The sequence below is a fragment of the Vreelandella sp. 2A-K22 genome (genome assembly GCF_054065485.1).
In genome coordinates this window covers 56,118-113,028 of record NZ_JBSUGC010000014.1, presented here as the reverse complement: position 1 = coordinate 113,028, position 56,911 = coordinate 56,118, and the positions used below count along the sequence as shown (strand labels likewise).

Here is a 56,911-nt window from a genome sequence, read left to right as displayed (position 1 = left end):
ACCCCATGTCGGTGTTTCGCAACCTGAAAACCATGGAGGGCTACTACAACTTCCAGGAACGCACGGTTGCCGATTTCTTCGCCGATGTACGGCAAAACGGCTTGGCCCCCACCGCCGAGATGCGCGGCATGTGGGCCAAAATGCGTATGAGTTCGCGGGACATCGCGGATGTCACTGGCAGCACCTACACCTACCTACTCAACGGCCATTCCCCTGAGGAAAACTGGAGCGCGCTGTTCAAGCCGGGCGAACGTGTACGACTGCGAGTGATCAACGGCTCGGCAATGTCCTACTTTGATGTACGTATACCCGGCCTCAAAATGACCGTAGTGGCCGCCGACGGCCAACCGGTTCAGCCCGTACCTGTCGATGAGTTCCGAATCGGCGTTGCCGAAACCTACGACGTTTTGGTGTCACCCGAAGACGATCAGGCCTACACCATCTTCGCCGAATCCATGGATCGCAGCGGCTACGCTCGCGCCACTTTAGCCCCGCGCGAAGGCATGCAGGCGGAGATTCCGGACCGTCGCCAAATTGCTGACCGCGGTATGGAAGCCATGGGTGCCCACGGCATGACCAGCATGGATCATTCCACTATGGAAGGAATGGACCATTCGGGCATGTCGAACATGCAGGGGATGGACCACGCCAGCATGGAAGAAATGGATCACTCGGCTATGTCAAATATGGAGGGTATGGATCATTCCAACATGGAAGGAATAGACCATTCGGATATGTCGGGTATGAACAACATGGATCACTCCAATGGCATGGCCGGAGAGCATCGCAACATGCTCGCAAGCGGTATGTTGGCAGCTGGCGACGCCCAGCCGGGCTCACGCTATGGTCAAGTGGGCATAGGCATTGACCCCGATGAGCGTCGTGTTCTGGTTTACCGAGACTTGAAGGCCTTCACGCCATGGCCCGACCGCCGCGAGCCCAGACGCGAGCTTGAACTGCACCTCACCGGCAACATGGAACGCTACATGTGGTCGTTCGACGGCAAGAAGTTTAGCGAAGTAACTGGGCCAATTCACTTCGAGAAAGACGAGCGGCTGCGCTTAATACTGATCAACGACACCATGATGGAACACCCCATTCACCTACACGGCATGTGGATGGAGCTGGAAAACGGTCAGGGTGAGCTGATTCCGCGTAAACACACCCTGAATGTTAAGCCCGGCGAGCGGGTTTCGGCGCTGATCACGGCAGATGCCGAAGGCAGTTGGGCCTTCCATTGCCATCTGCTTTATCACATGGATGCTGGCATGTTCCGCGTTGTTCAGGTTTCTTAAGGAGGCAGTATGAAAGCCAAGTTCTACTTCACTGGCATTAGCTTAGCGTTTGCCATGACCACCGCTGCCCAGGCGGAAGATGGTTACGACGCGCCGAATGATTGGCCAGCCCCGATGATGGAACACAATATGGGGATGGCGCTCTTTGATCGCCTTGAATATAGCGTGCCCGACAACGGCGAAGAGGCCGTTGTGTGGGACTTTCAAGGCTGGTACGGCGGTGATATTAATCGTGTATACCTTAAGTCGGAAGGCGAGAACGTCCAGGGCGACGGCGAGGATGCCGAGTTCGAATCCCTTGAACTGCTCTACAGCCGCCTGGTTGCCGACTTTTGGGAGTTACAGGGCGGCGTGGGTTATCAGGGTGGCGTCTTTTCCGATGACCACGCCGAGCGCACCTATGGCGTGGTGGGCCTGCAAGGGGTGATGCCCTACGGCATCGAAACCGATGTCGCCCTACAGCTGAGCGATGACGGCGATCTAGCCGCCAGCTTTGAGGGCGAATACGACCTGCGCCTGACGCAACGCCTTTATCTTCAACCACGTACTGAAATTGCCGTTGCTGCCAGTGAAGTCGAGGAGTTTGGTGTGGGCGAGGGGCTCAACTCAGTGCGTGTGGGGATGCGTCTCGGCTACGAGGTCACCCGCCGCTTCGCTCCGTACGTGGGCGCTTACTGGGTAAAAGAGTATGGCGATACCGCCGACCTTTCTCGTGCTAGTGGAGATAGTAGCGAAGACACCGGTGTGGTTGCGGGTGTCAGGTTAATGTTTTAAATCGTTAAGCACTTTATAACTCGCGCCACCGGAAGGTGGCGTTTTTACAGCAACAAGACTGGCTGGTTTAAAGTAAAAGCTACTTGCCTGTGGCCCCGCAAAATCAGCCCTTCCGTGAGCCATTTGCCATGTGGCTGCACATAGGTTCTATCTTTAATATCTATAACATCAAAAAATATTGCGCAGGAGTCTTTGGCAGCCAAGGCTGCTGTCGTTGCCATTAATATAAGGAATCGTTTTCATGGCTGATCAGGATAGAACGCCACAATACAAAGAAAACAGTCTTTCGTTGATCGGTGCCGTTGCATTAGGCACTGGCGTGATGATTGGGGCCGGTATCTTTGCGCTAACCGGCCAAATGGCCGAAATGACTGGCCGGCTATTCCCTCTGGCCTTTCTGGCCGCTGCCGTCATTGTCTCTTTCAGCGCTTACTCTTACGTTAAAATGTCCAATACCTTCCCTTCGGCAGGTGGGATTGGCATGTATTTACAGAAAGCGTACGGCCCGACGCTTCCCACCGCTTTTCACGCACTCCTGATGTATTTTTCCATGGTAATCGCACAGAGTTTTCTAGCGAGAACGTTTGGCTCTTATACGCTTGAGCTGTTTGACCTGGGGGATCGTTCGCTATTTGTGCCCCTACTCGGGGTTGGCTTACTGCTTACAGCCTTTTTGATTAATTTATCCGCCAACCGCTTGATCGAAGGTGTCGCCTCGGTGCTCGGATTTATCAAAATAGGCGGCATTATCGTATTTGGCATTGTCGGCGTGTTTATCGCCGACTCCATCGAAATGGGCTCTGGCAATGATGCACCAACGCCTACGATAACGGGTTTTTTAGGTGCTACGGCGCTCGGCATACTGGCATTTAAAGGCTTCACGACGATTACCAATAGTGGTTCGGAGCTTAAAGACCCTAAGAGGAATCTTGGCAAAGCTATCACAATCTCGATTGCGCTATGCGTGGTGATCTATGCCCTTGTCGGTTTTGCCGTTGCCAGTAACCTGTCATTGGCTGAAATTATCGAAACACAGGATTATTCCCTAGCAGCCGCTGCCCGGCCCGCACTGGGTGAAGCGGCAGTTGCGTTTACCGTCATTCTCGCCATGTTGGCAACGGCGGGCGGTATCATCGCCAGTGTTTTTGCCGTTTCACGCATGCTCGCCATGCTGACAGAAATGAAGTTGGTTCCCCACCGCCATTTTCATATGCCGGGCAGTGTGCAAAAGCACACACTAGTGTACACAATCGTGTTTGGCTTAGTGCTCACCGCTTTTTTTGACCTGAGCCGCATCGCAGCATTAGGCATCATTTTCTACCTGATCATGGATATGGCCATTCACTGGGGCGTGCTTCGCCACCTCAAGGATAGTGTGGGGGCAAATCCTGTTGTTCCTAGTATTGCCATACTGCTGGATGCCGTCGTGTTAATCGGCTTTGTTTGGGTAAAAGCCACCTCTGATCCGTTAGTGCTCATCGTTGCCAGCGTAGTAATGGCTAGTCTTTTACTCGGAGAGTGGCTTTTCCTATCCAAACGCGACACCTCAGATAAAAACGAACCTTCGCACCACTCTCATTAATATTAAACGTGCTATAGGAGCTACCCCATGGAAGTTAGAACGTTTGGCGAATTGATTGATTGGACGCGTCAACTGCATGAACATCTTGCAGCTTGTCTTGCTCATTGCGCCGATCAACACCAAGAAGAACGCGCTCGCATTTTGCTCAATTACTTAGCTGCACAGGAAGCGGAAATGCAGCGCGTTGTAGCGCGCTTTGAACAGACTGCTGACGCAAAAGCATTAAAAACCTACGCTTATGACTATTTGGAGCATAAACCTATCCGTACGCATCGTACTTGCGATGCTCCCTACTCTACGCTAAGTGTTGACGACATTTGCCGAGAGGTTTTTGATTTCCATGAACAAACGATAAACCTTTATCGAACCCTCGTTGGCAAAGCGGAAATTCCTGAGGCTAAAGAGCTCTTAGATTCCCTTTTGGAACTTGAGGAGCACGAAGCCATGCGCCTTGTTCGCCAAACGGGGAGAATGAACGATGTCTGAAGACCATGCCGAAACGAAGGTGAAAGACCCTGTTTGTGGCATGGACGTTGATCCCCATGCTACTCACCACCGTGCCAATCACGCGGGTAAGACCTGGTACTTCTGCTCAGAAAAGTGTCAGGATAAGTTTGTTGCCAAGCCAGACGCGTATCTTGAGCCAAGCAAACAGTCACAAGCGTCAGTACCCTCGGGTTCTATTTATACTTGCCCGATGCACCCAGAAGTTCGACGAGAAGGGCCAGACGACTGCCCAATCTGCGGCATGGCGTTGGAACCTGAGACCGTCTCTGCTGACACCGGCCCTTCAGACGAACTCAAGGACATGACCAGGCGCTTCTGGATCGGCCTAGTATTGACCCTGCCCGTGTTTGCCCTAGAAATGGGTGGCCACGTGTTTGGCCTTATGCATTTTATTTCCCAGCAAACCTCTAACTGGATTCAACTGCTGCTGGCAACGCCGGTAGTCGTCTGGGCAGGTTGGCCATTCTTTGTACGCGGATGGCGTTCGCTAGTGCATCGCAGCCTTAATATGTTCACGCTAATCGCGATAGGTACCGGCACCGCATTGATCTACAGTTTGCTGGCCACCCTCACTCCGGGCATCTTTCCCGATGCCTTTCGTCAAGCCGATGGCTCGGTGGCCGTTTATTTTGAAGCGGCAGCAGTGATTGTCGTTTTAGTTTTACTAGGACAAGTATTAGAGCTACGCGCTCGTGAAAAAACCTCTGGCGCTATTCGCGCTCTGCTCGACCTAGCGCCCGCTACCGCTCGACGCCTTGATGATCAGGGCAATGAGGAAGATATCTCCCTTGACCAGGTTCAGGTAGGGGACCGTCTCCGGGTGCGCCCCGGCGATAAGGTGCCATTAGATGGCGAAGTGATGGAAGGTCGCTCCAACGTTGACGAATCCATGGTTACCGGCGAACCACTAGCGGTGAAAAAGGAAGTCGGCGATGGCGTCATTGGCGGCAGTATCAATGGTCAAGGATCCTTTGTCATGCGCGCTGACAAGGTGGGCCAGGACACCATGCTGTCGCAGATTGTGCAAATGGTCGCCAGCGCCCAGCGCAGCCGCGCACCCATTCAAGGGCTTGCCGACAAAGTCGCCAGCATCTTTGTACCCGTCGTTATTCTCATTGCCGTTGTGGCTTTCATCGCCTGGTCATTGTGGGGCCCTACCCCGCCGATGGCGTTTGGCCTGATTGCGGCGGTTAGTGTTCTGATCATTGCCTGCCCGTGCGCGCTAGGCCTCGCTACCCCCATGTCGATTATGGTGGGTGTAGGGCGCGGTGCCCAGTTAGGCGTGTTGATCCGCGACGCCGAAGCTCTTGAACGTCTAGAGAAGGTCGACACCGTCGTCGTCGACAAAACCGGCACGCTTACCGAAGGCAAACCACGAGTGACCGAGTTGATTCCCACTGAGGGCATTGCTGAATCGGAGCTTTTGCGCTTGGCAGCTAGTCTTGAGCGAGGCAGCGAGCATCCCTTGGCCCATGCGATAGTCGAAAAGGCTAAAGAGGCAGAGGTAAAATTAACAGAAGCGTTGGACTTCGAGGCTCCCAACGGCATGGGCGTTATAGGCCAGATAGATGGCAAGCGTATTGCCCTGGGCAATCGGCTCTTGATGGAAAGCGAAGGCGTTAACACCCAGTCTCAAGACACACATGCCGATCAATTGCGCAGTGACGGTGCTACGGTCATCTTTGCGAGCATCGACGGGAATTTGGCTGGTCTTCTCGCCATTGCCGATCCGGTCAAGGAAACCACCGAAGAAGCCATCCGCTCACTACAGGCTGACGGTATTCGAGTGGTGATGCTGACAGGCGATAATCGTACCTCCGCAGAAGCTGTGGCGCGTCGGCTAGGCATTGATGAGGTCGAAGCTGAAGTACTTCCAGAAGACAAGGGCCGGGTGATTCAGCGTCTCCGCGATGAAGGGCGCATTGTTGTCATGGCCGGCGACGGCGTGAATGATGCCCCCGCGCTGGCAACAGCAGATGTCGGCATTGCTATGGGAACCGGCACCGATGTGGCGATAGAAAGTGCTGGAATTACCCTACTGCGTGGGGATCTTACCGGTATTGCCACGGCACACCAGCTTTCAAAAGCCACCATGCGCAATATCCGCCAAAATCTGTTTTTTGCTTTTGCCTACAATGCGGCGGGTATTCCCATTGCTGCTGGAATCTTGTACCCCTTCACCGGCATTCTGTTATCGCCAATAATTGCTGCAGCAGCGATGTCACTCTCTTCAGTAAGCGTTATCGGCAATGCTTTGCGACTTAGGATGATAGTTATTAAGTAAAATATCTAAGTGACTAAATCGGAGATAAATCGCGCAGGCGTGCACTGTGGATATTATCCACAGTGCACTAACCCGAACATTTTGATCTCAACATTTTCCTCAAATGGGTTGTTTGTCATGACATCATGGACAACCCAAACCGACGAGACGAACTGCACGGTAAAAATTTTAAGGCCTATCAAGCAGCTGACATAATAATTTTGAGCCTTAATTAACTTTGCTTTACAGAGTTAAAGTAACGAATGGCCGCTTTGGGTCCTGGCCGTGTGAAAACAGAAAAAATCTGGTCTGACTCAAGAATCTTCACCCTTTATTCGTGAGCCTCGTTTTCATCCCACCTTATCTCCCGCACGTTGGCCTTTCTACGACTTAATAATCATCACATCCACCCCGGCACCTAGAATACTTCAAAGCGATCTCTTGGTTGATAAGGCTCGTAATACCGCCAGGGGAAGCACTTTCGGTAGGCGGCCACTCGCCCTGCCCAAATGTGACACTTCTACCAGCGTCATCCTCGGAAACGAACCATAAGTCGTCTGTCGTCTCGCGCAATTCTGCCAGTTCCGGCGTCATGCGGACAGCAAGTAGGCCATCGTCTTGGCGTATTATGGCGCGGGCAATGACCGAGGTGATCTGCTCATCGACGTACGGGCCACCACTGTCGATGCGGATTGTCACAGCAAGAAGGATGGCGAACGAGACCATCAGCGTAGCCAGATGGAAGGCCAGGACTGCTCGCACGTATCGCAGGAACGAGGGACAGCCCATCCCCGTCCGGCAAGGTGCGGTCTAGCAAGACCAGGTCGAAGGAAGCAAGCATCAACGCCTTGCGCGCGGTGGTCAACCGGGCCCGCAAGGGATATGGTGTCCGGTTGACCGCCTGGTTATGGGCCCGTTCACCCATTGTTTTGGCACCCGATACCGGATGCCGACTCCTTGATACTTTGCACCAACAGAACCCATGGCGCTACGAACCAGAACACTGAATGTACAGGTTTACCCGGAGGACTCGCCGGATGGCATGATTGGGTGCCTGTCCACCAACCGGCTTCGCTTCCTACCGGCTAGTTTTCCGGCGCTCCATCGCTGCGGCGATGCTCTCTTCGTTCTCCTCGCCCCAGCCGCAAAGCGGCTCCATGGCCCGCACCAGACTTGCCCCGAAGGGCGTCAGCGAGTAGTCGACGCGCAGCGGGATCTCCCCATAGTCGGTTCGCTGGACGATGCCGTCGGACTCCAGCTCCTTCAACTGCTGGATCAACATTTTGTCGCTCACGCCTCGGACGCTTCGCTTGAGCTCGCCGTAACGCGTCGGGCCCTTGCTTAAAAAGAACAGAATCAAAGGCTTCCACTTCCCGGAGATCACGTGCAGCGTCGCATGCAGGCCGCAAATGAAACGTGGGTTTTCTGAGTTTTCTTTCGCCATAACGGATACTTACCAAAAGGTGCATACTTGAACATTTGTAAGTGGGTATATACCGTAAAAGCGAACCGAGTCAATACACACGGAGACCCAACCATGAGTCGGCTAAACGGTAAAATCGCACTGATCACAGGCGGAGCCAGCGGCATCGGCCTGGCCTCGGCCCAACGCCTCATCGACGAAGGCGCCTTCGTCTTTATCGCCGGACGGCGCCAGGACGTCCTCGACAACGCGGCTGAGGCACTGGGATCCAGCGCCCAGGGCGTCCAGGCGGATGTGACAAAGCCAGAGGATCTCGACCGCGTCTTCGAAACGATCCAGAAAGAAAAAGGACACCTGGACGTACTGGTGGCCAACGCGGGCGTCGGCGAATTCGCCAGCCTAGGACAGATCACCGAGGAACACTACGACTATATCTTTGACATCAACGTCAAAGGCACCCTCTTCACCGTCCAGAAGGCCCTTCCCCTGATGACGAACGGCGGCTCCATCATCCTCACCGGTTCCACGGTCGGCAGCATGGGCACCCCCGCGATGAGCATCTACAGCGCCTCCAAGGCGGCCGTCCGAAACCTGGTGCGCAGTTGGGCCCATGATCTCAGGGGCACCGGCATTCGCGTGAACGTCATGTCTCCTGGCCCGACCAAAACAGACAAGCTGACGGAACTGCTCCCATCCGAAGCCCTGAGCGAGATGAAACGGACCGTACCGCTTGAGCGTCTGGGCGATCCCAAAGAAACCGCAGGCGCGGTCGCGTTCCTGGCGTCCGACGATAGCAGCTTTATGACGGGGAGCGAGGTGTTCGTTGACGGGGGCTACGCGCAGGTTTAGGGGCTAGACGAAAAACGGGAGGCAATGAACCAAAAGGGGTCAGATAGATTTTAAATCAGTCAGCTTGGTTAAAAACAAATCAACCTGCCCCATTTACATTGATCAAAATAAAATCGATCTGCCCCCTTTAATTTTGGTTTCCCTTACACATAATGCCGCCAACACTCGCGGCTTTGTAATGGAGGCGAAGCCGGGATGAAAAGCCGTCGCCGTGCTTGGCATTGTTATGTGATGACTGCAATGAAGCCCCCAAGAATAGTTGCGAGCAGCGCCAAAATACTAAGTTGATGGCGGCGCTGGATTGTCCCCCAACCGGAATCGGTTAGCTTCCAAATTGGCCCAGAGGAACTAAACATAGGGCCATCCGGTAATGAGCCATCATTCCCCAACTTTCCCTTTGGCACGGAATTCTGAAGAGGCTCAACCCAGCCGCGCATGTAGCAAGTTTTAAGAAGCGCGTCCGTCTCTTCATTGTCTTCAACTGCATACTCTATAACCCACACATTACCAGGCTGCAAAACCATTCCTACGCGTTGCTTTGCTAAGCGTTTAAGAAGCCTATGAATCCGTATGTTATAAGCTATCAGCTCAAGCATGATACTCCTTGAATCACATAACGCAGAGCGCACCGGTGGCCTTGGCGCAGCGAAGCGGAGACAAGGACATCCGAGTGAGGCGCATTGTTAGAGAATCCTCGAGGATTACTCGTGCTGTAAGACATTAATGAGCTTCCCGAATGGATCTCGTACATAAAACCGGCGGACACCCCATGGCTCACTTACTGGTCCGTACTCTATTGCAATATTTCCGCCTGTCACTCTCTCCAAAGCAACCTCCAAGTTATCGACTTCTATAGAGAGATCAGGGACTGGCGTGCCAGAGCCACCTTCCGACGCCACGCTTACCTGAGTGGTCATTTCCTCGCCCGAGCTATAGGTCCTTATCCACCCATGATCCATCACAACCTTGAGCCCAAAGATGTCCGCATAGAACCTCTCTGCTTCTGATGGGCTAGCTGCCGCGATATTGGAGACTATGCGTTTTACTATCATTCTGGCTCCAAAAGGTTGAACTCAACTCGCTCTAACAGGTATTAGACTGCCCACCCTATGATTGGATAAACGTGCCGGCACGTTTATCCGACAAATGCAGCCTACAAAATCCACTCTACGTCATTGACAGACATTATTGCTAATTTTCATTAGGAATAATATCCAAGATTCGCGCGACTGCTGCATTACCCGGCGCCTCCGCCTTGGGCGGTTACCTGTCTTACTGCTTTAACTGATCCACCTACCCAATCCAGATTAGCACAGGATTCTTAAGACGGTTGACTATCTTAGCTTTAGGCTTTCAACGCCGACGTTGTCAGGTAAGCAGGAGATGCTAGGGATAAAAAAGGCTCTCCGTAAGCGCGATATCCGCGCCCATTCGTTGCCCTTGCGAGGACGCAAACTGGTTGGGATATTCAGACGCAGATGCGGGAAGAAGTAACGTTTACCGCGGGGGGATTTAGCTGTTCAGCTATCTGAACAATCAACTGATTGCAGGCAACAGCCATCACCTGGGTGATGGCATCGTTGCACGGGATGGGAATAACGCGGGATTGGAGAGAGTGGTGGTCGGCTGCTTACCGCCTTCCCCTCCACTTACGTGGATCAATGCGGCCTTCATACATGGGTAATTCCAGCACTGGGTCATCGTCTCGGAACTGAGACCACATGCGGTTCAAGCCTGCAGTGCCGAAGGTACGCACCCGCTCAACCTCCTCCAGGTTGAGTACATCAGTAAGAATGCCTGGGGTAGCGCCGGGCATCCTCGCGCGGATGCGGCCTTCGGGGTCGACGATCAGACTCTGACCTTCCCCCGCAGGCGCGGCTGAATTAGCGCTCACCATATACACCTGGTTGAAAATAGCATTGGCCTGCACAAGGATTTGCTCCTGAGCGCGGTCGCAGGTGGTGGTGGCCACTTGGTTGATGATCACCTCCGCCCCCAGCCACGCTAACTGACGCACCATCTCGGGAAACCAGATGTCGTAGCAGATGGCCAGGCCGACCCGGCCTATGCCCGGCACTTCGAACACTTCAAAGCGACCTCCCGGCTGATAGGGCTCATAAGGCCGCCAGGGGAAACACTTACGGTAGGCGGCCACTCGCTCACCTTCGGGCGAATACACCGGCGCGGTGTTGTACAGATGCCCGTCCTCTCCCCACTCGCATACTGTGCCGGGCAGCAGCCATACTCCCAGGTTGCGGGCGATACGTGATAAGTGCTGGTCACGGGGGCCATCAATCGGTTCAGCAGCGGCTTCCAGTTGCTCCTTGCGCTGCTGAGGCGTACCGGTGGCACCGCATAGATGAAGCTCCGGATAAACCACCATCCTTGGCTGTTCAAAATCAGCACCGAAGTCACTCAGGTGTACCGCCAGCTCGGCCTCGAAGTCCAGCAGTTCGGAGTCAATGCCGTGCGGCCGCGAGGCCTCCTGCACCACAAGGACAGGCAAATTTCTGGACATGGTAGATCTCCGTTAATGGGTCGCTTTTACTGAGGCGGTTGCTGACTCGGGCTCTGAGTCATCAAAGGCCACTTCCGGCGGCTCGCGACGGAAGAATCGGGTCAGATAGGCCAGCTGGGCGAGACCAATGGAAAGCCAGATCAGCCCAAGAATAAAGGCGTTGATATCCAGCTTACTCATCAGCCAAAGGTTAACCAGGGCACCGATGAGCGGCACCAGCATCCCTCTAATCACACCATACTGGCGCTTTGCATCGGCGTCTTTGCTGACCAGAAAGATCACTGACAGGTTCACCATCGTGAAGGCGATAAAGGCACCGAAGTTGATAAACGAGGCGGCAGATAATACATCGAGGAACAAGGCAATGATGCCGATAGCACCCGTGAGGACGATGTTGAACACTGGCGTGTGGAAACGCGCGTGCAGCGCACCGAACAGCTTTGGCGGCAGTACTGCGTCCCGCCCCATGGCAAACAGCAGCCGAGAGGCACTCGCTTGGGCGGCTAGGCCAGACGTGAATTGGGCAAGCACCATACCGGCCAGAAAGATAGCCCCGAAGAGATCCGCACCGATGGTCGTGGCAATTTCAAAGGCAGCGGAGTCGGCATTTACGAAACTGCCACCTGGGTGAACCAGTTGAGTTGTGTAACCTACCAGCACGTAGATACCGCCACCGATCAGTGCAGTCAGCATGATGGCTCTGGGAATATTACGCTTTGGCTCGATGGTCTCCTCGGTCAGCGTGGTAACGGCATCGAAACCAAGGAAAGAGTATGCGGCCACCGCTGCGCCCGCGGCAATCGCGGTGAAACCAGCCTCTTCACCCAAGAACGGCCCCAGGCTAAAAAGCGAATCAGTGCCACCGGTCGCAAATACGTGACGAATTGAAAGCAGTACGAAGAACGCGATCACCAGTATTTGGAAGACCATCAGCAACGAATTCACTTTGGAAGCAAGCTTGATGCCGTAGATATTCAAGAAGGTGGTGATACCGATGAAGCCGAGCAGGAATATCCAGCTCGGCACTTCAGGAAAACGCGCGTTCAAATAAGCAGCACCGATCAACCAAATCACCATGGGCAGGAAGAAATAGTCCAGCAGCACGCTCCACCCCACCATAAAGCCAACACGCGAGTCGATGGCTCTGCGTGCGTAAGTATAGGCAGACCCGGCTACCGGATAAGTACGCGCCATAATGCCGTAGCTGTATGCCGTGAATAGCATGGCGACGGTAGTGATGAGGTAAGCAGTGGGTACGGCGCCATTGCTAGTGCTGGCAATCACACCGAAAGTGCCCAGCACGATCAATGGCGTCATGTAGGCAAGGCCAAACAACACCACGGCTTTTAGGGATAGGGTTCTTTCCAGTTTGATATTGTTATCCGTCATGATCCATCTCCAGGAAACGTTGGAACCGACAGCGGGCAATCGCTGAGCCGGCGCAAAACGAAGAGGTGGTTTATCAAGCCAGCCGCCGAGGCTAGACCAGCTTGCTACCGTTAATGATCGGCTAATAACCCTCAGTTGCTGGCGTTGCAGCTGTCCAGCTAGACTGAGATGCCTAGTAGCCAACCTATCTAGAACGGTATTGGCAGCTCATCGGATCGTATATAACCCCAGCGTGGTATGGGCCTTCGGATGTGGAATTGGTGACTCATAGCGAAATTGACGAAGTACTGGCCAATACCCTCATGGCGTTGGCGACCCCTGCGTTGCCTCAACACTTCTCCACATTGGTGAAACGTCTAGCGGCATTCGATAACTTGATCATCATCGCTTATCACGGCGAACACCGGCCAGCGGTGCTCTATCGGGAATACACCGACCCTGTCGTTTATCTACCGATGGATAGCCAATATCTAGGGGGAGATTACCTGCTGGATCCGTTTTACCGCGAGCACCTCAGAGGCGGTGTTCAGGGTATACGCCGATTGAGGGATATAGCGCCCGATCACTTTCGACGCACGCATTACTATAAGAATTACTACCAGCAGACCACACTACTAGACGAGGTAGCGGTTTTCGCCAATATCACTGAGAGTGATACGATAACCGCCTGTTTCGGTAGGGATCGTTCCAGTGGTAAGCCCTTTAACAGGCGTGAGCTTGAGGTTCTGCAACAGTACGAATTAACCCTCAGCTCGTTGCTGAAAAAACACTGGCAGGATTACCGCTCTGACGATGCGACGAAAGCGGCATCAGCCCCTTTAGAGGAACGCCTGAGAGAGGCGCTGAACCAGCAACACAGCATCCGGCTAAGCCCGCGCCAGGCGGAGGTGGCGCTGTTTATTCTAAGAGGCCACTCATCCCTATCGATCAGCCTACACTTGGGCGTCAGCCTTCAAACAGTTAAGGTCTTCCGCCGCCAACTCTACGCCAAGTGCTGCATCTCCTCCCAGGCGGAGCTGTTCGCGCTGCTTATGCCGCTGTTCGCTCGGCTGACCGAGCACGGATGACACCTTTACCTCGGGGCAACGGTTTGCATTCTAGCGCTTGACCGCCGTTTACCGAGAGCAGCTGAGATCGCCCTCTTCACAACTAGCATGCTCACGCAGTTGCTCGGTACGTTCCGCTGTCAGCGTTTCCAGACAGCCGTTACGCACCATGGGTTGGGCGCTACCGCCTTCCACAGCACTACTTTCAAACGCGCACTCAGCATCACGAAAGCCGATCCACGCCCGCTGCGCCGCTCTGAGCTTTTCGAGTGACGCTGAATTGTCCTCCAGACGGCTAACAACGGTTTGGTAAACCGCGTTGAGCTCGTCATCCGCCGCTTGATAGGCCTGCGCCGTGCACTGGTTTAGCTCGGTTTGCGTATTGGCGCTAGCACACGAATCATCCGCGGTAGCAAAGCTATTTGATAGCAAAAGCCCGACACTCAGAAAGAGAGACGATAAGCGCATAGTGACACCTCTTGATGCTGGTTAAATCCGAACCGGAAAAAGTTAGAACATGTCCACGAAGCTGTATTTACCCTGTACTAATAAAGCAAAGCGCTGGCATCTCGGCCAGCGCTTTCTAGGTACACATCAAAAGATGTTTTTCGCTTAGGCGGTAACCGCTAGTGCGCAATCATTTCTTCGACAATCTCTTCACCGCTCAACTCGTATGGGTAATAAGTCGGCCAGTTGGTAACTTCTTCTAACAGCGCCTCACGGTCATCGCCCCAATAGAGATGGAAGTGATGCGCATCGGTGGGGTAAATACTGTGGTCACTAAATTGGATGTATTGGGGTAGATCATCGGATGCTTCTTCAAGCGCGTAGATGAACCGCACACCCCGGTTACCGGCTTGGTAAGTTAAAATTTCATAGCCATCGTATTGGTATTCACCCGTGCGCTCTTGGCCATTTTCAAAGAAAGTGACGTCGCTTCCATCAATAACGATACGCTCTACATCCGTTTGATAACCGGTATCGTAATACGCTTTATACTCTTCGGCGGACTTGTCACCATTGTCTGCTTTATGCGCAAACACTTCGTCAAGGGTGCCATCTTGTAGGTAGGGATAAACGGACTGCCAATCACCCTCCCAGTCAGATAGCGTGCGATCCTCAACCTGGTCGTCATCAAAATAGCCCGAATAGATATCGCTATCGTGGTCGTGGTCGTGGTCGTGGTCGTGGTCGTGGTCGTGGTCGTGGTCGTGGTCGTGGTCGTGGTCGTTATGAGTATGGTCGTGATCATGCTCATGGTCATGATCGCTGGCGCTAACGCCTTGAACGCCCGTTAGTATCAGTGCACTCAATACAAGCGCGCTGGCGGCCTTAAGTGGCAATGGTGTCATATTCGGTTTTCCTTTGGCTGCTCGTGAAACAAGTCGCCAAAAAAGATACAATATAACATACCAACCAATCAAGCTCGTTTTTTACATTACGCGAATAAACACCTATAAAGCTAAGGAATTGATCGCAGAGCTTTTGCTGATCTAATAACAGGCGCAGCTGTGCTTAATGGAAAATATTTTTTGGCAGGCACAAACGCATCGGGCCCCGCCTAAGCGGGGCCCGATCATCGAATCTAAACGATTCGAGAACTTAAATAATCGCTAGGATTAAGAAAGCAGCTTAATGTTTGAAGCTTGAAGGCCTTTCTGACCTTGGGTAACGTCAAAAGAGACGTTAGCGCCTTCAGGCAGAGTTTTGAAGCCATCAGACTGAATTTCAGAAAAATGAGCAAAAACGTCATCGCTGCCGTCAGAAGGAGCAATGAAACCGAAACCTTTAGAATCGTTGAACCACTTAACTGTGCCAGTTGCCATGATATTAAATCCTTTTCGCAAGTCGCGAATTGTAGAAATCCTGGTATTACCCAGATAAATAGTGAGTAGAACAAGGAATACAATTACAGACTACCGAAAGAATTCGAATGTTTCTGGAACCATGCTTGCTTGCTAACTTACTAACTGCCGACATCCTGCCACGTGGGCAGTCGCAGGTCAAAGCCTTTGTGCTTTTTAATTTGTTGCTCTGCCTCTTATAGCCGTTTAAAAACCGCGCAAATTCGCAAAAATAGCCTTAATCTTGCCAATGAGCCAGGCACTACTAATCCGACCGCCTGGCGCGCTTTGCTTGCTCGCTAAAACCCGCTTCATTCGCGGCCTGGTGAGCATTCTGGAAGAGGTTTCAACATGCTATACGGACTTAGTTTATTGGCGGGTATCGCCCTTTTGACACTTGGAGGGGAGTCGCTTATCCGCGGCGCGGTGGCGGGTGCGCGAAGAGTCGGCGTCTCGCCACTGTTAACAGGGTTGGTGGTGGTTGGTTTTGGCACCTCGGCCCCTGAACTTGTCGTCTCGATTGATGCCGCGATTAACCAGCAGCCTGACATTGCGGTTGGCAACATCGTGGGCAGCAATATCGGCAATATCTTATTGATTCTAGGCCTATGCGCGGTTATTTGCCCAATGGTGGTTCAGCCTTTAGCACTGCGCCGGGATGGGCTGGTCGTGGTGTTGGCCAGCCTGCTGTTTATTGGGCTCTCCTTCGGCGGCGCACTGGGTCGCATCGATGCAGCAATTTTTATAGCGGGCCTGGTCGGCTATCTTGTTTGGGCCTACTTAAGTGAAAGCCGTCAGCACATTCCCGCGGCGGAAATGCACGCTTCAGAAGCGGAGGAGATGACCAAACTACCCACTACAGGCTGGATGATCGTCGTAGCGTTAGTGATTGGCTTGGGCATGCTGATTGGCGGGTCACAGCTACTCTTATATGGCGCCATTGGGTTGGCCCAGGCCATGGGCATTTCCGAAGCAGTCATCGGTTTAACCATCGTCGCCGTTGGTACCTCACTGCCGGAGATGGCCGTGTCGGTGGTTGCTGCGTTACGACGTCATGCGGATGTTGCCATCGGGAATATTCTGGGTAGCAATATTTTCAACCTGTTAGGCATCCTGGGTATCTCCGCGTTTTTACAGCCGCTACCCCTTGCGCCACGCGTGGCCCTGTTTGACCAATGGGTAATGCTGGGAGCCGCTGGCATACTGGTGCTGTTTTTGTATACCGGTATGCGCCTGTCGCGCTGGGAGGGAGCCGCACTGCTTGCAGGCTATGCCGCTTATATAGCGTTAAGCTTTACGATCTTTTGAGATGGCCTAGTCGTTGATTGCGCCGAGCCAAAAACCCATCGTTTTTGGCTCAATGACTTGATTGTTTATCGTGGAGAAACGTCACCGTGCACATTGCAACCTTGGGGCCTAGTGGCAATAACCATGAACTGATTGCCAAGCGCTATCTCAGAATGCGTTGCTCAGGCGAAGGCAGCGTGACTCTGTTTAGCCAGTTTGAAGCGGCCTTTCAGGCGCTCCTCGCGGGTCATGTGAGCCACGTTCTACAGTGCACCGCCCATGCAACGCATAGCGACTGCGTGGGCCGCTATATGCATCGAGCCTATCCCGTAGACACCTTTATAGCGGGCAGCAAGCCGCTGGCGCTGATTGCCCAGCGCGACTCTGTTCGCCCCACCCAAGTAGCGCTACAACCAGCGACCCGCTACTACACCGACTTAACGGCCTATACAGAGATCATAGACGCCCCCACCACAGTGGCGGTGGCAGAAGGGCTTCTTGCGGGACGTTTTGAGGCGGGCATTTGCGCTGAAGAGGTGCTAGGCCAAGCCCCCGAGCAACTGCGTTTGGTGCAATCACTGGGGCCTGCGCTGGATACCTGGGTAATGTTTGCCACCACTCCACTAGCAGCCTCTTCGCCGCTACGGTTAGACGCTGACGTTTAAACAACCGGGCTAAACCACAAAGATCAGGATAATCCCTCCCACGGCCAACGCGCTCCGCTGCCAAAGTGCTTTTCGTACAATCACCCCGTAAGAGATCGCCCCTAAACCAATCGCCACTTTTAGCGCATACAACAAGGCGCCGGAAGGATTGAAGGCCAGTTGGATCATCTCTGGGTTGGCCACCATGGCTAAAGGAATAATATACAGCCCTATTCCTAACGCCATGGCTTTGAATGCGACTTTTAGCCAGTTCTCCCCCACCATGCCCGCAGCAATGAACACGCCGCCACACACCGGCGGCGTGATCGTCGAGAGCAGCGCGTACCAAAAGACAAAAAGGTGCGCCAGAAGCGGTTCCAAACCTAGCGAGGTCAGGGCAGGCCCGGCGACAGAGACACAAATCACATAGGCGGCGGTGGTGGGCACCTCCATGCCTAAAATCAAGCAGGCGAGCGCCGTTAGTAGCAAGGCTGGCCAGAGCATGTCGTTGGAGAGCGATAGAATGCCCGAGGTGATCTTGACGCCCAACCCTGTCAACGACAGCACGCCGACTACCAGCGAGGCACATAGAATAATGGAACCAATGACGGCAATCTGACGCCCAGCGGTGACCACTGCGTCGGATAAACGGGTGGCAAAGCCGGGGAGCGAAAAGCGCAGCGTCACGTTAAAGAAGAGCAGCGCAATGCCCGCGAAAATCGCAACACTGGCGGCGTACTGAGGGGTAAAACCGCCATTAAAGATGCGCTCTAACAGCAGCACGAAGGGGATGGCAAAAAACAGCGAGGTAATCAGCACCTCTTTCGCGTTGGGTCGCTCGCTTTCGGCCACGGGCTTTAGATCATGCCGGGTCGCATAGGCATTAATACCCACCCAGACCGTCAAAAAGTACAGCACCGCTGGAAGCATCGCCGCGGCCATGATCTGGGTATAGGGCGTGCCCGTCAGTTCCACCATCACGAATGCCCCGGCGCCCATCAGCGGCGGCATAATTTGCCCGCCGGAGGAGGCAACGGCTTCCACCGCACCCGCCAGCGAACGCGGGTAACGCAGGCGCACCATGGAGGGAATGGTAATTGCCCCAGTGGAAGCGACGTTGGCAGACGCCGAGCCGGAGATAGAGCCCATCAGCGCCGACGAAATCACCGCCACTTTAGCGGCCCCACCGGTGAGCCGCCCCGCCACCGCACTGGCTAGGTTCATAAAGCCCTGGCCCGCCTCTCCCGCATTGAGCACCGCGCCGAAAATCACAAAAATCGCCACCACACTGACGCTTACCCCCGTCAGCGAACCCCATAATCCGCCTTCGGCAATCGTGAGCGTACCCACCATACTGGCCAGCGGCAGCCCAGGGTGACCAAAAGCGCCTGGAATATATTGACCGAAGGCGCCATACATCAACGCCAGCAAGGCAACCAGCGGCAGAGGCCAACCGATGGCTCGGCGCGCCGCTTCAAGCGCTAGAGCAATCAAAAACAGGCCAATCCCCATCTGTAGGTGGGTATCAATAAAGCCGTACTGGTTGGCTAGCGCAGCTTCGTTAAACGCAATATAGCCACAGGCAGCAACACCCAATACCGTCAGCAGCCAGCCGCTGACTCGCTGCGCTGGTGTATTGGCCATATAAATCAGTACCCATGGCAACAGCAGCGCCATATGCAGCGGCCGGCTGACCAGCGCAGGCGTTAAGCCATAAAAAATCAAGCCAAGATGGAATATTACACTGACCGCGCCTAACGCCATCCAGCCAGGCGCTACTGAGCGATCATCCTCAGGGCTCGACGCCTGTGAAGAGGTAAAAACACGCATGCCACACTGCCTATCAATACTGCATCAATACAGGACTGCCACAGCGCAAGCACCGTGGCAGCAAGAAGATGGATAATGGAAGAAAACGACTAGCGCAGCGCGTCAGGTACCTCGATACCCGCTTCCTCGTAGTAACGCAGCGCGCCTGGGTGAAGCGTGCCAGTCATGTTTTCCAACATATCAGGGCTAATACTGCTCCACCACGCCGCCTCTTCGGCCATGGCGTCGCGGCGCTCCCAAAACGTTTTGGTCAGCGTGTAGGCGGTGTCATCGTCCATATACGTTGTGGTGTAGGCGATCACCGGTAGCGATGTGGTTTCAACGTCTTTATCCACGCCGGGATAAGTGCCGCCGGGGATCGTTTGGCGTGGCGCTCCCGTTTGCTCGATTTGTTGGTCTGTCAGGCTAACCAAGGTCACCGGCATGCTGGCAGCTGTCTCAATCACATTGGGTGAGGGAAAGGAACTGGCGGTCACAAAGCCATCAATCTGGCCGTTTTTAAGTGCATCGGGGCCGCTGCCCATCGCTGCATCGGCAATTTTCACGCTCTCTTCCAGGCCAAACAGTTCCAGGTAACGAGCCGCTTCACGGGCGCCAAAGGTGCCTCGACCAATCAATAAGTGCTTGCCTTCCAGTGTGGAAATATCGGTCACACCGTCATCACCCGCTAATACAAAGTGCATGGTGATAGAGGGGATCGGGAACAACCCCCGGATCTCTTGAAAACGCGGATTCTGACGCTCGGCAAAGGCACCCTCCCCACCCATGGCCTGATCGACTAACGCGGGCGGCGTGGTAAATACATAGTTGCCCTGGCGAGCCATGACTTCCATCACGTTCTGTACCGAACCCTGGCTTTCTTCCAGGGTAAGGATGATAGCGTCATCGGTTCCCTGGCGAATCGCTTCTGAGAGTTCTACGCCCATTTGATAATAGGCAGTACCCGCTGAAGCCGATTTATAGGTCACACGCGTTTCTGCGTGGGCGGAGAAGGCGGCACCTGTCAGCACTAACGTAGTAGCCGAGACGAAAAGCGTGCGGTGTAGGGAGCGAAAGGGATTGCGCATCGTTATATTCCTCAACGTATCCAGCGGCCACTTCTAATCGGCCTCGTTTTTATCTTACCCAGTTGTTATATGACCAAGCTGAGAGCGTGGAGCGCATTAAAATAGCACGACTGCCCTCGGACAGGCACTCTCCGCGGTCGCCCTCCCCATGCCCTCCAGGGTGTTTTATTGACATCTAATATTAGCTTAAAAAGATATAAATTCTGAATCTTTTTCAACAATGCTATGCGTCAATAGTATAATTCTTAAACCGCTATTAACTTTTTTATAAAACTATTACTGCACGATTTACCATTACCTAAAAGATTAATTTCCTAAAAAAAGATGCTATTACCTTAAGAAGAACTACTTCCGTTCGTTTTAATAAGGTATTGCGGCGCAATATAGACTGATAAAATGAGGCCGCTTTTATACCACTCCTGACAACTTAACCATGAGGAAGAACGTCACATGCCTACGTTGTGCCAACCCTCTTGCCAGCCTCGATTATATCGTCGCTGGCTTTTTTTGTTAGCGGCCTTACTATTAGGCGTAAGTCCCAGTGCATTTGCAGTGACCGGTGAACTAGATCTAACCACCTCTACCGTTGGCTTTTTTGCTGTTGCGATTTTCGTCCTGGCGTATGCATTAGTCATGGCGGAAGAAAAGATCCATATGCGCAAGTCTAAACCGGTGTTGGTGGCAGCCGGTATCATCTGGAGCCTCATCGGCTGGGTGTATGTCCAAAACGGCATGTCGGACGCGTCTGAGTACGCTTTCCGCGTCACGCTGTTGGAGTTCACCGAGCTGATGCTGTTCTTGCTGGTGGCCATGACCTATATCAATGCCATGGAAGAGCGTCGGGTCTTCGATGCATTGCGTTCCTGGATGCTGCGTAAAGGCTTTAACTACCGAACCCTTTTTTGGCTGACCGGCGGTCTCGCCTTTGTGTTATCCCCCATTGCCGACAACCTTACCACCGCACTCTTGATGTGCGCGGTGGTGACCAAGGTGGCCGAAGGCAACCAGCGCTATATCAACCTGGCCTGTATCAATATCGTGGTGGCCGCCAACGCGGGGGGTGCGTTTAGTCCCTTTGGCGATATCACCACTCTAATGGTATGGCAAGCGGGCATGGTGGAGTTCCAGGAGTTCTTTATTCTGTTCTTCCCCGCCCTGGTCAACTTCCTGATTCCTGCCTCTATCATGAGCCTGTTTATCAAGGATGAAAAGCCCGCAAGTGTTTATGAAGATGTGTGGATGAAGCGTGGCGCCCGGCGCATTGTGCTACTGTTTTTATTGACGATCGTGACCGCCGTACTGTGTCACGTTGTGCTCCACCTACCGCCGGTGTTGGGCATGATGACCGGCCTGGGCTACTTGCAGTTCTTTGGTTACTACCTGCGCCGCAGCCTGCCGCGCTCGCTGGAGCGCAAGCGCGAGCGTTATAGCCGGCAAGGGGACAACCGCAAGCTGGAGCAATTGGGTAGCGTGGTGCCGTTTGACGTCTTCAACCGCGTAGCGCGGGCCGAGTGGGATACATTGCTGTTCTTCTACGGCGTCGTTATGTGCGTTGGCGGGCTGGGTTTTATGGGCTATCTCGGCTTGCTGTCAGAAGCGCTGTATACCGGTTGGAATGCTACTGCGGCGAACATTGTATTAGGTGTTGTTTCGGCCGTGGTGGACAACATCCCCGTGATGTTTGCGGTGCTGACCATGGAGCCTGATATGTCCCATGGTCAGTGGCTGCTGATTACCTTAACCGCTGGCGTCGGGGGCAGCCTACTATCGATAGGCTCCGCGGCCGGTGTGGCGGTTATGGGTCAGGCAAGGGGTTCCTATACTTTTATGGGCCACTTGCGCTGGTCGCCGGTTATTCTGCTCGGCTACATCGCCAGTATTCTGGTGCATATGTGGCTCAACGCTGAGAGCTTTACGCTCTTCAGCTAAGCCCGATCAAAAGAGAAATAGATGGCACTATTTCTTCTTTTCCTTGTATCTCTTTACCCCTTTTCAGCGTGCTGGAAAGGGGTTTTGGTATAGCCGTTTAATAGCTTTCGAAAAGATACTCAATGGGTGTCGGGCGGCCAAATAGATAGCCCTGATAGCGGTAACAGCCGTGGCCTCTTAGCCAATCGAACTGCTCTTTTTTCTCCACTCCTTCCGCGACCACGGTTAAGCCTAAACTTACCGCAAGTAGAATCGTGGTATCGACAATCGCTGCGTCTGTCTTATCGGTCAGCAGCTCGCGAATAAACGATTGGTCAATTTTCAATTCATCCAGCGGTAAGCGCTTCAGGTAACTCAGCGATGAGTAACCGGTACCAAAGTCATCCAACGCAAAGCGAATCCCCCTAGCACGCAGTTTCAACATCGTGCTACGCACCCTCACCGGCTCGTGCATCAACAGGCTCTCGGTGACTTCAAGCACCAAGCGGTTCGGCGGCGCCAGGGTTTCTGCTAATAGCTCTTCAACATCACGTACAAACTCCGGCTGCTGAAACTGCACTGAACTCACGTTGACGGAAATACTTAACGGCGCATAGGCCGGTTGATGAGACCATTTCGCTAGCTGCTCGCAAGCTGACCGCAGCACCCAGTAACCGATCGGCACAATCAACCGATTCTCTTCCGCAAGCGGGATAAACGTTGCGGGGGATACCCAGCCACGCTGAGGATGATACCACCGCAGCAGCGCTTCAACGCCGGTAGTCACGCCCTGATGGTCGACCTGCACTTGGTAATGCAGCGCCAGCTCGTTGCGCTTGAGCGCCTGATGCAAATCGGCTTCTAAACTGGCCCGTTCCAATACGCTGGTCTGCATTTCGCTGTTAAAAAAGCGCAGCGTATTGCCGCCCGCGCTTTTCGCCTGCTGCAACGCCATATCTGCCTGTTGCAGCACGCTATCCATACTGTACTCGCCAGCTCCCGTAAACAGCGAAATGCCAATGCTGGCACTGATTGGTAACGAGTGACTGCTTCTTAATTGCGCAATGACTTCCAGCAGTTGCCGCCCCACACGCTCGGCTTTTAGTGCGGCGTCTTTTTGTTCCTCGCCCAGGTTCTTGATCAGCACCACAAACTCATCGCTACTGAAGCGGGCTAGCGTTACCTCTTCATCAAGCCGCTGGCGTAGCTGTTCAGCCACGCTGACCAAAAGCTGGTCACCACTCTCATGGCCCTGAATATCATTCACTAAGCGAAAATTATCCAGGTCGATCACCAGTACCGCACTGAAAAATATAGTCCACTCATCATGATCAATGGTAGCCGTTAAGGAGTCCATCAGTAGCCGCCGATTGGGCAGCCCGGTTAGCGAGTCATAGAAGGCTAGGTAGTGGGTGCGTGACTGCATTTCGAGGTAGTCAGTCAGCTCGGTCGAAATACCGCACAGGGAGGGAGGTGCGCCTGGGGACATGGAAAGCGGCATTTTAATCGATAAGAACGTTCTTACCTGGCTTTCACCCCGCAAAACGTTGCTCTCTTCTACCGTTACTTTTTTCCCCGAATCTAATACGTTGCGATCAACCTGGTTGATTTCCGCAGCGCTCCCGGCATCAAAAAACGCCGCATCGCGCTTACCGATAATTTTGTCGGCAGGCAGGCCAAATAGATCGCTCATGCGACGATTAACGTATTGATACTCCAAGCTTGGGGATTTGATATAGATAAAGGCATCGACGCTATCCAGAATAGTCGCCAGCATCTCTTTATTGGATTGCAGTAACGCCCGGTTATGCTGCATGCGCCGCTTGAGCAACAGGTTGCCCAGCAGCGCCAAAAGAAGGAACACAAGCAGCAAGGCGATGCCCCATCGCCCCAAGTAGCTGTCAATGCTGCGCAGAAGCTCCGCCGGAAGAGCTGCAGACGAGGCAAAATAGTACATAGTGGCTGTTCACTGGCCAGGCATGGTCAGCGGGCCCGCCCGCTCGACCACTCGCTGCCAGGCAGCGTCTTTTTCAATACGTGACACAAACGCAGCGATGGCAGGATACTTTTCCAACGACTGCACGGCGGCCATGGCCTGTAACGGGAAACTCATTTGAATATCAGCACCACTGGGCCACGGCCCGGCAAAATTACCCTGCGCCAACAAGTGCTGGTTTATGAAGTTCAGGTGCTGTTTAAGCTGCGGTGCTAAGAAGCGCTTGCTTACCGTATCGCTAATTCCCTTAGCCAGTGGCTTAATCAGCCAGGGCGACTGTTTGGGAATTTGACTAAACACAAGCTGCATCACCAGCAGCGGCATTAGTGACCCTTCGGCATAGTGCAACCAGTAGCGGTAGTCCACCCACGCACTCATATCACCGATGGGAGGCTGACAGCGCCCCTGCCCATAGCGTTGAACAAGGTAATCTATGATGGCGCCTGATTCGGCCACGGTAAAATCGCCGTCGGTAATCACCGGAGATTTACCCAGCGGGTGAATTTTTTTCAGCGAATCTGGCGCTTGCTGGGTTTTGCCATCGCGTTGGTAAACCACCAACTCGTAGTCCAGTTCAAGGGCTTCAAGTAGCCACAGGATGCGATGCGAACGAGACTTTTCCAGATGGTGAACGTGGATCATAAACACTCCGTGGGGCTGAGTCGCGCGCCAGCATTGCACTGGCGACACGTATTCCTTTTCTAATGGCACATTTAGCTTAGTACCATAAAGCCCATCATCATAGGAGCATTAGTATCAACGCAACGTCAAAATTAATGCTTATTAATTAGGTGCGTTATAAACGGTGCGCATGGCGCCAACGCGCCAGCAGATCCAGCGGTGACCACTTACCTTGCAGCCAGGGCGCTAGTAAACGCATAGAGAGCGGAATAAACACAAATACCATCACTGGCGTCAGCATTAGGGTACTCACCACCACCCGCGGCAGCAACGCCCAATCGGCCAATACGCCGCCGAACACAAACTGAAAGATCAGCGAGATAGGAAAGAAAGCCAGCCAGACAGCCACGGCCTGCTTCCAGCGCGGCGGTGCACTGCTGCCGGTTTGAAACCACGCATCCAACCCGGTGGCCCGGTGCTCATGGGGCGCCTCATATAAGCCTTTACCACGCGCCAACCACGCATGCCGTGAAGCGGAGTGCTCCCAAGCGGCTAAGGTCTCGCTGCTGCTAAAGCGGAATATAATCTGGTATTCATCGTCATCAGCCGGTGGCGACAGTACGCCAGAACCGAGGTAGCCAGCGAAGTCGGCCGCCAGTTCGCGCCCTTCATTAAGCCAACGATTAAAATCGGCGTAGCGGCCGTGCTCAACGCGACGAGCCACCATCAACGTGACGGGTGAGGCAGACATGGTATATCTCCTAATGTGTCGACAGCCAGCGCCGGGTAGGCAGGCTGTTTGCTTTCAAGGGGATAACCCTGAAAGTCCAATTGGCACATTATACAAGCAATGTTGATGCCATGTGATGAATGATGCGCTATACCCGTTGGCGCGACATGGATTCGCGCCCAGGCACAGGGTGGGGGCGCTCGCCGCGTTGAAAGGCGCATACATGAACATAGATATCCACAGCGCTGCGAATGGCATCGGCCTCTTGGGCGTCGGGCTCTACTACCGGGCCGGTATACTCACCTTCGCTACGCAGCACAGCCTCTAACTCGGTGCGGTAACGGTCGAGCAGGTGCTCCAGGTTGATGCGTATACGATGAACTTCCAGACCAAACGCTTGGCGTTGATCGGTGCGTTTAAGGATGTCCAAAGGATTTGAAGCGGCTTCGATCAAGCTTTCTAACGTAGCGAAAACTAACTTTTCAGCACTGTTTAAATTAGGAATAATGGAATAAATGAGGTCATTTAAAGTGATCGGTGTTCCATGGCGGTGCATAGGCGGTTCAACGTCCGGTTAAGGGGTCAATGCTAATAAATCGGCCCTGCTCAGAAAAACTTAATCGATAAATACCGCGCACACCGTCCCGGCCCACCACCCGCCGAATTGCTTCGGCGGGAAATATCACCCAACGGCCATCTACGCTGCGGGTTCGCACGTTGGCGATACGCCCTTCGTAATGGGCTAGACATTCATCATAATTAAGATTAATGACCACATCAATGGTTTGCATAGGGCAGGGATAGACTTGGCATAGGCTGGCATCGTGTCAGAAAAGTGTTGGCATCGCACAGCGCAAACTTGCACTGTCGGCGTTGCTCGCTAATACTTCATGGTATCCCAACTCGTACTTAGTCGGTAATGACCTATGGCCGTTTCTTCCATTAGCACTGTTTCTCACGCTGCCGGGACGTACCCTTCAGCGAATACAATGTCCCCGCGCGTTGAGCAAGCCGCTAAAGGCCGTGCTCTAGAAGAAGATACGGCGTCTACCGACGACCCAAAAACGACTAGTGCTAGTGAAGAGAGCAGCAGTGCCGAGGCTGGCCCCAAACGGGCTGACGGTACGCCCATGGCGCCGGATGAGATTCGGCTACTAGACCAGCTTAAACAGAACGACCGCGAAGTTCGCCAGCACGAGATGGCGCACCAAACCGTGGGCGGTGCCTATGCAGGCGGCGCCAGCTACGAGTATGAAGTTGGCCCCGATGGCAAGCGCTACGCGGTCGCGGGAGAAGTACCGATCGATTATGGCCCGGTACCCAATGACCCCCAAGCCACTATCGAAAAAATGCAAACCGTGATCGCCGCAGCCATGGCGCCTGCAGATCCCTCTCCCAAAGATCATCAAGTGGCTGCCCAAGCGCGTCAGTACTTGTTGGAAGCCAAGCTCGAAGCGTCCATGCAGCGCAGTGAAATGGAGCAAGCCCGCAGCAACGGCGCCGAGGCAACTTCTTCTGCTGATGAATCAGCCGCTAACAAGCAACCTTCAGAGGAACAAGCCGCTTAATTGTCCGCTAGCGCAAGAGAGCTCCACTCTTCACGGCTAGGCCAATTTGCCAACCAGGTAGGTAATGCCTCGGCGGGCATAGGCCGCGCAATACCATAGCCTTGGGCTAAATCGCAGCCTAGCGCCATCAAGGCTTTGGCATGGTCTAAGGTTTCTACCCCCTCTGCCAGCATGGGCCGCTTAAAGCGATTAGCCATGTAAATGACGCTTTCTACAATCGCCATATCATCCTGATCGGTGAGCATATCGCGGACAAAGCTCTGATCAATTTTGATCAGGCTGACCGGCAACTGCCGCAGATGGGTTAACGACGAAAACCCGGTGCCAAAATCATCAATAGCAAAACTCACCCCCAGCGACTGGCAGCGCGCCATATTTTGCAGCGCAGCCTGGATATCGTGCATTGCGGCGCTCTCCAGCACTTCGAGCTTGAGCATTACGGGCGGTACATCAGGGTAGCGTGCCAATAACTCGCCAAGCCGCTGGCTAAAATCACTCACTAACAGATGCGTAGGGCTTATATTCACATTGATCGGCAGCGCGATGCCCTGAACTTGCCACTCACTCAACTGACGCAGCGCTCGTTCAATGACCCACTCGCCAAGATCCACCTCCAATGGCGTGGTATCGATGATGGGTAAAAACTGCCCAGGTGCCAGCAGCCCATCTTCAGGGTGCTGCCAACGAATCAGCGCCTCTAGACCGACCACTTTGCCACTGCGCATGTCGACCTGGGGCTGATAGTAAAGGCACAGCTCATTGTGAGTGAGGGCATCAATAAAACGCTGGCGCTGCTCATGGCGCACCTGCAGCAAGCGGTCATGGTTAGGGTCAAACAGGTGGAACGTGTCGCGGCCACGCTGTTTGGCACGATACATGGCCTGATTGGCATGCCGCAGCAGCACATCGCCCTGAACGTGGTCATTAGGGTAGAGCGTAACCCCCAGGCTCGCCGTCAGATGAACACTCTGGCCCTCAATCATCATCGGTTGTCGAATGGAGCCCAGCAACTTCTCGAAAAAGTCATCGTCGACACCGTGGTGCAGTAACAGCACGAACTCATCGCCACCCACCCGCGCCAGCACGTCATCGCCAAACAGCAGATGGCTGATGCGCTGTGAAAAAGAAGACAGCAGCGCATCGCCTACGGTGGGACCCAGCCGGTCATTAATATTTTTGAAGAAGTCGATATCCAGCGAACACACCGCCAAGGGGAGCTGCTTGGCTTCTGCATGCTGCATGGACTCTTGAATCAACTGCGTCAGCAGTTGCAGGTTGGGTAGCCCCGTGAGGGCATCAAAGTAGACTTCTCGATTAAGGTGGCGGGCATGGGCCGGAATGGCCGAAAGATCTGCGAGCACAATCACATGGTGATCGATCTCGCCGTGCTCATTGCGCACACGATTGATCGACATCATGCCGGGATAAAACTGGCCATCGTGACTACGGTAGCTCACCTGGCTTTTGCTACGGTCACGCAACTGCAGCTCTTCCCGCATCAACCGCGTGGTGCGGCTATCGTCCAGCGGTAAAATGCTGAACGCTTCTGGTGTTTTGCCCTGTACATCGCCCTGCGTAATCCCCGTTAATTCACAAAAAGCGGGGTTCACCTCCACCACCCGATTTTCCGCATCAGTAATAATGATCGCTTCGTTGGCGTAACTAAATACCGATTCAGCGGGTGACGCCGCATGGCTTACAGATGCCGTTGGCATCGCGTTCGAGCGGGGCAGTGAAGGCGATGACTGGGAGTGCTGTTGAGACAAAGACTGTTCCTTCGATAAATTCAAGGATTCATACATATGTCTTTGCTCTCCTCGTCGTTTTTATAGAGCCGTCGCTATATAGGTTCGTTGTTATATAGAGCCGTTATTATGAAGACAGTAGTATTGCTAGGCATAATAACACCCTATGACGGCGAAGGTACTTTGCACTGCAAAGTACCTTATCGGCTGACGAGGTAATTAGTTAAAGAGTTTGCTCAATATAATGACAGGTAAGCTACGCGGGAGAGAGGGCTAAACGCTGGGTGGCCAACGCTGTATCGCGCACTTGGTAATCGCTCACTTTGCGGGTCATATCATCGGCCTGATCATCAAGGGAGCGGCTCGCCGCGGCCATTTCCTCAACCAATGCAGCGTTTTGCTGGGTCACCTCCTCTAACTGGGCCATGGCACGGTTAATTTGCTCAATACCCGCCGACTGTTCATGGGTAGCCGACGCCATTTCATCCATCAGGCTTGCCATTTGCCCTACCCGTTGAGCAATCCGCCCCAGAGCTTCATTGGTGGTAGTCACCAGGCTTTCGCCTTCTGAAATTTTGGTCACATTATTATCGATCAATTGGCGAATCTGGCTGGCCTCCTGGGCGCTGCGGCTAGCCAATTTGCGTACTTCATCGGCAACCACCGCAAAACCACGCCCATGCTCACCGGCTCTCGCCGCTTCAACCGAGGCATTAAGCGCCAGCAAATTGGTTTGGAAAGCGATGTTATCAATGGTCGCCACAATGCTAGTCACCTGCTCGTTGGCTTGCAGGATAAGCTGCATGGCGGCTTGGGTTTGAGAAGCGACTGCGGTGGCTTCTTTTGCCTCTTGAACCACCTCACCGGTCATCTGCTGGGCTTGCTGCGCGTTCTCAGCACTCTGGCGCACCGTGGCGGTGATCTGCTCCATGCTCGACGCGGTTTGCACCAGCGAGGCGGACTGCTCTTCGGTTCGCTGGGCAAGATCCTGATTACCCTGCGCCATTTGATTGCTGGCCACCGCCACCGACTGCGCATTGCGCTTAACGTCAGCGACCAGCGCTTCGGTAACTTCCGACGATTCATTAAACGCCTGATATAGCTTTGATAACTCATCGCTACCCGGCACCACTAAGCGCTGTGTCAAATCGCTACCCCGGGTCGCGATACTGGTTAGCGCTTGGTTAAGCGATTGGGTAATTACGCGTACGATCAATACGGCAGCGACAATCGCCATCAAGCTGGCCACGAGCGCAATTACCGCATACTGCCAAAGTGCCTGTTGGGCCGACTCACGCAGCGCGACAGTCTGGGCCACCACTGTATCTGCCACGCTATCCTCTAACGCTTTAAGGCGGGCAATTTTCACCGTTTGCCACTCAAACCACTGTTCCGGGTCGACACCATAACCGCCGGCTTGCGCTTGACTGATCGCCAATTCGCGCCGAGCCAAGAGACGCTCGATCTCTGCACCGCTCAATGCCTGGTCAAGCTGGTCGCGGCTTTCATCTCCAGCCAACAGGCGGAAGCTTGTCAAGAATGCCTGTTCCTCGCCCAGCAAGGACAAGAAACGGCGTAACGTAGCGTCGGGCATGCCGTCGCTGGCGAAGGCATTGGAAAGCATCGCCCGCTCAATCCCCGCTAAATCTTTGGCTTCCAGCAGTTGGTAGTAGGCACTTAGCTGGCGAGCAATACCCCCTTCGCTGGTTAGATGCGACAACGTACCCACAAAGGCCATTAGTTGACCGTTGATGCCAGTGTAGTGGCTCAACGCATCACCCATCGCCATATCAAGGCCATCGACACGCTTGCGTAAGGTTGCCTGGCGCTGCCACTGGGCGTCGATTTCGTTGAGTCGTTGCTGGGCAGCAGGCGTTAACAGCGCTGGATCCAAGGCATCACGCTGAGCTTGGAAAGCCTGGACAGCGGCGTCGGTATTGGGACGCTGCTGATTAAGCTGATCGCCAAAGGCATTACCTTCGCTGCCCAGAAAGCCAGCGGTCATGCCCCGTTCAAGCTGCATTTGGTGCACGGCGTCACCGGCACGCTGGGCCAGTTGGGTCAAGGCGTGAAGACGATCAAACTCCTGCACCGTCTCGCGCCGTTCCATAATGCCTTGCGCAGCAAACCAAGCCAGGGCAAGCAAGGGAAGCAGCAATACACAGACAAATTTAAACCGCATCGACATGCGGTTAACGATAGTTTTCATAGCTTAGCCTCAAACAGATAGCGTCGTTGGGGAGGTAAGCGGCGTGCTTGATTATTATTGTCCGCATCAACTGACGCGTTTAGCTAAGTCTGCCGCACTTTGCCGTTTAGTGAAATACGATTAATTTTAGTGGATAAAATAACGACAAGCGGCGCGAGTATAGGGCGTTTGGGGAACTCTATATTGATTCAAATCATAAAGTCTGACGGATTGTCCGGCCTACCAAGCGGCTGAGTTGAGCGCCCCTTAAGGCGCTGGACTGGCGGCACCCAAAAAGCGCGCCTGCCAGTAATCGATCTCTAACGGCACGCTGACTACTGCACGACCCTTACCAGGTGCATGAATCATTTGGCCGTTGCCACGATAAATTCCTACGTGGGTCGCTTTGCGACGGTCGCCAAAGAAAAGCAGATCACCAGGGCGTGGTTTTTTCACCTGTGGCAAGGCACGAAACTGTTCATCGGCGGAACGCGGGACACGAATACCCGCCGCCCGGTAGGTCATTTCCACTAAACCAGAGCAGTCCAGACCATCGGGCGTATTTCCCCCAAAACGATACGGTGTGCCAATGGCCTGCTGAGCATGGGAGAGAATCAGCGCACGCTCCATAGAGAGTCCTGCGCGGTTAGGAGGCGCCTCAATGGGGGTAAGATCGCGGCTGGCACAACCCGCTAGTGCCAGTAGTAACAGGCAGGTAAGCAGCCACCTTCCAGAAGGTGCCAACCCGCAAGGTAGAGGCCACAGGCGAACCAGTAGCATGGGCAGCCGCTCCAATAAATCAACATGCTTTCATGATGGCGCAAAGCATGCCTAGCCGCCAATGGTTAGCGGCCAATCCACTCGACAAAGCTGGTTTCACCCAGCGCATGGCGTTCATGCCGCACCCGGCTCATTGCCGCGTAGGGTAAATCCATTGCCAGTACCCGCGAAAGCGGCTGCTCGATCACCTGGCGCAGCAGGCCATTGCAGACAAATAGATGCGCCACTACCAGCACATGCTTGCCAGGCGGGTTACTTAACAGCTGCTGCCAGGCCTCGGCTAATCGCGCGTCAAAGGCTTGCAGGGTTTCGCCACCGGGGGGAGACACCGCGGCAGGATCGAACCAAAAGGCACTCATTCGCTCGGTGCCCTCTTCGGCAAACACCTGGGCGTGGGTTTTGCCCTCCCACTGCCCCAAATGCAACTCGGCGAAATCGTCTTCCACCTGAACGGGCAGATCAAACTCCTCGCCCAGCCATAAGGCGAATTCACGGCAGCGTGTTAACGGCGAGGTAACGATCGCATCGTAGGGCAAATGCCCGTCGACCGTTTGCCTCATGACTGCATCGGTCACCTGCTGCCAGCCGGTTTCACTCAGCGGATGGTCGGTGGAGCCGCGGAGCATACGCCCGCCCACCGGCTCACCGTGGCGCAGTAAGTCAATCGTTGTTTGTTCGGCTTCAGGAAAGCGCATAGGGGTAACCTCGCCGATTTAGGCAGCTTGCAGTTTAGATAATTGCGTGACGCACGCGTGCGGAAATCCACTCCGACACCAGCACGGTAGCGAAAATCATAATAAAGATGACGCTAACTTGATCCCAGGCGAGGCTATTGATCGAGGCATTCAACTGCAGACCAATACCACCTGCCCCGACCAAGCCCAACACCGTCGACTCACGGATATTAATGTCCCAGCGGTAAACGCTAATCCCCGCGAACGCGGGCATTACCTGGGGCAGCACGCCGTAGTTCATCACCTGCAGTCGACTCGCGCCGGTAGCGCTAATCGCCTCAACGGGCGTGGGATGGATCTCTTCAATCGCTTCGTAAAGCAGCTTGCCCACAAAGCCGATGGAGCGCAGGGCAATGGCAATAATCCCCGCCAGTACGCCGGGGCCAAGAATGGTGACCAGTAGCATCGCCCAAATCAGCGAGTTAATGGAGCGCGATGAAACGATCACCATCAGCGCCAAACTGCGCACCAGCGGATGCGGCGTCGTGTTACGGGCGGCTAAAAATGCCACCGGAAACGCCATCATAATCCCTAACGCGGTGCCCAAAGTGGCGATATTGATGGTGTCCCACATGGGCTTCCAGAGCACATTGGCGTAGCTCCATTCGGGAGGGGTCATGCGGCTGATCAAATCTGCTCCCTGGCGGCCGGCATCTTCCACAAACACCCACATGGTGTTGTCGGAAATCATCTTCCAGCAGAGCAGAAATAGGCTGACACCCGCCAGCCAAGCCAGGTACTGCAACCATTGAGCGCGGGTGGTGCGCCGCCGCCAAACCGGCTGACCCTGGGGTGTAGTGGAAACAGGCATTTAAACTCTCGACAAATTAAGGGGCCAGAACTTACGGATCCAGCAGTTACTGAATCAGCGTTTACTGAGTCCAGCGGCGGACATGGCTTGAGCTGTACTCGCACAGCAGCACGATGGCGATGATAATCAGCAGAATCGCCGCGGAGGTGTCGTACTCATAGCGGCTCAGCGAGGTATTCAGCGTGGCGCCAATACCGCCTGCGCCGACAATGCCAATCACCGAGGACTCACGGAAGTTGATATCCAAACGGTACATGGAGAGCCCGATCAAACGCGGCATGACCTGGGGCTGCACGGCGTGGTTCATGGTTTGCCACCAACTGGCGCCCGTGGCGCGTACCGCTTCTACCTGCCGCCAATCCAAATCTTCAATATCTTCCGCCAGTAGCTTGGCCATAAAGCCAATCGTCGCGAAGGCCAGAGTAATCATGCCCGCAAAGGGCCCGAAGCCGAACATCACCACAAACAGAATCGCGATGATGATCTCCTGGAACGTGCGCGAAACGGCGATAATCGCGCGGCACACAAAGTAGATCGGCAGTGGTGAAATGTTACGCGCTGCCCCTAAACCCACGGGGATCGCCAGCAGCACACCCAGTACCGTGGAGGTGAGCGTCATGGTCAAACTTTCCAGCAATCCCGCGACGATATCGTCGTAGCGGCTGACAAAGTCGGGCTGCATAAAGGCGCCTAAAAAATTAACCGCACGGCCTGCGCCTTCCGCCACCCGCTCCCAGTTCACCTCAACCGAGGCAAGCGCTAAAGACAGATACACCACTGCACCAATGGCGAGCCCCCAGCGCAAGCGGGGACTGTCAATTAGCGGTAGTCGCCGCCACTGACCGTGCTGCGCCGCCTGCTGGCGTGCCTGCTCGCTCATCGTGCTGCCCCCGCTTCGATTGACGACATCACCCGCGCGTAGGGAGGATTAATCGGAGCAGTGTTAGTCGCCTCATCGCCGCTGACTTCATCGTCCATTGGTTCAGGCGTGGTGTCCCAGTCCTCTTCACCGTAAATCGTGGTGAGGATCTCGCTGGTGAGGTCGCTGGGAAGGCCATCAAAGACGATTTCACCCGCCCGCAGGCCGACAATGCGGTCAGCAAATTGCTGGGCCAGCGCTACGTCGTGAATATTGATGATCGCCGCCAGTTCGCGCTCTGCGCACAGCTCACGAATCAAACGCATGATTTGGCGCGAAGTTTTTGGGTCAAGGCTGGCGGTGGGTTCATCCACCAGCAACAGCTTAGGACTTTGCAGGAGCGCCCTGGCGATACCCACCCGCTGGCGCTGGCCGCCAGACAGGGCATCGGCACGTTTATCGATGGCATGCGGCAACCCCACTCGCTCCAATAGACGGAAGGCTTCAATCACAGCCTCCTGCGGGTAGCGGCGCAGGAAGCTGCGCCAAAAGCCCACGTAACCGAGCTGACCTGAAAGCACGTTTTCCATCACGGTTAGGCGGTCTACTAACGCATACTCTTGAAAAATCATTCCCATGGAGCGGCGGGCATGACGCAGCTTATGTCCCGAGAGCTTCGTCAGTTCCGTGCCGTCCAGGCGAATGCTGCCCTGAGTAGGCTCAACCAACCGGTTCACACAGCGAATCAGTGTGCTTTTACCCGCGCCAGATGGTCCAATCAGCGCCATCACTTGGCCTTTGGGCAGCGTGAGTTCAATATCCGTCAGCGCTCGATCCCCGGTAGGGTAACGTTTACCAACGCCGGTGAGTGTCAACATGGAAGTGCCTCATCTACATAGCGGTTCGGCCAGAAGGTTGCCCTCCTGGCCGATCGTATTGGGGTACTGCTTAAAGATTAATCGCAGTCGTAGGTCACGCCGTTGGCGTCAGCGATAGTGCGAATAACCGCCCAGTTATCCTGATAAGTAATCGGAATAAACTGCGCTTCGCCGGAGTTGGCGAATTCTGACTCGAGGGCCGTGCCTTCCCAGTCGTAGCTGAAGAACGCATCCTGAATCTTCTCGGCAAGTTCCGGGTTCAGGTTATTCGCCAGCCCGTAAGCGGTGGTGGGAAAGGTTTGTGAGGTGTAGATAATTTCGTAATCACCTTCGTTCACTACACCGCGGGAAATCATCCGCTTGCCCACGGAGTTAGCAATCGCCGCCGCGTCGTAGTCTTCGTTGACCACGCCGAGAATGGAGTTGTCGTGAGAACCAGAGAAAGCGGTCTCAAAATCTTCCCCCGCTTCCATACCGTACTCAGAGCGCAGCAGCGCAGAGGGGGCGCGGAAGCCAGAGTTAGAGGTTTCTGAGGTAAACGCTAGTTGGCGACCCTGCAAGTCTTCAACGGCTTCAATGCCGCTTCCTGGGTAGGTGATAATCTCCATCTCATAACCAAAGCTGCCATCTTCCGCGGCCATCATGGCGAAAGGGCGGAAACCACCGCAGTTAACCGCGACCGGTACGCCGCCGGTATTGAAACCGGCTACGTGGAGACGGCCAGCGCGCAGCGCTTCCTGCTGGGCAGCGTTGGACTGAACCGGAAAGAACTGCACTTTTTTACCGGTGGCTTCGCTCAGGTGATCCAAAAAACCAGACCAGACATCAGCGTAAACCGCAGGATCTTCAACCGGTGTATAGGCAAACACCAAGGTATCCGGGTCAACCCACTGTGACTCGTCGCTGGGGACATCGGCGACCATATCGCCATCGTTATCCACATAGCGTGAAGACAGATCCGCAGAGGCGTTCACTGCGGCCAAAGCGAAGGCACTGGCAACGGCGGCACTGATTAACGTGCGGGAGAGGGATAATGTCTGCATGGGTCACCTGTAGCGTTCTGTAGAGTTATTAAAAGATGACAACATCCTGACGACTCCAGATGACAGAAATGGGGCACTTATATGACCACTTCGTGACGTTTTGGCGAAGGACAGTTAATCTACAGCTTGAAAAGCCTCGTGACCGCGGCGCTCTACAAACAGGCTGTTACCGGGAATTTTTTTGGCCTGGTGCTTCAGCTCAGAAAGCTCGCCTGCGATATCCAGCGATTGGCAGGTAGTCGTATCATGGATGGGTTTTACCGCAATCGAGACGCTCACAAAGGGAAAAAACGTCATTCTATTTTGACGGTTTTCGATGTGAATCCCGCCCTGAAGGCGGTCAGCCTCTTCATAGAAGCCCGGAGCCATCACCTCGAATGAGTGTAGAATTTGCTGACAAACACTTTCCCAGTACTCAAGCGGCAGCAACATCATAAAATCATCGCCGCCAATATGGCCAATAAAGCCCCCGGCATTCTCTACCTGTGCTTGCAGCAGCCGCGATAGCGAAATGATGATGTGGTCACCTCGGGCGTAGCCATAGGCATCGTTAAAGGCTTTAAAGTTATCCAAGTCAACATAGGCCGCAGCAAACCCATGCCCGGAGGCCAAATAAGCCGCCAGGGTTTCATTGATCAGGATATTACCCGGCAGGCCGGTGAGCGGGTTGGCATGCCGCGCTTGGCGCACCTGAATCGCGGTAATCTCACGCAAAAGGTCAACGATATTGCCCATCCCCAGGTAGTCACCGTTAGCGTTAACGATGACAAAGTCCTCTTGCTCAATATCCCGGCTGTCGGTCAACTTCTGACTCAAAATCTCAAGCGGAGTATCCGCTTCGGCCACCAGCATGCGTGCATCAGCAACGTCCAGCACACGGCGCTTGGCATAAAGCGAATGGCTATAGGGGTTGGTAAATAGAGTTAAAAACGAGTTGCGTCGCACCACAGCCACGGGCTTACCATTCTCCAGCACGGCCACGCAGCGCAAACTGGGTTGTTGGCGAAATCGCTCGGAGATATACGGCACTGCGCAATCCGTAGTTATGGCATCGGTAGCCCGTAAAATCGAGCGCGTGGTGCGACCCGCAGGGCTTTTTAATTGGGTGCTCGCTGGCAGCACCATATTGAGTTCTAAAGGCGGCTGCTGGTTGGGTCGGGCGAAATAGAAGCCTTGTAGTAGTGCGAGCCCACGGTCGAGTTCCCACAAGCAAAGATGCTCAGCAGCGGTCTCCACCCCTTCGGCGATCACTTGGCAGTCCAGGCTACGCGCCACATCGAGAATCGAACGCAGGAACTCTCGCTTGGCAGGATCCTGGTCAATGCCGGAGATAAAGTGTCGGTCGAGTTTAACGAAATCCGGGCGCAGCTCCGACCAGTGGCGCAGGCTTGAGTGACCTGCACCGAGGTCATCCAGCGCCACCTGGAAGCCCATGGTGCGGTAGTGATCCACCGCTTGGCGCATTAGCTCGTAGTCGTGGATTGGCACGTGTTCAGTGAGCTCGATCACCACCCGCTCTGGGGGCAAGCCGCTGTCACGAATAAAGCCAAGCGTTAAGCCTTCGCGAAAATCACGCTCTACGATCGTCAACGGCATAACGTTAAGAAACAGCAGGCCCGGCAGATCGAGCTCTGCAAAGCGGTAGATGGCTAACCGTCGGCAGAGTATATCTAATTCCACCAGCTTTCCGGCCTGAGTGGCTACTTCAAACAGTCGTAACGGCGAGTGAAGCGGCGATGTTTTAGGCCCACGAATCAGTGCTTCGTAGCCATAAATCGCCTGCTGGCTGGCATCCACAATGGGCTGAAAGAGCACGTGCAACTCTTCTGTTGCAATAATCTTTTGCAACCACTGCGATTCTTGTGCGGTCATTTGCCTGCTGCCCTATTCTGCCACCCTAATAACCAGCGGTGGTTCCTATGATGTGTCACCTTCCCTGGAGTTGGTTGATAAGCTGCAAGCAAGCGTGCGTCATTTTTGTGACGCTATAATGACAATCATCAAGGACATCAGTCAGTTGACGCTACACTGACGTTAAATGAGCGGTTTTTCTCGCGCCGGAAAGACCACCTCGCTACCGTCGGCGTCGAGCTGTCGGATATCGATAGGGTGGCCTTTTTCATCCAGCGTTACTAAGCCAATGCCGCTGGCGTTCCACAGCCGTTCACCCGCGCTGGCGCGGTCAGGATCGCGGGGGTGAACGCTTAGCTTGCGGCGCTTGGTGAACCAATTAAGCGGCGACCACGGCGCATAGAGCCAGCGATTGAGCCGGTCAAAGGTATTGAGCAGATTTTTGGGAAAGGTGTTTTTGATCCCGCTTGAGGTGATCTGCCACAGATGGGGAGAACGGCGCTGATGACGCACCACAATGTCGTAGACAAACGAGTAGTGCACGTCGCCAGATAGAATCACGTAGTTGCCTGGGGTTTTGGAGTGCCGCCAAATCTGCAGCAGCGTATTGGCCGCTCCCCGGTGCGCCATCCAGTTTTCGGCATCCACCACCAACGGCTTACCGGCAAGGGTAAACAGCTTTTGGATTCCCTCTATCAACTTGACGCCGAACATCGGTGCGGGAGAGACAATCACCGCACTTTTGGCCCCCATTAGCGCCTGCTGCATTTCCATTAGCGCCTCCCAGTCCATCAAGCCTGAAGGCCGATGCGGGCTGCGTTCGCTGCGCCAGCGTCGGGTGCGGGTATCCAGCACAATTAGTGCGGGAGTGCCGGGCACCTGAAACTCCCAGCCCTGAAAACGCAGCAATCGCTCGATCAGCCCATCCTGTTCAGCGCAGACTAGCGGTTGTTCGCCATCACCCAGCAGGGTCAAGGCATGATGGGCTAACGGGTTCAATTTATCCGGATCGTTACCCCAGGCTTGGCAAAGCAGATAGGCCACCAGAGCGTTACCGATAATACGTTTAGAGAACGGGTGACCGTAGGCGGCGCGCTCCCAGTCGGCGGTTAGGTTCCAGTCGTCGGTAACGTCGTGGTCATCGAAGATCATCAGGCTGGGCAGATGCGCCATCACCCGAGCACACTGGGGCAAGCCTTCAGCAAAGGCATCGATTACCGCCTGCTCCTGACGATAGAGCTCGGCGTCTTTTTCATCTAAGGCAGGCGCTTTAGGGGCAATCACCTGCCAGGGCACCGGCGACCACACCAGGCAGTACATGGCGAGCATTTCAGCCAGCGTCATCAAGTGATTATGGGCATTCGCCGAGGTAAACACTGGCTTTTTGACACCGCCGAAGAAGCGCTCGCGCAGTGCCGCGTTGCTGGTCACATCGGGCAGCAGCTCCGCGCGCCGATAGTAGCTATCCGGCGAGCGGTAGAGCGCCTGGCTATCGTCGACAGTCGCGCCTTCCAGCCGCTCATCCACCAGCCCTAACCGCTCAATCAACGCATGCACGGCGCGTAGCATCGGCCCGGCCACGTCGTCGGCGTACACCTGGTCACCGGTCATCAGCAGCCAAGCGGGCCACTCGGTGGGCGCTGACTGCTGCTCAGCAAGCCAACTGTCGGCGCGCACCAGGCCATCGGCACTGTCGTGATGGGGCTTGCGGCAGGAGCCATGCATCAGGCGGTGATGGCGGGATGCAATCACAAAGGCAGGATAGGCGGCGCCATCATAACAGAGCCACGGCGCCCACTCGGGCAGAGAGCGCCACTCGCCCTGCTGTGTTCCCACCTGCAGGTCGTACTCGATGCGCTCGTCACAGGGCAGCGCTGACTCAAGCTCACAATCAATTAGGTAGATAAAGGCCCGCTGACCGATGGGGATGCACTGCTGGTGGTGCGCTAAGCCGATTGACTGGCTATCGGCGTGCCCTGGGCGCAGCACTAATGCCATGTTCAGTGGCCGAGTGGCGACGAGCCAAAGTACCAGCCGTGTAGTGCTGATACGTCTTAATAGGGGGCCGGCGACTATATCGGGCAGCGTATCTGTACGATTCATTCGGTGCGGTCTCCATTATTTATACGAGACGATTACGCGCGACGACGGGCAGCTCCACCACGACTTTTAACCCACCAGTGCTGGCGCGGCTAAGGTGCAGTTGGCCGCTATACAGAGCGACAAGATCAGTCACAATGGCCAAACCCAAGCCACTGCCCGAACGCTGTTCATCCAACCGTTTACCGCGCTGCACCGCCTGCTGGCACTCTGATTCGTTCATACCGGGGCCGTCGTCGCTAACGGTCAAGGTTAACTGCTGCCCGTCACTCTCTAGCTGTAGCTGCACATCGCTATGCGCCCAGCGCAGCGCGTTATCCATTAAGTTACCCACCAGCTCTTGAATATCCTGCCCATCCATATGGACTTTAATCTCACCCGCCCAGGTTTGGCGCAGCTCAATGCCACGCCGCTGGGCAAGCCTGGCCAGCCCATTGAGCAGCGGCGCCAGGGTGGCATGTAAATCAATGGGCGCAAAGCGAACGCCTTCGCCCGCCGCTGAAGCGCGTGCCAAATGATGACGTACCGCGCTATCCACGCGTTCTAGCTCAACCTCCCAGGCGGCTCGGTTCGCTTCCGGCAACTGGCGTAGCTGCAGGCGCATCACGCTCAGCGGGGTTTTCAGCGCATGGGCAAGGTTGCCAGCGGTATGGCGGCCACGCTCAATCAAGCGCTGATCGCGGGCCAGCACCGCGTTCATTGAGGCAGCAAGCGTTGCCAGCTCGTCGGGCAAGCGGGTATCTAACTGCTCGGCGCGCCCCTGCTCCACCTCATGCAGGTTGGCGTGCATGCGGCGCAGTGGCGCTAGCCCCCAGCGTACCTGGAGCGCCAATACGCCAAGCAACAACACGCCCAGGCCCACTAAACCGCCCCACAGCAGGCGCTGAAATTCGCCAATGTCCCGGGCCAACACATCGTCCCGGGCGGCGACGCTAATATGTAGCGGCGTTTCTAACGGCGCCAAATAGATATCACGCTCCACCACGCGCAGCGACTGCCCCCGAGGGCCAGGTATCGAGCGAGCGCTAAGAGTGTCGCTATCAATCACCGGCAGGCGCTGATCCCACAGCGAGCGCGAGGCCAACGTATGCTGCTCGCCATCGGTGATTTGCCAATACCAGCCGGAGTAGACATTGTCAAAACGCGGGTCGCCCAGCGCCCGGTCATGGACAAGCTGTTGCTCTATGCGGTCGTAGGTAACGCCCGCCATGATGACGTTGAGGGTGGCCCCCAGGCGCTCATCAAAGGCCTGAGTGGCCGAGGCACGGTAATGATGAGAAAGCAGCGTGCCCGCAACGGGCAGCGCTAGCCCTATCATCACTAGCACCGCCAGCAGTAGCCGCAGGCTTATAGAGCGCTTTGCCCAGCGCCTTACCCAAAGTTCAGGCCAGACCGAATTGAGTCGACTCATTCGGTAGCGGGCTCTTCTGCTAATAAGCGATAGCCCTGGCCACGCAGGGTGGCAATTCGCCAACTGCCCAACTTGCGACGCAGGCGGCTGACCTGAACATCGATCACGTTGGAGTCCGGCTCGTGGTCGCGGTCATAAACGTGCTCCGAGAGCTCGGTGCGGCTCACCACCCGCGGTGCGGCGTGCATTAAATAGCCCAGCAGTCGGGTTTCCTGGGCGGTTAATCCCACCGGACGCCCTGCCAAGGTGACGTGCTGGGTGTGGGTATCCAAACTCAACTCACCCACTTTCAGTACTGGATGGGCATGGCCGTGGCTGCGGCGCACAAGGGCGCGCAGGCGAAACAGTACTTCCGCGGGCTCAAAGGGTTTTGTGACGTAGTCATCCGCCCCGGCAGTAAAACCCGCGGCTTTATCGGCCCAGCGTTCCCGGGCGGTAAGGATCAACACCGGCAGGTCGATACCATCTTCCCGCCATGCCGAAAGCCAGCGAGTGCCATCGCCATCGGGTAGTCCGACATCCAGAATCAGCGTGTCGTAGGCTTCCGTGCGTACCAGAAAATCAGCATCCTGACCGTTAGCCGCATGCTCTACAAGCCAGTCGCCATCGCGCAATGCTTGGCTAAGCTCGCGAGCCAGCGCCTGGTCGTCCTCTACCAACAAACACTTCATCGGCTAACTACCCTTTTTTGGCAAGTGACATCAACAGGCTAGCGGCGCATATCATTGATACGCACCCCTTCAATGGCCATCAATTGGCCGTTATGGCCATCAAACTCGAACTCGACCACTTGGCCCTGGGGGCCAAGCAATTTGATCTCATACTCGACATAACCCCCTTCACGTTCCACCTCAACCTCCAGCACTTCCCCTATATAGTGCGCTTCCAGCCAATCCAAAATAGTGTCGAGAGGCACGACCTCACCGCGGCGCACTTCGCCATGTAGCGACTCCCAATGTTGGTCACCCACCGCGCTACCCGCCAGCAACAGCACCAAGGCTAACCCAGTGACGTTGCGGCGAGGGACGCTGCGCAGTAGCTTTTTAAAGTGGCGTAGGATTTTACTCATAGGGTCAGCATGCCAAAGGCAACATGAACGTTAGATGAACAGCTTTGTCAGCTTAAGGAAAGTATCGGGGTGGTATAAATTCACTGTCGCATTCGCTGAATGCCGTTTATTCACTGTTGTATAAACATTGACGTACAGAGATTCTCGTACAGATACGTAAAGAAGGAATTTGCCATGAACACCATGAAAAAAATGCTGCTGATCCCGACCTCTGCGCTGCTGCTTGCTGCGGCTGCAGGGAGTGTGCAGGCCGACGATTCGCTACCGATGGATCGCATTGATGACGTATTGACCCACGCCAATAACTACGGTTTCAGCCACTACGAAGAAGTTAGCATTAAAAGCCGTGGCCGCGTAGAGGTAGAAGGTTGGCTGGACGATGAGTGGTACGCCGATGTGGAATTTTCTCTTGATAACGGTGAAACGCTACAAGAGAAACGCGAGCGCCTGATTACCGGTGCCTGGGGTATGAGCGAAGACGATATCCGTCAAGCACTGGACGTAGCTAGCCAGGAGGGTATGGTTGAATTTGAAGATCTCGATATCGATAAAAGCGGCATCATCGATATTGAAGGCCGCGGCGAAGATGGCCGTGAGCTAGAAATCAGCGTCCGTCAGGGTTCTTCCGAAGTGACTCAAATTGACCGCGATTAATTTATCCAGCTAATCGCTTTGCGGGCTCCCCACGGGGAGCCCGCTGCGTTTATGGTAGGCTGACAAATCATGTAGCTAAAGTGATAGTGCTGACCTTATCAGGTTGCTGAGGAGATATCCGTGCTGAACGAAGGCATTGACGGCGCGCTGGAGAATGTAGAACTCGGCAACACGGTGTCAGTGCTAAGAGATTTGGCTTGGCTGATCTCCACGCCTGATCTTGTGGTGCTTCCTCCGCCGATTCCCTGTGGAGGGCGGCCCACCATTAAAGAGTTAGGGCTGGAGAAAGCACTATTGCCCTGGCTACGTAAGCTTGGCCTATCACCGCTAACCGCGTTGAACGGCAGCCGCGCAACGCGCATGGGCCATTACCACGAACGCCTGTGGCATATGCTATTAGATCACGCACCGAATACACGGCTGCTCGCCCGGAACGTGCGCATCACCCGCCAGCGCAACACCCTGGGCGAGCTGGATATGCTGTACAGAACCCGCGACAACCCGGCACCGATACATTTAGAAGTCGCTATTAAGTTCTACCTGGGGCTGCCTGAAGGGCCTGGGGCAGCCAATAGTCAAAGCCGCTGGATTGGCCCCGGCGGGTTAGACAGCCTGGCGCTTAAGTGCTCTCACCTCAGACGTCACCAGCTCCCCCTTTCCACCACGGCGCCTGCGCTGGAAACGCTTACGCATTGGCTAACGCCACGGGATCTGGGTGTTTCTGATCTGCGTTTAGGCGAGCAGTTAACCCAGCGGTTGGCGATGCCCGGCGTACTTTACTACCCCTGGCACGCCGCCATGCCAGCGCCCGAAGGCGCGACGGCAGACCATCGCCGAGGTACCTGGTGCTACTTACGTGACTGGCCTGCGCTGGCAGCCCGGTTTCCCGCCATGCCGCGCATGGCGTGGTTGGAAAAACCTCACTGGCTAGCCCCGCCGCCCCTCAGCGCTTTTCGCCCTGCGGCGGAGCAGTTGCCTGCCATTATCGAAAAGGTTCACGCCTGGCGCTCACCCCAGCAAGTAATGCTGTGCTTCTCAGAGCGGGAGCACAATGAACAACGCTACGAGCGGCTATTTTTGGTACCTGATGACTGGCCCCGGCAAGTGCCTCTACCGCCCCGCATTCGGGACTGAAAAACGACCAGAATAAGCCTCTATATAACGACAAGGTTATCGCGATGGATCAGTTCATGGGCTTCCACGTAACCGAGGATGGCTTCGATCTGGTGGCTGGGCTGGCCCGCCAATTGGCGCGCTTCATCAGCGCCATAGTTCACCAAGCCTTTGGCCACTGACGCACCCTGCTCATCCACACACACCACCATATCGCCGCGTTTGAAACCGCCCTGTACATCGCGCACGCCCACTGCCAGTAAGCTTGAGCCTTTATCGCGCAATACCTTGACCGCCCCCGCATCCAGCACCAGCGTGCCACGCACCTGCAGTTGACCCGCCAACCAGCGCTTGCGTGCCGCCATGGGCACTTGGTCAGGACGCAGCAGCGTGCCTAGCGCTTCGCCCGACATTATCCGGTTGATTACGTCGGGCTGGCGGCCACTGGCAATCACCGTGACCGCCCCGGAGCGCGCCGCCAACTGCGCCGCGCGCACCTTGGTGGTCATACCGCCCCGCCCCAGCGCGCCACCGCTGCCTGCCACGGCGGCTAAGCGTGGGTCGTCGGCACGCCCTTCGGCAATCATCTGGGCATCGGGGTTGTGCCGTGGGTCGGCGTCAAACAGGCCTTCCTGGTCGGTCAATAGCAGCAGCGCATCCGCTTCCAGTAGGTTAGCAACCAGCGCGCCTAACGTGTCGTTGTCGCCAAAGCGAATCTCATCGGTGACCACGGTGTCGTTTTCATTGATCACCGGCACTACGCGCATCTCTACCAGCGTACGCAGCGCAGAGAGCGCATTAAGGTAACGCTTGCGGTTGGAAAGGTCGTCATGGGTAAGCAGAATCTGCGCGGTGAGCATGTCGTGGCGGGCAAAGTGCTGCTCGTAGCATTGGGTCAGGCCATTTTGGCCTACCGCCGCAGCCGCCTGCAGCTCATGTACGGCGCTGGGGCGCACCTGCCAGCCAAGGCGCACCATGCCAGCCGCCACGGCGCCGGAAGAGACCAGTACCACTTCAATGCCCTGCTGGTGCAAAGCGGCAATTTGATCCACCCAACCACCGATGGCAGGTTCGTCCAGGCCGCGGCCATCGTTAGTCAGCAGCGCACTACCAATCTTCACCACGACCCGCCGTGCACGGCTGAGCGCGCTGCGGCCCAGGATTTGCTCGTTACTTTCCATGCGACCCACCTCAATCAGACGCTAACAACTTAATCAGGCACTCATCACTAAATCAGATACTCACCACTAAATCAGATACTCACCACTAAATCAGCCACTTGCAACTTAATCAGATGCCCATAAAAGGGGCCGCGCGAACGCAGCCCCCTTTTAGCTTACTACCGATTTTAGCTGACTACCGAATGCACCCGCTCAATACCACTAAGGGGCGTATTCAACTTCAACGTCGTAATCATCGTCGTCGAAGTCTTCATCATCTTCATCGTCCCGCTTGCGCCGACGGCCCAGGCGAGCTTCGGTACGCGCGACCGACTCCTCTTCCATGCGGCGGCGCATCTCTTCTTCACGGGCCAACGCTTCTTCATCTTCGTGCTCAAGGCGGCGCTGCTCGGTCAACCAGCGGTAGGCTGCCTGAACCAGCTTATCGGTGCCATCGCTGCTGATCGCCGAAATGCGGAACACCGGGCCTTCCCAGTTGAGCGCCTGAATAATCTTCTGGGCGCGCTCTTCGCGCTCATCTTCCGGCAGCAGGTCAAACTTGTTCAGCACCAGCCAGCGCGGCCGCTCAGAAAGCGCCGGAGAAAACTGCCCCAACTCATGAACAATGGCTTTTGCCGCTTCCACCGGGTCGGACTCGTCAAACGGTGCGACGTCGACCACGTGGAATAGCAGCCGCGTGCGGGTTAAGTGCTTCAGGAAGCGCAACCCTAAACCGGCGCCATCAGAGGCTCCTTCAATCAAGCCGGGTACATCGGCCATTACGAAGTGCTCGTGCATACCCAGTTTTACCACGCCCAAGTTGGGCACTAAGGTCGTAAACGGGTAGTTGGCGACCTTGGGCTTGGCGGCGGACACCGAGCGAATCAGCGTAGACTTACCCGCATTGGGCATGCCCAGCAGGCCCACATCGGCCATTACCTTCATTTCCAAGCGCAGGTTGCGGCGGTCACCGTCGGTACCCGGTGTCGTCCGACGCGGTGCGCGGTTGGTAGACGATTTAAAGTGGATATTACCCAAACCACGGCGACCACCTTCGCCCACCAGCACCACCTGGCCAATTTCGGTCACATCGGCGATGACTTCCAGGGTGTCTTCATCAATCACCGTGGTGCCCACCGGCACTTTGACGTGCAGGTCTTCACCGGCCTTACCGCTCATTTGGCGGCCCATGCCGCCCTGCCCGTTCTGGGCTTTATAGAAGCGCTGGAATTTAAAATCGATCAAGGTGTTAAGAGCATCGTCACCAATTAGGTAAACGCTACCACCATGACCGCCATCGCCCCCATCGGGGCCGCCCCTGGGCACATATTTTTCGCGGCGAAAGCTCAGACAGCCATTGCCGCCTTTGCCCGCCTCAACAATAATCGAGGCTTCATCGACGAACTGCATTGGATTCTCCCGGCCGCTTCCGCCGCCCTAATATATGCACTACTTTTTCTCCAACCTTTATTCCCACCAGTATCTTGGTAAAACCCAGCATTCTGGTAAAGCGTATTGGAAAAGAGATTTAACCGACAAAAAAGCCCCGCCATAGCGGGGCCTTTTTTCTCGCAACCGCGAGCATAGCACTAGCCGTTTAGGCAGAAACGATGCTAACGAACTTGCGGTTTTTCGGGCCTTTGGTCTCAAACTTCACAAAACCGTCGCTCAGTGCGAACAGTGTGTGGTCACGACCAAGGCCTACGCCTGTGCCCGCGTGGAAACGCGTGCCGCGCTGACGCACGATGATGTTACCTGCAGTCGCCGCTTGGCCACCGAAGAGTTTTACACCTAAGCGTTTGGACTCGGAATCGCGACCGTTACGCGTGGAGCCGGCTGCCTTTTTATGTGCCATTGCAAAATCCTCCTAAGGGAATTGACCGCTTACGCAGAAATTCCGGTAATTTTGACTTCAGTGAACCACTGGCGGTGGCCCTGACGCTTCATGTGGTGCTTACGACGACGGAACTTGATGATGGTGATTTTATCGCCGCGCCCGTGGGAAACCACTTCGGCAGAGACTTTAGCACCACTGATCATCGGCGCACCGATGTTGAAGTCATCGCCATCAGCGACCATCAGCACTTCGTCAAACTCAATCGTTTCGCCGGTAGCGACTTCGATTTTCTCGAGCTTGAGGGTTTGACCTTCTTGAACGCGGTATTGCTTACCACCGCTTTTGATAACTGCGTACATGTCGCTCTCCGGACTGTCGTTAATGCCGTTCTAACGGTTAAACGGCACTCATCTCCTACGCTCTTTCGAGTCGTGCTCTTATCGACCTGCTGCGAGTGGCGCCCCTTTTGGAGCCATCTGACAGGGAGCAAGATGAGTGGGTCGCGGATTATAACGACTATCTTCTCTTACCACAAGACCATAGGCTATTGTCAATTGACACGACCATCTCCTTATAACGGCATATCATAGCGTGACCACAGCGCGTGTCTTGACGCCTAACAGGCAGCCCCATAGCATGACCTCCACTATGGGCGGGAGTTACCGCCTCAATCTGCCGCGATGAACGTATCCCATGACCGCTAACGTCTCCTCAGCCCAGCCTGACAGCCCAACGCCTTCACCGCTGCATGCCGTGGTGGCCGATGATTTCGCAGCCGTCAATCGGACAATTGTCGAGCAGCTCAACTCTAAAGTGCCACTGGTTGAAACGATCGGCCAGTACATTACCGAAAGCGGCGGCAAGCGCTTGCGCCCTTTACTGGCACTCCTAGCCGCCCGCTCCCTCGACTACACCGGCGACAAGCATATTCCGCTGGCCACATTAATAGAGTTTATGCACACCTCCACGCTGCTACACGATGACGTGGTGGATGAATCGCATATGCGCCGGGGCAAGAAAACCGCCAACGACGCCTGGGGCAATGCGCCCTCGGTACTGGTCGGTGACTTTCTCTACGCCCGCTCGTTTCAGATGATGGTCGATGTGGGCTCGATGCGCATTATGGCGATCCTTTCCGGCGCTACCTGCATCATCGCGGAAGGGGAAGTGCTGCAGTTGACCAACATCGGCAACCCCAGCATCTCCGAAGAGGACTACTTCGAGACCATTTTGGGCAAAACCGCCATGCTGTTTGAAGCGGCTTCCCACAGCGGTGCTGTGCTGGCAGAAGCAACGCCGGAACAGGAGCGCGCTCTCCAATATTATGGCCGCTACTTAGGTCTCGCCTTTCAGTTGATCGATGACCTGCTGGATTATCAGGGCGACGCCGATGCCATGGGCAAAAACGTTGGCGACGACCTAGCCGAAGGCAAGCCAACACTGCCACTGATCCACGCCATGGAGCAAGGCACGCCGGAACAGGCCAAGCTGATTCGTCAGGTGATTCGCGATGGCGGTCTTGAGCAGCTCGACGCCGTGCTGGAAATTATTCACGCCACCGGCGCACTCGACTATACCCGCCAGCGCGCCGAAGAGATGGCCGATAAAGCCCTGCAACAACTGGACGCCCTACCGCCCAGCATCTACCGCGACAGCATGGCCCAATTGGCCCGCTTAGCGGTTGATCGCCAAGCATAAAAATTGCTAGATCACACCGCCGAGGACTTGAAAAAACACCTCTGGCTAAGTATGATCCACCCTCCGTTGTTGAGCACAGATAAGCATTGCTCGGCAACCTTCGGAATATAGCTCAGCTTGGTAGAGCGCTGCCTTCGGGAGGCAGAGGTCGTAGGTTCGAATCCTGCTATTCCGACCAAAAATTCCGGAAAACGGCCACTTAGCTAATACAGCAAGTGGCCGTTTTTTGTTGGATTGGTTCTAGGTAGCAAATAGGTAGCACACGTCAAAACTAACGACTGCTAAATATGTTTGAATTCAAATCTCAAGCGCACTGATAAATAGCTCAGCATGCTGACTCAGGTAGTCAATAAAGTATTATTCGTCGTCACCAGCCGCTATCCACCCATCAATCAAGTCACGATTCTCATCGATCCAAATCTGGGCACCTTCTACTGGGTCACCGGCTTGCTCGATTTCGGCCATCAGGCCGCCCAATGTATCGTCGTCCATGTACCAATCATTGAGCACGGACGTTAGCCAGGGATCATCGTCACCGAAACCTTTGCGCGAGAACCAGTGAATATCGTCACTTTCGCCATAAACGCCCTCAGGATCTTCCAGATATTTGAGGTCGTACTCAGCAAAGGCCCAATGCGGGCTCCACAGTGTCACGACGATCGGCTCTTCGCGCTGATAAGCATCATCTAGCGCCGCCATCATCGCCGGCCCAGAGCTATTGATTTGCTTAAGTGGCAATTCGTACACGTCTATCGCATCGTCGGTAGAGCCTGCAATTGCCGAACCTGAGTCAATACCAAGAATAGCCGGGCTACCCTGGTACTCATAAGCCTCGGCGTTTTCGCCAAGCTCAGGGATGGTGTCGATATCCACGTAGCCCGGCACCACCAGGCCCAGCCCAGTACCTTCGTACCAAACATCGTGCACGTCAATCGCATCCTTGTGGGGCTCAAGGAAAGAGGCATCAGTGGTAGGTAACCAGATCTCCAGGGAGAGATCGAAATCCTCGTTGGCCAGACCACTGTAAAGCACACTCTTGCCGACATCGGAAAGTTCAATGTCGTAGCCATGCTCTTCTTCAAGGATGATCTTCCACATGTTGGCAACTGCAATGTTTTCGGCCCAATTATTGGTACCGATCACCAATGACTTGTGATTGTCCGCCTGAACGGCAGTTGTCGTTGCGAGCAGCCCTACCACCAAGAACGATGATGAGATTTTATTCATATTAAGCTCCCTTCTAATAATTTAGCCATGCTAAAAAGTCAATCGTAGCAGGTTATTACCGAATAACGATCGACATTACTGAATAGCCATCATGAGAAAAAAGAATGTAGTACCATTTCACTAGGTATATTCCAGCAACCTGGAATCGAAGGGATAATCGGACAGTAACTCCACTTTTCCGTCGTCGCGTACGTAGAGTTGCTCCTCCAACTTGACGCCCTCACCACCCTTTTCGTGGCCGATAAAGCTCTCCACACAAAGCGTCATTCCCGGCTCAATAATTCCGTCGTAGCCCTTGTCGTCGATATCCTCACGATGAACGATGTAGGGATACTCGCCATTCATGCCAACGCCATGCGCCAAAGCGAAGTAACGGCGCGCCTTGTAGGCTTCTGGCAATTGCCAGGCACGCTCGGCGTATTCCTTAAAACTGATACCGGGCCGGATGTTTTGCATATTGGTACGGATTTGTTCGTAAGCCATGGCGTAGAGATCCTTCTGTGCCTGGCTTGGCTGGCCATCGCCACACAGAAAAGTGCGGGAGAAGTCGGCATAATACCCGTAGCGTCCTACCACGTCGGTATCTAGCGCCACCAGTTCGCCATCTTGGATGATTCGGTCTGAACACTCCTGGAACCATGGATTGGTGCGCGGCCCCGAGTTCATCAAGCGTGTCTCAACAAAGTCAGCATCAGTTTCGATGATGTGCTGGTGCAGCCGTGACCACACAGCGTTCTCGCTCATGCCCGGCTTGATCGCCATTTCGAGCTTATGCACACCCTCTTCTACCGCACGCAGCGACGAACGGATCATCTTGATCTCATTGGGTACCTTGATGGCGCGTGCCAACTCCAGTGGCGCCTGTGCATCCAATACCTCTAAGCCGCTCCTCTGCAGCATGAATGCCGCTTCCGGCGTGGCGCTTTCGATGCCGATACGCTTGCCGCCGCCACATTGACGAACGAGGTCGATGATCTCGTCCGCCCAGGCGCGGGTCACCGACTCGGTGTTCTTCTCATTGAAGTAATAGGAAATTGCCTTCGCCGGGCGAATCTCATCCACCGTAGGCAGGTGCTTGGCCAGGTGCTCGCAGCCGGAAAACTCGAACAACACCACTGACCCTTCGGCCGGGACGAATGCATAGCGCACCGGGTTGCGCGAGCTGTAGACCTGCATGTTGCGCGAGCCTGTGGCATAACGTACGTGTGCCGGATCGAATAGCACGACCGCGGCCAGGTCACGTTTGACGAGCTCATGCCGAACACGGCCAAGACGGTCGAGCAGTACCTGTTCAATCTCGGCGTGCGTCGGCTCGCAATCGCTAGGCGCATGGGTCGGCGGAAGAATGCCGAGGGTATCGAGATCCATCTTCATGGTCTCTCCTCTTCATGGAAAATATAGGGATGCGTGCTTAGTCGATCAGTCCGTCAGTACGCTCGGCATAGCGGGCTTCTGCCTGGATATGCTGCTCAGCGACACGCCCGTACAGTTGACGTGTGCGCTCCAGCTTGCCGACCACGCCGGGCTGCTGCGAATAGGCGAAAATGGCCGTCAGCCGTGGCGTATCACCTTGCACCTCCGAGACGCGGTGCAGACTAAAGCGCCCTTTGAAAAGCTGTAGATCACCCGGACGCAGATCCAGACGCTTTATCGGTGTTGAGTCATCCTCACGAATCACTGCGCTGACACCGGCATAGTTTTCGTCCTGCGGTGTACGAATACCCGGGCAATACTCGAAAACGCCGCCCGCTTCGGGCTGCTGCGTCATCATGGTGACGATGAATTCGTTGGTGTCGTAGTGCCACGGCTGCTGAGTACCATCGGGCAGTACGTTGAGCACGAGGCCAGCGAAAGGGTCGGCATACTCATAAATTTGCTCTTCGCCAAGACAGCGTGCCACCAGCGACTTCATTGCCCTGGAGACATAGAGTCTATGAATCAGGCTATCCGCCGTGATCATGTCCCGGGTGACGAAACCGCTGGTGCGTGTCATGAATATCCGACGTGGATCATCATCCGGTAGCGAGGGGTCATCAGCCGTAAAATAGGCGTTGACCTGGCGCGTGTTGAAGAAGCTTTTCTCGGCCATGTGCGCACTCTCTGTCCGCGCTTGCTCAAGCACGGTCGGATGCAGAAAGCCCCGAAGCACCGCACAGCCCTCACGGTCAAGATCACGCCGTGCAGACTCAATGACCTCAACAAGCGACGGGCTATCGGGCTCATCGAGTGGATAGCGCTGGGTATCGACGAAGGCAGACAAATCTAGGCGCTCAGCATCCGCCAACTGATCAGCATTCAGCATTGGATTATCCTCCAGAAAGAAATATGAACCGGGCTTGGCACCTCGGTGTATCTGGAGGCATAGTGGATAAACCAGCTCTATTGAGGAAACAATTCCTTGTGATGGATTCCATCGGCTATACCGATAGTTCGCCCCGCACGCCGTCGCTCGACAACGAACTGCTGAGTGCTTTCGTTGCCGTCGTGGATAACAATGGATTCACTGCCGCCGCTAACCAACTCCATAAGACCCAGTCGACAATTAGCCTGCGCATACGCACCCTGGAAGAGCGGCTCGGCACGCGTCTATTGCAGCGCACGAGCCGCCAACTGACACTGACCCAGGATGGTGAAACGTTTCTGGTCTACGCCCGCCGCCTGTTGCAATTGCAACGCGAGGCGCTAAGCGTGCTCGGACACGGCGACCACGACGGAGTAATTCGTTTCGGCCTACCAGAAAATTATGCCGAAGCCTGGCTACCGGCACTATTGGCGCGCCTTGCCGAGCTACATCCTCGCATTCGACCGCATATTCATTGCCGCATGTCGAGTGAGCTCATCGAGTCTTTGGAAGCGGGAGAACTGGATCTCGTACTGACCATTCAACACAAGAGCCAACGGCATGGGGTATCAATGGGCCATGAGGAAGTGGTTTGGGCAGCGCATCAAGATTATTGTGTCGCCCCCAATGCACCGCTCGCATTGGCGCTTTTCCCTGACCACTGCCCTTATCGAGAACGCGCCCTGGAAGCCCTTACGCGCCTGGGCAGACAATGGTCGCTAGAGTATACGACCCAAAGCCCCACCGGGCTTCGCGTTGCCGTCAATCAGGGCAAGGCTGTTACGGTCACTGACCGACGCGCCATGCCAGAGAACTGGCGCATCCTTGATGAAGCGGAAGGGTTCCCAGCGTTGCCACCTGCCGAGCTGGCGGTTCGAAAATCGCCGAGCTTCCAGCATCCCGCGGGTGATACGCTCGTCGACCTACTGCGTGAACAGCTTCTCTCCAATAACAGCCTCTACGACGCTTCATAGCCCTGCAGTCACCTGCCCGTCACGGCTTATAAACCTACAGGAGGATCCTCGATCTCCTGCGCCAGCCATTGGCGGAAAAGCTTGAGGTTGGCCGACTCCACTTGATGCGGCCGGGTTGCCAACCAGTAAGAGCGATGCCCGGTAACCTCGACATCAAGCCATGATACGAGCTCCCCTCTATCCAGCTCACGCGTAACCATGTGCCGGTCAGCGATGGTCACGCCTACCGCGTTGACGGCAGCATGAATCGCCAATTCCAGTAGATCAAACGCGATACCACCGCTGGTCTTCACGCCTTCGATACCAGCCGCTGACAGCCAGTGATCCCAGGTATGAAAGCGATCCTCCCCCCAAAGGACATGGAGCAGCACCTGGTGATTGAGGTCGAGCGCATCACGACGCATAGACCCTCTGAGCTTGGGTGCGCAGACGGCGATATGACTTTCTTGCATCAAGTGCACCAGCTCGGCATTCGACCATTCACCGGTGCCGAAACGAATCGCTGCATCCAGGTTTTCGTCTCCCACAAGGTCGTCATCGGCACGCGTTGTCAGGGACAGCTCCAGATGCGGGTGCAATGATTTCAAGCGCCCCAGCCGCGGGATCAACCATCGGTTGGCAAAGGTAGGTGGCGCATTCAGGCGCAGGTGGGGGACAGCATCCGGCTCTTGCAGCCCTCTTACGGTCCAGGCAATACGATCAAAGGACTGACGCAGCACTGGTTGCAACCGCCGCCCCGCGTCGGTCAATCGGAGGTGGCCCGAACCGCGTTGAAAAAGCGCCACCCCCAACTGCTCTTCCAGTAACTTTACTTGACGGCTGACCGCGCTCTGGGTCACACAGAGCCGCTGCGCCGCCAGGGTAAAACTCGCACACTCGGCGGCGGCCTCGAAGGCCTTGAGAGAATTGAGTGGGGGTAATGTGCGTGACATGCGCCGAGTCCTCATTGAGTGATTTTTTCGCAGAAACTAAGCAGATGATGTCAGTAAACGCCGAATGAATACCAGACTTGCATGAGTTATTGGAATACCCCCGGTTCACTTTCCTCGTTTGTGGGGTCACACCTGAGCGCCTAGTATCACGACGACATGCCAACTCACCGCCGAGGTTATTTAATGACGAACCGTTCCCACGCCGACTGGCAGAAACGTGCGAGTACGCTCCCACTGCCACAACTGGCCTATATCGACGGACAATTCGTCCCCGCTCGTAGCGGCGCTACCTTTTCCGCAGAGAATCCTGCCACTGGTCAAGTGCTCACCGATGTGGCGGCTTGCGACGCTGCCGACGTCGACCTCGCCGTCTCTAGTGCTCGCCGCAGCTTCGAAAGTGGTGAATGGCGAGACTTGCCGCCTACTGAGCGCAAATCGCGCATGCTCGCCTGGGCGGATGCCATTGAGGCACAGCTCGACGATATTGCGTTACTTGAGACCTTGGAAACCGGCAAGCCAATTGGCCAGACCACAACCGTGGATGTGCCCGGCTTGGTCGGGGGGCTGCGCTGGTATGCCGAGTCACTCGACAAACTTTACGGTGAGACGGCACCTAACGGGTCAAGCAGCGTCTGCCTGGTAGACCGTGAGCCGGTGGGTGTGGTCGCCGCCGTGGTGCCCTGGAACTACCCGTTGATTATCGCAAGCTGGAAGATTGGCCCGGCACTGGGCGCAGGCAACTCGGTGATACTCAAGCCCGCTGAGCAGTCTAGCCTGGCAACGCTCAAGGTGGCCGAGCTTGCTCAAGGGGCTGGCATTCCCGCTGGCGCCTTCCAGGTGGTCACAGGCCTGGGCCACATCGCTGGCAAGGCATTGGGTCTGCATGTTGGCGTCGACGCTGTCGGTTTTACCGGCTCCACTGAGGTCGGGAAAGCCTTTCTTGAGTATTCCGCGCACTCCAATATGAAGCGTATCGGTCTGGAGTGCGGTGGCAAGAGCCCCCACATCGTCACTCGCGATGTGGAAGACCTAGACACCATCGCCATGTCGGTCGCCTATGGTGTCTGGTACAACCAGGGCGAGACCTGCCACGCGGGAACCCGCTTGATTGTCGATCGAACCGTCAAGGAAACGCTGCTTGCCAAACTCCGCGATTGGGCCGAGGCACTACAGCCCGGTGACCCACTCGACCCAGCCGTACAGATGGGGGCGATGATTGAACAGGCGCATATGGAAAAGGTGCAGGGATATCTTGAACAGGGCCAGCGCGAAGGGGCGAAACTCTTGTTCGGCGGCGAGCAGGTACGCTGCGAAAGCGGAGGGTACTACCTGACCCCGGCGGTGCTCGACGATGTTACCAATAATATGCGTGTGGCCCGCGAGGAGATATTCGGGCCCATCCTGGTTGTGATTACCGTGGACGATCTGGATGAGGCGTTGACCATCGCCAATGACACTGACTATGGCCTAGGCGCGGCGATCTGGACTGATCGACTACGCGACGGCCACCGCGCCGCCCGCGCCCTTCGAGCGGGCACCGTTTGGGTTAACTGTTACGACCACACATCGATCAATGCACCCTTTGGTGGCTATAAGCAATCCGGCCAGGGTCGCGACAAATCGCTTCATGCCTTTGATAAGTACACAGAACTCAAGACCACCTGGATCGAGATTTGAGCACCATGTCCCTGAACCATTTTCACACCGGACGTCAGACACCGATCATAGCGGGGCCTGACAGTCTTAAGCAGCTACCCGAGCTTCGCCGCCGCCTGGGAGCCAGCCGTTATATGGTCATCAGTGACCAGGGCCTTGCCGCGACCGGTTTGGTCGATGCACTGGTCGACGATCTGGCTGTTGATGCCGAGGTAGATACCTTCCTGGCACCGGCAGGCGAACCCAGCGTGGCTAGCGCCGATGCGGCCGCGGCGGCGGTACGTGCCCTGACCGGTCGCCCCTTGGTAATAGGGCTGGGCGGCGGCACCGCGTTAGACATCGCCAAGCTGGTCGCAGCCCTAGCAGAAAGCCCTGGTGACATGGAGAACTACCTGCTGGCCATGAACCCTTGGGCAGGGCGTGTACCGGCCGTGATGGTGCCAACTACCTCAGGTACCGGCTCCGAAGTTACGCGCACTTCGATTCTCACCGATACACAGGGACGCAAGCTTTGGGCCTGGGGCGACGAGCTGTTACCCGACGCCGTCCTCCTCGACCCGGCATTAACGCGTAACCTGCCCGCACCACTCACCGCCACCACCGGCCTGGATGCCTTCGTCCACGCGCTGGAGGCCACTACCGGCCAGGGGCGACACGCGTTTATTGAGGCCCCGGCGCTGCAGGCCATCCGCCAAGTAGGCGAGACGCT

General features: G+C 55.3%; 54 protein-coding genes and 1 tRNA gene (2 of these 55 only partly in view). 18 read left to right on the top strand and 37 right to left on the bottom strand.

Annotation, left to right across the window (positions count from 1 at the left end; all coding sequences use genetic code 11):
- From ACW17M_RS18570 to ACW17M_RS18550, 5 genes are all read left to right on the top strand, one after another.
- Nucleotides 1-1,295 carry the 3' portion of a copper resistance system multicopper oxidase gene (locus tag ACW17M_RS18570; RefSeq protein WP_342584984.1) on the top strand. The gene continues 580 nt to the left of window position 1, outside the view, so 1,295 of the gene's 1,875 nt are visible here — the last part of the coding sequence; its start codon lies beyond the left edge, outside the window; it ends in the stop codon at nt 1,293-1,295.
- 9 nt (nt 1,296-1,304) lie between these two features.
- Nucleotides 1,305-2,069, top strand: coding sequence for a copper resistance protein B (locus ACW17M_RS18565; protein ID WP_027958225.1), 765 nt, complete (start codon nt 1,305-1,307; stop codon nt 2,067-2,069).
- A 241-nt stretch (nt 2,070-2,310) separates the two neighbouring features.
- Entirely contained in the window at nt 2,311-3,651 is a 1,341-nt protein-coding gene (locus ACW17M_RS18560) for an APC family permease (protein WP_027958224.1), read from the top strand.
- 27 nt (nt 3,652-3,678) lie between these two features.
- Entirely contained in the window at nt 3,679-4,137 is a 459-nt protein-coding gene (locus tag ACW17M_RS18555) for a hypothetical protein (RefSeq protein ID WP_027958223.1), read from the top strand.
- A complete protein-coding gene (locus ACW17M_RS18550) occupies nt 4,130-6,442 on the top strand; it encodes a heavy metal translocating P-type ATPase (RefSeq protein ID WP_457547933.1) in 2,313 nt (770 codons plus the stop codon). The genes ACW17M_RS18555 and ACW17M_RS18550 overlap by 8 nt, the downstream gene beginning before the upstream one ends.
- 369 nt (nt 6,443-6,811) lie before the next feature.
- On the opposite strand, the gene ACW17M_RS18545 is transcribed toward ACW17M_RS18550, so the two are convergent.
- Both ACW17M_RS18545 and ACW17M_RS18540 read right to left on the bottom strand, forming a co-directional pair.
- Nucleotides 6,812-7,147, bottom strand: coding sequence for a hypothetical protein (locus tag ACW17M_RS18545; RefSeq protein WP_457547932.1), 336 nt, complete (start codon nt 7,145-7,147; stop codon nt 6,812-6,814).
- A gap of 352 nt (nt 7,148-7,499) precedes the next feature.
- On the bottom strand, nt 7,500-7,865 hold the full coding sequence (locus ACW17M_RS18540; protein ID WP_457547931.1) for a winged helix-turn-helix transcriptional regulator: 366 nt from the start codon (nt 7,863-7,865) through the stop codon (nt 7,500-7,502).
- A 93-nt stretch (nt 7,866-7,958) separates the two neighbouring features.
- On the opposite strand from ACW17M_RS18540, the gene ACW17M_RS18535 reads away from it, so the two are divergent.
- Complete coding sequence (locus ACW17M_RS18535) at nt 7,959-8,693, top strand: SDR family NAD(P)-dependent oxidoreductase (protein WP_027958218.1); 735 nt, start codon at nt 7,959-7,961, stop codon at nt 8,691-8,693.
- A gap of 224 nt (nt 8,694-8,917) precedes the next feature.
- On the opposite strand, the gene ACW17M_RS18530 is transcribed toward ACW17M_RS18535, so the two are convergent.
- The 4 genes from ACW17M_RS18530 to ACW17M_RS18515 form a co-directional block, all read right to left on the bottom strand.
- Nucleotides 8,918-9,289 (bottom strand): hypothetical protein, encoded by a 372-nt coding sequence (locus ACW17M_RS18530; RefSeq protein ID WP_457547930.1) that lies wholly within the window; start codon nt 9,287-9,289, stop codon nt 8,918-8,920.
- A 105-nt stretch (nt 9,290-9,394) separates the two neighbouring features.
- On the bottom strand, nt 9,395-9,745 hold the full coding sequence (locus tag ACW17M_RS18525; RefSeq protein WP_027958216.1) for a VOC family protein: 351 nt from the start codon (nt 9,743-9,745) through the stop codon (nt 9,395-9,397).
- A 578-nt stretch (nt 9,746-10,323) separates the two neighbouring features.
- The gene (locus ACW17M_RS18520) at nt 10,324-11,211 is read right to left on the bottom strand and encodes a carbon-nitrogen hydrolase family protein (protein WP_457547929.1); all 888 of its coding nucleotides are present in this window, start codon (nt 11,209-11,211) and stop codon (nt 10,324-10,326) included.
- A gap of 12 nt (nt 11,212-11,223) precedes the next feature.
- Nucleotides 11,224-12,600 (bottom strand): APC family permease, encoded by a 1,377-nt coding sequence (locus ACW17M_RS18515; RefSeq protein ID WP_457547928.1) that lies wholly within the window; start codon nt 12,598-12,600, stop codon nt 11,224-11,226.
- A 260-nt stretch (nt 12,601-12,860) separates the two neighbouring features.
- Here ACW17M_RS18515 and ACW17M_RS18510 point away from each other — a divergent pair, with 260 nt between their 5' ends.
- Nucleotides 12,861-13,667: a LuxR C-terminal-related transcriptional regulator gene (locus ACW17M_RS18510; RefSeq protein WP_457547927.1), complete on the top strand. Its 807-nt coding sequence runs from the start codon at nt 12,861-12,863 to the stop codon at nt 13,665-13,667.
- Nucleotides 13,668-13,715: 48 nt separating this feature from the next.
- Here the strand turns inward: ACW17M_RS18510 and ACW17M_RS18505 are convergent, their stop codons facing one another.
- From ACW17M_RS18505 to ACW17M_RS18495, 3 genes are all read right to left on the bottom strand, one after another.
- The gene (locus ACW17M_RS18505) at nt 13,716-14,114 is read right to left on the bottom strand and encodes a lysozyme inhibitor LprI family protein (protein ID WP_190374117.1); all 399 of its coding nucleotides are present in this window, start codon (nt 14,112-14,114) and stop codon (nt 13,716-13,718) included.
- A 158-nt stretch (nt 14,115-14,272) separates the two neighbouring features.
- Nucleotides 14,273-14,998 (bottom strand): metal-binding protein ZinT, encoded by a 726-nt coding sequence (locus tag ACW17M_RS18500; protein WP_422155784.1) that lies wholly within the window; start codon nt 14,996-14,998, stop codon nt 14,273-14,275.
- Between the two features lie 267 nt (nt 14,999-15,265).
- A complete protein-coding gene (locus tag ACW17M_RS18495; protein WP_007111857.1) occupies nt 15,266-15,472 on the bottom strand; it encodes a cold-shock protein in 207 nt (68 codons plus the stop codon).
- Nucleotides 15,473-15,841: 369 nt separating this feature from the next.
- On the opposite strand from ACW17M_RS18495, the gene ACW17M_RS18490 reads away from it, so the two are divergent.
- Together ACW17M_RS18490 and ACW17M_RS18485 are read left to right on the top strand one after the other, a co-directional pair.
- Complete coding sequence (locus ACW17M_RS18490; protein ID WP_009287904.1) at nt 15,842-16,798, top strand: calcium/sodium antiporter; 957 nt, start codon at nt 15,842-15,844, stop codon at nt 16,796-16,798.
- Between the two features lie 86 nt (nt 16,799-16,884).
- The gene (locus ACW17M_RS18485) at nt 16,885-17,442 is read left to right on the top strand and encodes a hypothetical protein (RefSeq protein ID WP_457547926.1); all 558 of its coding nucleotides are present in this window, start codon (nt 16,885-16,887) and stop codon (nt 17,440-17,442) included.
- Between the two features lie 9 nt (nt 17,443-17,451).
- Here the strand turns inward: ACW17M_RS18485 and ACW17M_RS18480 are convergent, their stop codons facing one another.
- On the bottom strand, nt 17,452-19,251 hold the full coding sequence (locus ACW17M_RS18480) for a TRAP transporter permease (protein WP_457547925.1): 1,800 nt from the start codon (nt 19,249-19,251) through the stop codon (nt 17,452-17,454).
- An 89-nt stretch (nt 19,252-19,340) separates the two neighbouring features.
- The gene (locus ACW17M_RS18475; RefSeq protein WP_022520741.1) at nt 19,341-20,318 is read right to left on the bottom strand and encodes a TAXI family TRAP transporter solute-binding subunit; all 978 of its coding nucleotides are present in this window, start codon (nt 20,316-20,318) and stop codon (nt 19,341-19,343) included.
- 450 nt (nt 20,319-20,768) lie between these two features.
- On the opposite strand from ACW17M_RS18475, the gene nhaD reads away from it, so the two are divergent.
- Nucleotides 20,769-22,247 (top strand): sodium:proton antiporter NhaD, encoded by a 1,479-nt coding sequence (gene nhaD, locus ACW17M_RS18470; protein WP_009287900.1) that lies wholly within the window; start codon nt 20,769-20,771, stop codon nt 22,245-22,247.
- Between the two features lie 97 nt (nt 22,248-22,344).
- On the opposite strand, the gene ACW17M_RS18465 is transcribed toward nhaD, so the two are convergent.
- The 5 genes from ACW17M_RS18465 to ACW17M_RS18445 form a co-directional block, all read right to left on the bottom strand.
- Nucleotides 22,345-24,183 (bottom strand): putative bifunctional diguanylate cyclase/phosphodiesterase, encoded by a 1,839-nt coding sequence (locus tag ACW17M_RS18465; RefSeq protein WP_041158981.1) that lies wholly within the window; start codon nt 24,181-24,183, stop codon nt 22,345-22,347.
- Between the two features lie 9 nt (nt 24,184-24,192).
- Complete coding sequence (locus ACW17M_RS18460) at nt 24,193-24,864, bottom strand: glutathione S-transferase (protein WP_027958206.1); 672 nt, start codon at nt 24,862-24,864, stop codon at nt 24,193-24,195.
- Between the two features lie 154 nt (nt 24,865-25,018).
- Entirely contained in the window at nt 25,019-25,594 is a 576-nt protein-coding gene (locus ACW17M_RS18455) for an antibiotic biosynthesis monooxygenase (protein ID WP_009287898.1), read from the bottom strand.
- A gap of 127 nt (nt 25,595-25,721) precedes the next feature.
- Nucleotides 25,722-26,129 carry a hypothetical protein gene (locus tag ACW17M_RS18450; RefSeq protein WP_022520745.1) on the bottom strand — a complete coding sequence of 136 codons (408 nt, stop codon included), beginning with the start codon at nt 26,127-26,129 and terminating at the stop codon, nt 25,722-25,724.
- Between the two features lie 7 nt (nt 26,130-26,136).
- Complete coding sequence (locus ACW17M_RS18445) at nt 26,137-26,364, bottom strand: DUF2835 family protein (RefSeq protein ID WP_022520746.1); 228 nt, start codon at nt 26,362-26,364, stop codon at nt 26,137-26,139.
- A 135-nt stretch (nt 26,365-26,499) separates the two neighbouring features.
- Between ACW17M_RS18445 and ACW17M_RS18440 the strand changes: the two genes are divergently transcribed.
- Nucleotides 26,500-27,141 carry a putative metalloprotease CJM1_0395 family protein gene (locus ACW17M_RS18440; protein WP_457547924.1) on the top strand — a complete coding sequence of 214 codons (642 nt, stop codon included), beginning with the start codon at nt 26,500-26,502 and terminating at the stop codon, nt 27,139-27,141.
- Here the strand turns inward: ACW17M_RS18440 and ACW17M_RS18435 are convergent.
- The 13 genes from ACW17M_RS18435 to ACW17M_RS18375 all read right to left on the bottom strand — a co-directional run bounded on the left by ACW17M_RS18435 (nt 27,138) and on the right by ACW17M_RS18375 (nt 42,610).
- Entirely contained in the window at nt 27,138-28,943 is a 1,806-nt protein-coding gene (locus ACW17M_RS18435) for a putative bifunctional diguanylate cyclase/phosphodiesterase (protein WP_457547923.1), read from the bottom strand. The two genes, ACW17M_RS18440 and ACW17M_RS18435, sit on opposite strands and share 4 nt — an antisense overlap.
- A gap of 199 nt (nt 28,944-29,142) precedes the next feature.
- Nucleotides 29,143-31,095: a methyl-accepting chemotaxis protein gene (locus tag ACW17M_RS18430; RefSeq protein ID WP_457547922.1), complete on the bottom strand. Its 1,953-nt coding sequence runs from the start codon at nt 31,093-31,095 to the stop codon at nt 29,143-29,145.
- 246 nt (nt 31,096-31,341) lie between these two features.
- Entirely contained in the window at nt 31,342-31,854 is a 513-nt protein-coding gene (locus ACW17M_RS18425; protein ID WP_022520749.1) for a C40 family peptidase, read from the bottom strand.
- Nucleotides 31,855-31,919: 65 nt separating this feature from the next.
- On the bottom strand, nt 31,920-32,549 hold the full coding sequence (locus ACW17M_RS18420) for a histidine phosphatase family protein (RefSeq protein WP_027958201.1): 630 nt from the start codon (nt 32,547-32,549) through the stop codon (nt 31,920-31,922).
- A 34-nt stretch (nt 32,550-32,583) separates the two neighbouring features.
- The gene (gene phnE, locus ACW17M_RS18415) at nt 32,584-33,399 is read right to left on the bottom strand and encodes a phosphonate ABC transporter, permease protein PhnE (protein WP_022520751.1); all 816 of its coding nucleotides are present in this window, start codon (nt 33,397-33,399) and stop codon (nt 32,584-32,586) included.
- Nucleotides 33,400-33,460: 61 nt separating this feature from the next.
- Entirely contained in the window at nt 33,461-34,279 is an 819-nt protein-coding gene (gene phnE, locus ACW17M_RS18410; RefSeq protein WP_457547921.1) for a phosphonate ABC transporter, permease protein PhnE, read from the bottom strand.
- A complete protein-coding gene (gene phnC, locus ACW17M_RS18405; RefSeq protein WP_041158978.1) occupies nt 34,276-35,136 on the bottom strand; it encodes a phosphonate ABC transporter ATP-binding protein in 861 nt (286 codons plus the stop codon). Before phnC ends, phnE (ACW17M_RS18410) begins: the two co-directional genes overlap by 4 nt.
- Before the next feature lie 77 nt (nt 35,137-35,213).
- Nucleotides 35,214-36,179 (bottom strand): phosphate/phosphite/phosphonate ABC transporter substrate-binding protein, encoded by a 966-nt coding sequence (gene phnD, locus ACW17M_RS18400; RefSeq protein ID WP_457547920.1) that lies wholly within the window; start codon nt 36,177-36,179, stop codon nt 35,214-35,216.
- Between the two features lie 114 nt (nt 36,180-36,293).
- Entirely contained in the window at nt 36,294-38,051 is a 1,758-nt protein-coding gene (locus ACW17M_RS18395; RefSeq protein WP_009287888.1) for an EAL domain-containing protein, read from the bottom strand.
- Nucleotides 38,052-38,213: 162 nt separating this feature from the next.
- Nucleotides 38,214-40,133, bottom strand: a complete 1,920-nt coding sequence (locus ACW17M_RS18390) for an alkaline phosphatase D family protein (protein ID WP_039859968.1) — start codon at nt 40,131-40,133, stop codon at nt 38,214-38,216.
- A gap of 19 nt (nt 40,134-40,152) precedes the next feature.
- A complete protein-coding gene (locus ACW17M_RS18385) occupies nt 40,153-41,541 on the bottom strand; it encodes a sensor histidine kinase (RefSeq protein ID WP_457547919.1) in 1,389 nt (462 codons plus the stop codon).
- Nucleotides 41,538-42,212 carry a response regulator transcription factor gene (locus ACW17M_RS18380; protein ID WP_022520756.1) on the bottom strand — a complete coding sequence of 225 codons (675 nt, stop codon included), beginning with the start codon at nt 42,210-42,212 and terminating at the stop codon, nt 41,538-41,540. Before ACW17M_RS18380 ends, ACW17M_RS18385 begins: the two co-directional genes overlap by 4 nt.
- A 38-nt stretch (nt 42,213-42,250) precedes the next feature.
- The gene (locus ACW17M_RS18375; protein ID WP_022520757.1) at nt 42,251-42,610 is read right to left on the bottom strand and encodes a PepSY domain-containing protein; all 360 of its coding nucleotides are present in this window, start codon (nt 42,608-42,610) and stop codon (nt 42,251-42,253) included.
- 174 nt (nt 42,611-42,784) lie between these two features.
- On the opposite strand from ACW17M_RS18375, the gene ACW17M_RS18370 reads away from it, so the two are divergent.
- Both ACW17M_RS18370 and ACW17M_RS18365 read left to right on the top strand, forming a co-directional pair.
- On the top strand, nt 42,785-43,264 hold the full coding sequence (locus ACW17M_RS18370) for a hypothetical protein (RefSeq protein WP_039859964.1): 480 nt from the start codon (nt 42,785-42,787) through the stop codon (nt 43,262-43,264).
- Between the two features lie 120 nt (nt 43,265-43,384).
- The gene (locus ACW17M_RS18365; protein WP_009287886.1) at nt 43,385-44,398 is read left to right on the top strand and encodes a DUF1853 family protein; all 1,014 of its coding nucleotides are present in this window, start codon (nt 43,385-43,387) and stop codon (nt 44,396-44,398) included.
- Nucleotides 44,399-44,418: 20 nt separating this feature from the next.
- Here ACW17M_RS18365 and proB read toward each other — a convergent pair whose 3' ends face one another.
- From proB to rplU, 4 genes are all read right to left on the bottom strand, one after another.
- The gene (gene proB, locus ACW17M_RS18360; RefSeq protein WP_039859963.1) at nt 44,419-45,558 is read right to left on the bottom strand and encodes a glutamate 5-kinase; all 1,140 of its coding nucleotides are present in this window, start codon (nt 45,556-45,558) and stop codon (nt 44,419-44,421) included.
- Between the two features lie 201 nt (nt 45,559-45,759).
- Nucleotides 45,760-46,947 (bottom strand): Obg family GTPase CgtA, encoded by a 1,188-nt coding sequence (gene cgtA / locus ACW17M_RS18355; RefSeq protein ID WP_009287884.1) that lies wholly within the window; start codon nt 46,945-46,947, stop codon nt 45,760-45,762.
- A 187-nt stretch (nt 46,948-47,134) separates the two neighbouring features.
- Nucleotides 47,135-47,392: a 50S ribosomal protein L27 gene (gene rpmA, locus ACW17M_RS18350; RefSeq protein WP_008957069.1), complete on the bottom strand. Its 258-nt coding sequence runs from the start codon at nt 47,390-47,392 to the stop codon at nt 47,135-47,137.
- 29 nt (nt 47,393-47,421) lie between these two features.
- Complete coding sequence (gene rplU / locus ACW17M_RS18345) at nt 47,422-47,733, bottom strand: 50S ribosomal protein L21 (RefSeq protein ID WP_039859961.1); 312 nt, start codon at nt 47,731-47,733, stop codon at nt 47,422-47,424.
- Nucleotides 47,734-48,067: 334 nt separating this feature from the next.
- On the opposite strand from rplU, the gene ispB reads away from it, so the two are divergent.
- Both ispB and ACW17M_RS18335 read left to right on the top strand, forming a co-directional pair.
- A complete protein-coding gene (gene ispB, locus ACW17M_RS18340) occupies nt 48,068-49,072 on the top strand; it encodes an octaprenyl diphosphate synthase (RefSeq protein ID WP_457547918.1) in 1,005 nt (334 codons plus the stop codon).
- Nucleotides 49,073-49,173: 101 nt separating this feature from the next.
- Nucleotides 49,174-49,250: transfer RNA gene (locus tag ACW17M_RS18335), tRNA-Pro, on the top strand.
- Nucleotides 49,251-49,429: 179 nt separating this feature from the next.
- Here ACW17M_RS18335 and ACW17M_RS18330 read toward each other — a convergent pair.
- The 3 genes from ACW17M_RS18330 to ACW17M_RS18320 form a co-directional block, all read right to left on the bottom strand.
- Nucleotides 49,430-50,299, bottom strand: a complete 870-nt coding sequence (locus ACW17M_RS18330) for a glycine betaine ABC transporter substrate-binding protein (protein ID WP_027958195.1) — start codon at nt 50,297-50,299, stop codon at nt 49,430-49,432.
- Between the two features lie 120 nt (nt 50,300-50,419).
- Nucleotides 50,420-51,673: a M24 family metallopeptidase gene (locus ACW17M_RS18325; protein ID WP_457547917.1), complete on the bottom strand. Its 1,254-nt coding sequence runs from the start codon at nt 51,671-51,673 to the stop codon at nt 50,420-50,422.
- A 37-nt stretch (nt 51,674-51,710) separates the two neighbouring features.
- Complete coding sequence (locus ACW17M_RS18320) at nt 51,711-52,601, bottom strand: HalD/BesD family halogenase (protein WP_027958193.1); 891 nt, start codon at nt 52,599-52,601, stop codon at nt 51,711-51,713.
- A 101-nt stretch (nt 52,602-52,702) separates the two neighbouring features.
- On the opposite strand from ACW17M_RS18320, the gene ACW17M_RS18315 reads away from it, so the two are divergent.
- A complete protein-coding gene (locus ACW17M_RS18315) occupies nt 52,703-53,614 on the top strand; it encodes a LysR substrate-binding domain-containing protein (protein WP_035539365.1) in 912 nt (303 codons plus the stop codon).
- Between the two features lie 26 nt (nt 53,615-53,640).
- Here the strand turns inward: ACW17M_RS18315 and ACW17M_RS18310 are convergent, their stop codons facing one another.
- On the bottom strand, nt 53,641-54,546 hold the full coding sequence (locus tag ACW17M_RS18310) for a LysR substrate-binding domain-containing protein (protein WP_457547916.1): 906 nt from the start codon (nt 54,544-54,546) through the stop codon (nt 53,641-53,643).
- A gap of 183 nt (nt 54,547-54,729) precedes the next feature.
- Here ACW17M_RS18310 and ACW17M_RS18305 point away from each other — a divergent pair, with 183 nt between their 5' ends.
- Together ACW17M_RS18305 and ACW17M_RS18300 are read left to right on the top strand one after the other, a co-directional pair.
- Nucleotides 54,730-56,223: an aldehyde dehydrogenase gene (locus ACW17M_RS18305; RefSeq protein ID WP_027958190.1), complete on the top strand. Its 1,494-nt coding sequence runs from the start codon at nt 54,730-54,732 to the stop codon at nt 56,221-56,223.
- Between the two features lie 5 nt (nt 56,224-56,228).
- Nucleotides 56,229-56,911, top strand: partial view of an iron-containing alcohol dehydrogenase gene (locus ACW17M_RS18300; protein ID WP_027958189.1) — the 5' portion only. The gene runs 517 nt beyond the window's last position; the window shows 683 of its 1,200 coding nt (coding positions 1-683); the start codon lies at nt 56,229-56,231; the stop codon falls past the right edge of the window.

What these genes read in the sequence shown, in the direction of transcription:
- ACW17M_RS18565 (WP_027958225.1), top strand. Translation starts at nt 1,305, where the DNA reads ATGAAAGCCAAGTTCTACTTCACTGGCATTAGCTTAGCGTTTGCCATG.
- ACW17M_RS18560 (WP_027958224.1), top strand. Translation starts at nt 2,311, where the DNA reads ATGGCTGATCAGGATAGAACGCCACAATACAAAGAAAACAGTCTTTCG.
- ACW17M_RS18555 (WP_027958223.1), top strand. Translation starts at nt 3,679, where the DNA reads ATGGAAGTTAGAACGTTTGGCGAATTGATTGATTGGACGCGTCAACTG.
- ACW17M_RS18550 (WP_457547933.1), top strand. Translation starts at nt 4,130, where the DNA reads ATGTCTGAAGACCATGCCGAAACGAAGGTGAAAGACCCTGTTTGTGGC.
- ACW17M_RS18545 (WP_457547932.1), bottom strand. Translation starts at nt 7,147, where the DNA reads ATGGTCTCGTTCGCCATCCTTCTTGCTGTGACAATCCGCATCGACAGT.
- ACW17M_RS18540 (WP_457547931.1), bottom strand. Translation starts at nt 7,865, where the DNA reads ATGGCGAAAGAAAACTCAGAAAACCCACGTTTCATTTGCGGCCTGCAT.
- ACW17M_RS18535 (WP_027958218.1), top strand. Translation starts at nt 7,959, where the DNA reads ATGAGTCGGCTAAACGGTAAAATCGCACTGATCACAGGCGGAGCCAGC.
- ACW17M_RS18530 (WP_457547930.1), bottom strand. Translation starts at nt 9,289, where the DNA reads ATGCTTGAGCTGATAGCTTATAACATACGGATTCATAGGCTTCTTAAA.
- ACW17M_RS18525 (WP_027958216.1), bottom strand. Translation starts at nt 9,745, where the DNA reads ATGATAGTAAAACGCATAGTCTCCAATATCGCGGCAGCTAGCCCATCA.
- ACW17M_RS18520 (WP_457547929.1), bottom strand. Translation starts at nt 11,211, where the DNA reads ATGTCCAGAAATTTGCCTGTCCTTGTGGTGCAGGAGGCCTCGCGGCCG.
- ACW17M_RS18515 (WP_457547928.1), bottom strand. Translation starts at nt 12,600, where the DNA reads ATGACGGATAACAATATCAAACTGGAAAGAACCCTATCCCTAAAAGCC.
- ACW17M_RS18505 (WP_190374117.1), bottom strand. Translation starts at nt 14,114, where the DNA reads ATGCGCTTATCGTCTCTCTTTCTGAGTGTCGGGCTTTTGCTATCAAAT.
- ACW17M_RS18500 (WP_422155784.1), bottom strand. Translation starts at nt 14,998, where the DNA reads ATGACACCATTGCCACTTAAGGCCGCCAGCGCGCTTGTATTGAGTGCA.
- ACW17M_RS18495 (WP_007111857.1), bottom strand. Translation starts at nt 15,472, where the DNA reads ATGGCAACTGGCACAGTTAAGTGGTTCAACGATTCTAAAGGTTTCGGT.
- ACW17M_RS18490 (WP_009287904.1), top strand. Translation starts at nt 15,842, where the DNA reads ATGCTATACGGACTTAGTTTATTGGCGGGTATCGCCCTTTTGACACTT.
- ACW17M_RS18480 (WP_457547925.1), bottom strand. Translation starts at nt 19,251, where the DNA reads ATGCGTGTTTTTACCTCTTCACAGGCGTCGAGCCCTGAGGATGATCGC.
- ACW17M_RS18475 (WP_022520741.1), bottom strand. Translation starts at nt 20,318, where the DNA reads ATGCGCAATCCCTTTCGCTCCCTACACCGCACGCTTTTCGTCTCGGCT.
- nhaD (WP_009287900.1), top strand. Translation starts at nt 20,769, where the DNA reads ATGCCTACGTTGTGCCAACCCTCTTGCCAGCCTCGATTATATCGTCGC.
- ACW17M_RS18465 (WP_041158981.1), bottom strand. Translation starts at nt 24,183, where the DNA reads ATGTACTATTTTGCCTCGTCTGCAGCTCTTCCGGCGGAGCTTCTGCGC.
- ACW17M_RS18460 (WP_027958206.1), bottom strand. Translation starts at nt 24,864, where the DNA reads ATGATCCACGTTCACCATCTGGAAAAGTCTCGTTCGCATCGCATCCTG.
- ACW17M_RS18455 (WP_009287898.1), bottom strand. Translation starts at nt 25,594, where the DNA reads ATGTCTGCCTCACCCGTCACGTTGATGGTGGCTCGTCGCGTTGAGCAC.
- ACW17M_RS18450 (WP_022520745.1), bottom strand. Translation starts at nt 26,129, where the DNA reads ATGCACCGCCATGGAACACCGATCACTTTAAATGACCTCATTTATTCC.
- ACW17M_RS18445 (WP_022520746.1), bottom strand. Translation starts at nt 26,364, where the DNA reads ATGCAAACCATTGATGTGGTCATTAATCTTAATTATGATGAATGTCTA.
- ACW17M_RS18440 (WP_457547924.1), top strand. Translation starts at nt 26,500, where the DNA reads ATGGCCGTTTCTTCCATTAGCACTGTTTCTCACGCTGCCGGGACGTAC.
- ACW17M_RS18435 (WP_457547923.1), bottom strand. Translation starts at nt 28,943, where the DNA reads ATGTATGAATCCTTGAATTTATCGAAGGAACAGTCTTTGTCTCAACAG.
- ACW17M_RS18430 (WP_457547922.1), bottom strand. Translation starts at nt 31,095, where the DNA reads ATGAAAACTATCGTTAACCGCATGTCGATGCGGTTTAAATTTGTCTGT.
- ACW17M_RS18425 (WP_022520749.1), bottom strand. Translation starts at nt 31,854, where the DNA reads ATGCTACTGGTTCGCCTGTGGCCTCTACCTTGCGGGTTGGCACCTTCT.
- ACW17M_RS18420 (WP_027958201.1), bottom strand. Translation starts at nt 32,549, where the DNA reads ATGCGCTTTCCTGAAGCCGAACAAACAACGATTGACTTACTGCGCCAC.
- phnE (WP_022520751.1), bottom strand. Translation starts at nt 33,399, where the DNA reads ATGCCTGTTTCCACTACACCCCAGGGTCAGCCGGTTTGGCGGCGGCGC.
- phnE (WP_457547921.1), bottom strand. Translation starts at nt 34,279, where the DNA reads ATGAGCGAGCAGGCACGCCAGCAGGCGGCGCAGCACGGTCAGTGGCGG.
- phnC (WP_041158978.1), bottom strand. Translation starts at nt 35,136, where the DNA reads ATGTTGACACTCACCGGCGTTGGTAAACGTTACCCTACCGGGGATCGA.
- phnD (WP_457547920.1), bottom strand. Translation starts at nt 36,179, where the DNA reads ATGCAGACATTATCCCTCTCCCGCACGTTAATCAGTGCCGCCGTTGCC.
- ACW17M_RS18395 (WP_009287888.1), bottom strand. Translation starts at nt 38,051, where the DNA reads ATGACCGCACAAGAATCGCAGTGGTTGCAAAAGATTATTGCAACAGAA.
- ACW17M_RS18390 (WP_039859968.1), bottom strand. Translation starts at nt 40,133, where the DNA reads ATGAATCGTACAGATACGCTGCCCGATATAGTCGCCGGCCCCCTATTA.
- ACW17M_RS18385 (WP_457547919.1), bottom strand. Translation starts at nt 41,541, where the DNA reads ATGAGTCGACTCAATTCGGTCTGGCCTGAACTTTGGGTAAGGCGCTGG.
- ACW17M_RS18380 (WP_022520756.1), bottom strand. Translation starts at nt 42,212, where the DNA reads ATGAAGTGTTTGTTGGTAGAGGACGACCAGGCGCTGGCTCGCGAGCTT.
- ACW17M_RS18375 (WP_022520757.1), bottom strand. Translation starts at nt 42,610, where the DNA reads ATGAGTAAAATCCTACGCCACTTTAAAAAGCTACTGCGCAGCGTCCCT.
- ACW17M_RS18370 (WP_039859964.1), top strand. Translation starts at nt 42,785, where the DNA reads ATGAACACCATGAAAAAAATGCTGCTGATCCCGACCTCTGCGCTGCTG.
- proB (WP_039859963.1), bottom strand. Translation starts at nt 45,558, where the DNA reads ATGGAAAGTAACGAGCAAATCCTGGGCCGCAGCGCGCTCAGCCGTGCA.
- cgtA (WP_009287884.1), bottom strand. Translation starts at nt 46,947, where the DNA reads ATGCAGTTCGTCGATGAAGCCTCGATTATTGTTGAGGCGGGCAAAGGC.
- rpmA (WP_008957069.1), bottom strand. Translation starts at nt 47,392, where the DNA reads ATGGCACATAAAAAGGCAGCCGGCTCCACGCGTAACGGTCGCGATTCC.
- rplU (WP_039859961.1), bottom strand. Translation starts at nt 47,733, where the DNA reads ATGTACGCAGTTATCAAAAGCGGTGGTAAGCAATACCGCGTTCAAGAA.
- ispB (WP_457547918.1), top strand. Translation starts at nt 48,068, where the DNA reads ATGACCGCTAACGTCTCCTCAGCCCAGCCTGACAGCCCAACGCCTTCA.
- ACW17M_RS18330 (WP_027958195.1), bottom strand. Translation starts at nt 50,299, where the DNA reads ATGAATAAAATCTCATCATCGTTCTTGGTGGTAGGGCTGCTCGCAACG.
- ACW17M_RS18325 (WP_457547917.1), bottom strand. Translation starts at nt 51,673, where the DNA reads ATGAAGATGGATCTCGATACCCTCGGCATTCTTCCGCCGACCCATGCG.
- ACW17M_RS18320 (WP_027958193.1), bottom strand. Translation starts at nt 52,601, where the DNA reads ATGCTGAATGCTGATCAGTTGGCGGATGCTGAGCGCCTAGATTTGTCT.
- ACW17M_RS18315 (WP_035539365.1), top strand. Translation starts at nt 52,703, where the DNA reads ATGGATTCCATCGGCTATACCGATAGTTCGCCCCGCACGCCGTCGCTC.
- ACW17M_RS18310 (WP_457547916.1), bottom strand. Translation starts at nt 54,546, where the DNA reads ATGTCACGCACATTACCCCCACTCAATTCTCTCAAGGCCTTCGAGGCC.
- ACW17M_RS18305 (WP_027958190.1), top strand. Translation starts at nt 54,730, where the DNA reads ATGACGAACCGTTCCCACGCCGACTGGCAGAAACGTGCGAGTACGCTC.